Source organism: Pseudomonas sp. 8 R 14, from assembly GCF_900005955.1.
GTDB classification, from domain to species: Bacteria; Pseudomonadota; Gammaproteobacteria; order Pseudomonadales; family Pseudomonadaceae; genus Aquipseudomonas; species Aquipseudomonas marginalis.
In genome coordinates this window covers 72193-115430 of sequence record NZ_CVTH01000086.1, presented here as the reverse complement: position 1 = coordinate 115430, position 43238 = coordinate 72193, and the positions used below count along the sequence as shown (strand labels likewise).

At 64.0% G+C, this 43238-nt stretch carries 36 protein-coding genes; 25 read left to right on the top strand and 11 right to left on the bottom strand.

The genetic code is table 11. The features are described 5' to 3' along the window. The 10 genes from BFQ01_RS25575 to BFQ01_RS25530 form a co-directional block, all read left to right on the top strand. Positions 1–242 (top strand): alpha/beta hydrolase domain-containing protein (locus BFQ01_RS25575; RefSeq protein ID WP_256097781.1); only part of this gene is annotated, 242 nt, incomplete at its 5' end. Between the two features lie 21 nt (positions 243–263). Further along, complete coding sequence (locus tag BFQ01_RS25570; protein ID WP_065927413.1) at positions 264–749, top strand: DUF6644 family protein; 486 nt, start codon at positions 264–266, stop codon at positions 747–749. A gap of 32 nt (positions 750–781) precedes the next feature. Then, positions 782–1270, top strand: a complete 489-nt coding sequence (locus BFQ01_RS25565) for a DUF6644 family protein (protein ID WP_065927412.1) — start codon at positions 782–784, stop codon at positions 1268–1270. Then, complete coding sequence (locus BFQ01_RS25560; RefSeq protein WP_065927411.1) at positions 1270–1971, top strand: DUF6162 family protein; 702 nt, start codon at positions 1270–1272, stop codon at positions 1969–1971. The genes BFQ01_RS25565 and BFQ01_RS25560 overlap by 1 nt, the downstream gene beginning before the upstream one ends. Further along, the gene (locus BFQ01_RS25555; RefSeq protein WP_065927410.1) at positions 1968–2900 is read left to right on the top strand and encodes a metal ABC transporter solute-binding protein, Zn/Mn family; all 933 of its coding nucleotides are present in this window, start codon (positions 1968–1970) and stop codon (positions 2898–2900) included. The genes BFQ01_RS25560 and BFQ01_RS25555 overlap by 4 nt, the downstream gene beginning before the upstream one ends. After that, positions 2897–3604, top strand: coding sequence for a metal ABC transporter ATP-binding protein (locus BFQ01_RS25550; protein ID WP_065927409.1), 708 nt, complete (start codon positions 2897–2899; stop codon positions 3602–3604). Before BFQ01_RS25555 ends, BFQ01_RS25550 begins: the two co-directional genes overlap by 4 nt. Continuing rightward, positions 3601–4506, top strand: a complete 906-nt coding sequence (locus BFQ01_RS25545; RefSeq protein ID WP_065927408.1) for a metal ABC transporter permease — start codon at positions 3601–3603, stop codon at positions 4504–4506. The genes BFQ01_RS25550 and BFQ01_RS25545 overlap by 4 nt, the downstream gene beginning before the upstream one ends. Next, positions 4503–5477: a metal ABC transporter solute-binding protein, Zn/Mn family gene (locus BFQ01_RS25540; protein ID WP_256097780.1), complete on the top strand. Its 975-nt coding sequence runs from the start codon at positions 4503–4505 to the stop codon at positions 5475–5477. The genes BFQ01_RS25545 and BFQ01_RS25540 overlap by 4 nt, the downstream gene beginning before the upstream one ends. A gap of 30 nt (positions 5478–5507) precedes the next feature. After that, the gene (locus tag BFQ01_RS25535) at positions 5508–5831 is read left to right on the top strand and encodes a hypothetical protein (protein WP_256097779.1); all 324 of its coding nucleotides are present in this window, start codon (positions 5508–5510) and stop codon (positions 5829–5831) included. Positions 5832–5839: 8 nt separating this feature from the next. After that, positions 5840–6664 (top strand): DUF4198 domain-containing protein, encoded by an 825-nt coding sequence (locus tag BFQ01_RS25530; RefSeq protein ID WP_065927406.1) that lies wholly within the window; start codon positions 5840–5842, stop codon positions 6662–6664. 32 nt (positions 6665–6696) lie between these two features. Here the strand turns inward: BFQ01_RS25530 and BFQ01_RS25525 are convergent, their stop codons facing one another. From BFQ01_RS25525 to BFQ01_RS25500, 6 genes are all read right to left on the bottom strand, one after another. Beyond that, the gene (locus BFQ01_RS25525) at positions 6697–7632 is read right to left on the bottom strand and encodes a FecR family protein (RefSeq protein WP_065927405.1); all 936 of its coding nucleotides are present in this window, start codon (positions 7630–7632) and stop codon (positions 6697–6699) included. Beyond that, the gene (locus BFQ01_RS25520; RefSeq protein WP_065927404.1) at positions 7629–8138 is read right to left on the bottom strand and encodes a sigma-70 family RNA polymerase sigma factor; all 510 of its coding nucleotides are present in this window, start codon (positions 8136–8138) and stop codon (positions 7629–7631) included. Before BFQ01_RS25520 ends, BFQ01_RS25525 begins: the two co-directional genes overlap by 4 nt. Positions 8139–8366: 228 nt before the next feature. After that, a complete protein-coding gene (locus BFQ01_RS25515; protein WP_065927403.1) occupies positions 8367–9914 on the bottom strand; it encodes an MFS transporter in 1548 nt (515 codons plus the stop codon). 14 nt (positions 9915–9928) lie between these two features. Further along, the gene (locus tag BFQ01_RS25510) at positions 9929–11146 is read right to left on the bottom strand and encodes a cytochrome P450 (RefSeq protein ID WP_141691310.1); all 1218 of its coding nucleotides are present in this window, start codon (positions 11144–11146) and stop codon (positions 9929–9931) included. Further along, positions 11146–11823: an HAD family hydrolase gene (locus tag BFQ01_RS25505; RefSeq protein ID WP_065927402.1), complete on the bottom strand. Its 678-nt coding sequence runs from the start codon at positions 11821–11823 to the stop codon at positions 11146–11148. Before BFQ01_RS25505 ends, BFQ01_RS25510 begins: the two co-directional genes overlap by 1 nt. Then, positions 11820–12830 (bottom strand): ScbA/BarX family gamma-butyrolactone biosynthesis protein, encoded by a 1011-nt coding sequence (locus BFQ01_RS25500; protein WP_027606696.1) that lies wholly within the window; start codon positions 12828–12830, stop codon positions 11820–11822. The genes BFQ01_RS25505 and BFQ01_RS25500 overlap by 4 nt, the downstream gene beginning before the upstream one ends. A 400-nt stretch (positions 12831–13230) precedes the next feature. On the opposite strand from BFQ01_RS25500, the gene BFQ01_RS25495 reads away from it, so the two are divergent. From BFQ01_RS25495 to BFQ01_RS25450, 10 genes are all read left to right on the top strand, one after another. After that, positions 13231–15915, top strand: coding sequence for a TonB-dependent receptor (locus BFQ01_RS25495; protein ID WP_083244942.1), 2685 nt, complete (start codon positions 13231–13233; stop codon positions 15913–15915). Positions 15916–15933: 18 nt separating this feature from the next. After that, positions 15934–16593: a class II aldolase/adducin family protein gene (locus BFQ01_RS25490; RefSeq protein WP_065927401.1), complete on the top strand. Its 660-nt coding sequence runs from the start codon at positions 15934–15936 to the stop codon at positions 16591–16593. 98 nt (positions 16594–16691) lie between these two features. Further along, positions 16692–17489 (top strand): transporter substrate-binding domain-containing protein, encoded by a 798-nt coding sequence (locus BFQ01_RS25485; protein ID WP_065927400.1) that lies wholly within the window; start codon positions 16692–16694, stop codon positions 17487–17489. Further along, complete coding sequence (locus BFQ01_RS25480; protein WP_065927399.1) at positions 17482–18225, top strand: amino acid ABC transporter permease; 744 nt, start codon at positions 17482–17484, stop codon at positions 18223–18225. The genes BFQ01_RS25485 and BFQ01_RS25480 overlap by 8 nt, the downstream gene beginning before the upstream one ends. Then, a complete protein-coding gene (locus BFQ01_RS25475; RefSeq protein WP_065927398.1) occupies positions 18215–18892 on the top strand; it encodes an amino acid ABC transporter permease in 678 nt (225 codons plus the stop codon). Before BFQ01_RS25480 ends, BFQ01_RS25475 begins: the two co-directional genes overlap by 11 nt. Next, entirely contained in the window at positions 18889–20091 is a 1203-nt protein-coding gene (gene metC / locus BFQ01_RS25470) for a cystathionine beta-lyase (protein ID WP_141691309.1), read from the top strand. The genes BFQ01_RS25475 and metC overlap by 4 nt, the downstream gene beginning before the upstream one ends. Beyond that, the gene (locus BFQ01_RS25465; protein WP_065927397.1) at positions 20088–21122 is read left to right on the top strand and encodes an ABC transporter substrate-binding protein; all 1035 of its coding nucleotides are present in this window, start codon (positions 20088–20090) and stop codon (positions 21120–21122) included. The genes metC and BFQ01_RS25465 overlap by 4 nt, the downstream gene beginning before the upstream one ends. Before the next feature lie 26 nt (positions 21123–21148). Continuing rightward, positions 21149–23437, top strand: a complete 2289-nt coding sequence (locus tag BFQ01_RS25460; RefSeq protein ID WP_065927396.1) for a TonB-dependent receptor — start codon at positions 21149–21151, stop codon at positions 23435–23437. Positions 23438–23439: 2 nt separating this feature from the next. Next, positions 23440–24642, top strand: a complete 1203-nt coding sequence (locus BFQ01_RS25455) for a dipeptidase (protein ID WP_065927395.1) — start codon at positions 23440–23442, stop codon at positions 24640–24642. 135 nt (positions 24643–24777) lie between these two features. Next, positions 24778–28101 carry an SMEK domain-containing protein gene (locus BFQ01_RS25450; protein WP_065927394.1) on the top strand — a complete coding sequence of 1108 codons (3324 nt, stop codon included), beginning with the start codon at positions 24778–24780 and terminating at the stop codon, positions 28099–28101. A gap of 21 nt (positions 28102–28122) precedes the next feature. Here the strand turns inward: BFQ01_RS25450 and BFQ01_RS25445 are convergent, their stop codons facing one another. Genes BFQ01_RS25445 through BFQ01_RS25435 form a run of 3 tightly spaced genes read right to left on the bottom strand, consistent with a single transcriptional unit; the run spans position 28123 to position 33790 of the window. After that, a complete protein-coding gene (locus tag BFQ01_RS25445) occupies positions 28123–29508 on the bottom strand; it encodes an efflux transporter outer membrane subunit (protein ID WP_065927393.1) in 1386 nt (461 codons plus the stop codon). Then, positions 29505–32618 carry an efflux RND transporter permease subunit gene (locus tag BFQ01_RS25440; protein ID WP_065927392.1) on the bottom strand — a complete coding sequence of 1038 codons (3114 nt, stop codon included), beginning with the start codon at positions 32616–32618 and terminating at the stop codon, positions 29505–29507. Before BFQ01_RS25440 ends, BFQ01_RS25445 begins: the two co-directional genes overlap by 4 nt. Before the next feature lie 2 nt (positions 32619–32620). After that, positions 32621–33790, bottom strand: coding sequence for an efflux RND transporter periplasmic adaptor subunit (locus BFQ01_RS25435; protein WP_065927391.1), 1170 nt, complete (start codon positions 33788–33790; stop codon positions 32621–32623). A 114-nt stretch (positions 33791–33904) separates the two neighbouring features. On the opposite strand from BFQ01_RS25435, the gene BFQ01_RS25430 reads away from it, so the two are divergent. Both BFQ01_RS25430 and BFQ01_RS25425 read left to right on the top strand, forming a co-directional pair. Then, positions 33905–35323 (top strand): ATP-binding protein, encoded by a 1419-nt coding sequence (locus tag BFQ01_RS25430; protein WP_065927390.1) that lies wholly within the window; start codon positions 33905–33907, stop codon positions 35321–35323. 3 nt (positions 35324–35326) lie between these two features. Next, entirely contained in the window at positions 35327–36022 is a 696-nt protein-coding gene (locus BFQ01_RS25425; protein WP_065927389.1) for a response regulator, read from the top strand. A gap of 47 nt (positions 36023–36069) precedes the next feature. Here the strand turns inward: BFQ01_RS25425 and treS are convergent, their stop codons facing one another. Both treS and BFQ01_RS25415 read right to left on the bottom strand, forming a co-directional pair. After that, on the bottom strand, positions 36070–38133 hold the full coding sequence (treS, locus tag BFQ01_RS25420; protein WP_065927388.1) for a maltose alpha-D-glucosyltransferase: 2064 nt from the start codon (positions 38131–38133) through the stop codon (positions 36070–36072). A 633-nt stretch (positions 38134–38766) separates the two neighbouring features. Next, a complete protein-coding gene (locus BFQ01_RS25415) occupies positions 38767–39528 on the bottom strand; it encodes an AraC family transcriptional regulator (protein ID WP_027606712.1) in 762 nt (253 codons plus the stop codon). A 211-nt stretch (positions 39529–39739) separates the two neighbouring features. Here BFQ01_RS25415 and BFQ01_RS25410 point away from each other — a divergent pair, with 211 nt between their 5' ends. Genes BFQ01_RS25410 through BFQ01_RS25400 form a run of 3 tightly spaced genes read left to right on the top strand, consistent with a single transcriptional unit; the run spans position 39740 to position 42908 of the window. Beyond that, positions 39740–40666, top strand: coding sequence for a 4-hydroxyproline epimerase (locus BFQ01_RS25410; protein ID WP_065927387.1), 927 nt, complete (start codon positions 39740–39742; stop codon positions 40664–40666). A 40-nt stretch (positions 40667–40706) separates the two neighbouring features. Then, positions 40707–41645, top strand: coding sequence for a dihydrodipicolinate synthase family protein (locus BFQ01_RS25405; RefSeq protein WP_065927386.1), 939 nt, complete (start codon positions 40707–40709; stop codon positions 41643–41645). 3 nt (positions 41646–41648) lie between these two features. Beyond that, entirely contained in the window at positions 41649–42908 is a 1260-nt protein-coding gene (locus tag BFQ01_RS25400) for an FAD-dependent oxidoreductase (RefSeq protein ID WP_065927385.1), read from the top strand. Positions 42909–43238: the final 330 nt, after the last annotated feature.

Genomic DNA, 43238 nt, shown 5'->3' with positions numbered 1-43238 from the left:
TGCGCCCGCCGTGGGTCCAGGTCCCCAGCGCCAGCTACCTCACCGATCAGGAGACCGGCTGCGGGCTGATCTACGACACCAAGGTGCCTTACTCGAAGGACGTGCTGGGCCGGCGCTATGGAAATTTCGGCCGCTACGCCCAGAAGTTCGAAGACGCCAAAGCCGTTTCGATCAAGGAAGGGTACTTGCTGCCGGAAGATGCGGCGGGCCTGCATCCGATCGCCACCCCCCAAGATTTCTAAGCCACTGCGGAAGAAAAGCCGATGTCCTCTTCACTCATCATTGCCTGGATCTATGCGTCGCCGTTGAGCACTGCCATCCGCGACATCCTGTGGGTCATCCCCACGGTGCAGAGCATTCATATCATCGCCATCACCGTGCTCTTCGGCTGCGCGCTGATTTCCGATCTGCGACTGGCGGGGGTATTCGCCGGCGACGAGCCCTTGCGCGGCGTCGTACGCCGTTACTACCCGTGGATGCGCAACGCGCTGATCGTGCTGCTGTGTACCGGGTTGGTGATGATCATCGCCGAGCCTGACCGGGTCCTCGTCAACTCGACGTTCTGGCTGAAGATGGTGCTGGTGGTGACGGCGTTCAGTGTGACCTGGCTGCTGCGCCGCCCCCTGCTGCGTCCTGCCGGCCAGGCCGGCGGCGACGCGTCGCGCCCGGTCAAGGCCTTTGCGTGGCTATCGATCGGCCTGTGGTGCGTCGTGATCATCTGCGGTCGCTGGATCGCCTACACGATCTAAGCGTTTTCAACCCACGTTCTCAGGTATTCGTCATGGATATTCAACCCCTGCTGCAAGCCGTCCAGGACACCCCGGTCGCGACGTTCATTCGCGAGTCAGGCTCGGCGTTCCCGATGCTGGAGTCGGTGCATGTGATCGGCATCGCCATCGTCTACGGCACCATTGCCGTGGTCGACCTGCGCCTGCTGGGCGTGGCCGCCCATCGGCGCGGCGCGCTGAAGCTGATCCAGGATTTGCTGCCGTACACCTGGGCCGCATTCGTGGTCTGTGTGATCACCGGCCTGCTGATGTTCTGCGCCAACGGCACCACCTATGTGCAGAACACCGCGTTCCTGTTCAAGATGGGCCTGTTGATGCTGGCGGGGATCAACATGGCCGTCTTCCACCTGGGGGCCTTTCGTCGAATCGCCGAATGGGACACGACGCTGCCACCGCCCGGCCAGGCGCGCATCGCCGGCTTCAGCTCATTGCTGTTGTGGGCCGGGGTGGTGTTCCTGGGCCGCTGGATTGCGTTCCTCTGATGGCGCGCCCGAGCACTGCAATCACACAGGTGCGCCCGCGTTCCGGCGGCTGGGAGTCCCTGGCCCTGGTGCTGGCGACCCTGGCCGTCGTCGCCGGTGTGGCCGGCTATGTGCTGCTGCGCCCGGAAAGAGTGGGCCCGCCCACCCCGCTGAGCTGGCAGGTGCGCTCCTTCGATGGCTTGGGTGCGGTCGACCAGGCGATTCACAGCGCGCTGTTGCCCGCCGGTGAAGAAATCATCTGGTCCAACAACGATACCGGCGGCTGGATCACCCTGGAGCGCGCGCAGAAACTGCTGTTGCCGCCCTTCTACCGTGACGCTTTCTGGAAGGCCAATGGCGAGGTGCACTGGCAATTGATCCTGCCCGGTTCCCACCTGGCCCATCAGGGTGGCGACGAGGATGCCCATGGGGCGGACCAGCCCGTCAGCGACGTCTCCCAGGCCACCCAGGGCCAGGGCGCGACGGTCTACTACGGCTCCGGCGGCCATGCACCGGGCCAGAGCGCCTACCTGCTGGTCATCGGTCACGCCCATGCCGGGGTGATGTGGGCCAACCAGGCAACGATCTGGGTCCACCGTGACCCGAACGCACCCTACCCCGCCATCGTCAAGCCCGAATCCCTGGTCGGCGAAGGCTGGCGCCAAGTCATCCCCTACGACGGCGCCAGCGAAATCGAACGCGTAAAAGGAACCCAGCCATGACTGTTGCCCTGAAACACCGCGCCCTGTGGCGCCGCTGCATCGCGCTGCTGGTGCTGATACCCGCCATCGCACTCGCCGGCCCGGCCTTCGCCTCGGCGAAGAAACTCAGGATCGGCATCACCCTGCATCCCTACTACAGTTTCGTGGCCAATATCGTCGGCGATCGGGCCGAAGTCATTGCTCTGATCCCGGCAGAGGCCAACCCGCACAACTACCAGCCGCAGCCCGATGACATTACCCGCGCGATGAATATCGATGTGCTGGTGGTCAACGGCATCGGCCACGATGAATGGGCCTTCCAGATCATCAAGGCTGCCGGCCGCACGCAGACGCTGCCGATTATCCAGGCAAATGCCACGGTGGCGCTGATTCCCATCGGTGGCGACCAGGAAGGCGTCAAGGTGGTCAACCCGCACACCTTCGTCTCCACCACGGCGGCGATACAGCAGGTGTTCGAGATCGCTCGCCGGCTCGGAGAGCTGGACCCGGACAACGCCGCGGTGTATCGAAAAAATGCCCTGGCGTATGCGGGCCGTATCCGCGAGCTGCGCGCCGGCTTCATGACGCGCTTCGCCGCGCTGGACCTGTCGTCGTTCCGCTGCGCGACAACCCATGCCGGCTACGACTACATGATGCAGGAGTTCGGCCTGTTCGTGAGCGCGGTGATCGAGCCGCGCCACGGCGTCGCGCCGACGGCACGCCAATTGGCCAACACCATCGAGGCGATCAAGAAGGCCAACGTCAAGGTGCTGTTCGCCGAGAAGAACTTTTCCCTCGACCTGGCCAAGCCCATCGAAGCCGCGACCGGCGTGAAGGTGTTCGCCCTGTCCCATATCACCGGGGATACCTACAGCGCTGACGAATTCGAGGTGGCGATGCGCGACAACCTCGAAACCCTGGCGCAAGCCGTTGAGTACACCCAGCAATGAATGCGCTGAAGGAGGACTACGGGATGCGCGGCCCCGCCATTGTGTTCGACAACGTCTCCCTGCGACTGGGAGGTACGCAGGTGCTCGACCAGGTAACGATGCGCATTGAAGCCGGCGCCTTGCACTGCCTGGTAGGCCCCAACGGCGGCGGCAAGACCTCACTGGTGCGTGCGCTGCTGGGGCAGATGCCGCATACGGGGGCGATCCGCTTCGAGGGTGAGGTCACCACGCCCATGGGCTATGTCCCGCAATTGCCGGACTTCGACCGCAACGTGCCGATGACGGTCAACGACCTCATGGCCATGCTCGGTCAACGCCGGCCGGCCTTTCTCGGCGCAGGCCGCGCCGCCAGGGCGGCCAACGCCCAGGCCCTGGCGCGGACCGGCATGGCGGGGATGGGTAAAAAGCCGTTTGGCAGCCTGTCCGGCGGACAGCGCCAGCGCGTGCTGCTGGCCCAGGCAATCAGCCCGGCGCCGTGGCTGCTGATCCTCGATGAACCGACCGCCGGGATCGACGAAGCCGGTGTGCGCCTGGTGGAGGCGCTGGTGGCCGAACTGAACGGCCGTGGAGTGACGATCCTGTGGATCAACCACGACCTGGAACAGGTCAAGCGAATCGCGCAGTCCGTGACCGTTATCAACCAACGGGTGCTGTTTCACGGCCCCGCCGATCAGATCGACAACCGCCTGGAGGCCATTCGATGAATGCCTTGTACGACTTTATCCGCGACCACCTGCAGGCGCTCGCCGCGAGTCACCTGCTGCCGCAACCGTTCGAGTACGAGTTCGTGATCAACGCGCTGATGTGCTCAGTGCTGATCGGACCGTTGCTGGGTGTGCTGGGGTCGATGGTGATGATCAAGCGGATGGCGTTCTTCAGCCAATCCGTGGGCAATGCGGCGATGACCGGCGTGGCGATTGGCGTGCTGGTCGGCGAATCCTACACCTCGCCGTACTTTTCGATGTTCGGCTTCTGCCTGCTGTTTGCCCTGACTCTCAAGTACACGCAGCATCGCACCACCCTGGCCAATGACACGCTGATCGGCGTGTTCCTGTCCATCTCGCTGGCGGTGGGTGCTTCGTTGCTGCTGTTCGTGTCGGCAAAAATCAACACACACGTCATGGAAGGTGTGCTGTTCGGCTCGATCCTGGCGGTGGACCATACCGACATGAACGTGCTGCTGGGCGTGACGGTGATGTGTGCGCTGATCGGGCTGCCCCTCTACAACGGCATGCTGCTCTCCAGCCTCAATCCGAGCCTGGCCCATGCCCGTGGCGTGAAGGTGCGCAGCGTCGAGTACCTGTTCGTGGTGCTGGTCACCCTGGTCACGGTCGCCTGCCTGAAGATCATCGGCGCCGTGCTGGTGGAGGCCCTGTTGCTGATACCGGCAGCGGCGGCCCGCAACATCAGCCACTCACTGCCGGGCCTGGTCACGTGGGCCGTGGTGATTGCGAGCTTTTCCTGTGTGGTCGGCATTCTGGCGCCGATGCAGTTCCATATTCCCGTGCCCACGGGCGGCGCCATCGTGATCGTCGCAGCCTTGGTGTTTGCGTTCACCATCCTTATCCGCAGTACCGCGCCTCAGTTCAGGGGGGCCAGCGTATGACCGGGTTCAATCGATCCATGCGGCCCTGGCTGGCATTGCTGGCGGTGCTGCTGGGCGGCCTGCCGTCGGCCTTTGCGCAGGTCGGCCAGCAACAGGTACTGGTCGCCCTGCCGGCGCTGTATGCGCTGACTTCGACACTCGGCGAAGGCACCCGGATCGAAGTGGTACGTGTGCCACTGGACGCCGCCGTGCCCATGGAAAGCCAGGCCAACGCGCTGTCACGCCTGGAGCCGGCCGTGTTCCAGAACGCCGTGGCGGTGGTCACCCTGAGCAGCCTGTGGCGCGCTGACCCGCTGTATGCAACGGCTCGACGCCACAACCTGCGCCTCGTCGAGATCGATGCGTCGCGCTCATGGGACAGCCTCAAACCGGGCGTCGCCGTGACCCGCACGCCCTCGAACGATGTGCCCTGGGCCGGCAACCGCAACGGCGATGGCGGCCCGTCACCCTACGCCTGGCTCGGCCCGGTCAATGCCATGCGCATGTCGGCGCTGATCGCGGCCGACCTGGCGCGCCTGTCACCCGCCGATGCGCCGCGGATCGAGCGCAACCTCGCCGCACTCGACGGCCGCTTGCGCCAACTGAAGGCCGACTACGGTGCCCGGCTGCTGCAGGTGCCGGACCTGCGCGTGCTGTCGCTGGCCAGCGAGCCGGTCTACCTGTTCGGCGAGTTCGGCGTGTATGTGGACGGTTGGTTCGTGCGCCAGGACATCGACTGGACTGACGCCGACCTTGCCGCCCTGACCCTCTACCTGCGCGAGCGCGAGATCCGCGTGGTGGTGCACAAGTGGGCGCCCGACGCCAGGATTGCCCAGGCCATCGAGGACGGCGGCGCCCACCTGCTGATCCTGGACATCGGCAACCCCGGCCTGCTCGCCAACACGGCCAACGGCTACCAGGCGCTGCTGGGTACGAACCTGGATGCCTTGCTGGTGGCCTTCGCGACCGTTCAAGCCGCGACGCCCCAGTGATCAACGTTGACCATGGAGACTGAAAACCTTATGAAAACGCGAGATGTGCTCCACCCGATCCTGCTGGCCGGCGCACTGCTGTTCTGCCAGGCCGCCGCAGCCCATGGCCCCGTGTTCGACTGCTATATCGAGCACGACGACTGGGTGAAGTGTGAGGCGGGTTACACCGATGGCAGCTCCGCCGTGGGTCACAAAATCCATGTCCAGGACACCCGCAACAGGGTGTTGCTCGAAGGCACCGTGGACCAGGACAACAGCTTCACATTCCAGGCCCCGGCCGGAGCCTACTCCGTGGAGTTCCTCGGTGGCGAGAACCATGGCGCCACGATCCAATCCTCCGACATTACACAGTGAAATCGACCATGACCATCAAACGACGACTGCTCCAAGCCTTTGCCGCCACGGCCTTCGGTTGCATGACCTGCGCCGCGCAGGCGCATTTCCAGATGCTCTACGTGGAGGACACGGCGCTGCCCCGCGCGGACAACCTGGAATTCGCCATCGTGTTCACCCACCCGTTCTCCGCCGGACCGACCATGGTCATGGGCGAACCCCTCGCCTTCAACCACACCAGCGCCCACGGCGCAGAAAAAATCGACCTGCGCAAATACCTGCGACCGGTGCAGTGGCAGAGTCGCGACAACCAGGCCACCGCCTACCGTGCATCGATCCCACGGGAGCTGGTGCGTTCCCTGGGTGACCATGTGTTCGTACTCGAACCCGAACCCTACCTGGAAACCGCCGAAGGCGTGTACATCCAGCAGTTCACCAAACTGATCGTGAACGTCGGCGGCGTCCCCGGCAGCTGGTCGGAACCCCAGGGGCTACCGGTTGAGATCCAACCGCTGAACAAGCCCTATGCCAACTGGACCGGCGGCGTGTTCCGTGCCGTGGTGCTGGCCGACGGCAAGCCGGTGCCGTTCGCCGAGGTTGAAATCGAATACCTCAACCACTCCGTCGACATCAAAAACAACGCCTTCGGCCAGCAGGACCATGTCACGGCCCCCCAAGCCTCGTTCAAATCCCTGAGTACGTATGCGGATGGCCAGGGGGTCGTCACCCTCGGCCTGCCCCGTGCCGGCTGGTGGGGCATTGCGGCACTGAACATAGGGGCAACGAAAACCTATAAGGGCAAACCTTTGTCCCAGGACGCCGTGTTGTGGGTGCAGGCAAGGGACATGAAATAACCCCGGCAGCCATCCATGCGCCTGACCGGCCCCTAGGCCCGCGCCCCGATCAACACCAGCACCCCACCCCACTGCGTCACCCTGATCGGCAAGCTTTGCTCCAAGGCCTCCAGGGTCTGGCGCGCATCATCCAGCGGGAACCGGCCACTCACGCGCAGCTGCGCCACCGCGGCATCCAGGCGCACGATGCCCTTGCGGTAGGGCCGGATCGCTTCCACCACGCTGGCCAGTGTCTGGTTGCGCACCACCAGCCAGCCGTCGAGCCAGGCGGTTTCGGTGGCGGCCATGGGCACTTGGGTGAGGATGCGCTGGTGGTCGAACAGCGTGCTCTGGTGCATGGCCACCCGTTGCTGCGCACCGCCGTCGAAGTGCAGCACCGCGTCGGCATCCAGGGTGACCAGGCGCATCGCGCCGTCCTGTTCACTCAGCATCAGGCGGCCCGTGGTGGCACTGATATGGGCGGCGCGGGTCTTGACCTGCAGCGGACGCAGCAGGTTCACCAGCATTTCGCCGGTGCGCAGTTCAAGGCTGTGCGCGTCCCCGGCCAACGTCGAGACCACCTCGCTGCGGGCATTGAGCTTGAGGGTGCTGCCATCGGCCAGTTGCCAGGTGCGACGCTCGGCCGTGCCGGTGGCGTAGGTCTGCCCCGCGTCTTCAAAACGCCAGCCCCACCCCGCGCCGGCCGCCAGTCCCAGCGCACACAGACTGGTACGCAGAAATGCGCGACGGCTGTTGGGTTGCTCCAGGCTGCGCAGCAACTGCGCGCTGGAGCGCCCGCGCCAGGGTGAGGCCTTGAGCTGATCGAGACCGGCGAGCAGTTGCGCATATACCTGGCGATGATGGGCCGAGGTGCCCCGCCATTCATCCAGCGCCTGCTGCTGGGCGGGGCTGAAGTCGCCGGACTGGATCTGCACCAGCCAGCCGATGGCTTCCTCGGCCACCGGGTCGTTCAAAGGCTGTTTGCTCACTCGCTCAACCCCAGGTAACAGGCGCGCAGGGCCTGGGTCATCAATTGGTGGATGCGCCCCAGGGACAGGCCCAGGCGTTCACTGATCTGCGTGTAGGTCATGCCGTCCAACTGGCTGTGCACGAACACCGCCTTGGCTTGCCCCGACAGGCCGTCCAGCAGCCGGTCGATGGCCAACAGGCTCTCGATCAGAATCAGTTGTTCCTGGGGTGATGGGTGCACGTGTTCGGGCACGTCGGCCAGGATCTGCAAGTAGGCTTTTTCCAGGTCGCGTCGGCGCCAGCTCTCGTACATCAGGCGCTGGGCGATGGTCGTCAGCAGCGCGCGCGGTTCGCGAATGGCCGTGGGGTCGGGCAGCATCCACACCTTGAGGAAGGTCTCGGCGGCGATGTCCTCGGCGCTGTGGCTGCAACCGGTGCGGTACGACAAACGCGCACACAACCAGCTGTAGTGCTGCTGGAAAATCTGGCCGATAAGGCGGGTCTTGAGCAAAGCATTCGGGTCCATAGGTCCATAATCTTCATGGACTGCACACGCCAGCGGACAAGTGGTGGTGGGCCTGTCGGTTTGAGGTAGACCTGCGTCCGGGCAGGTGAGTCCAGTTTGCCCCAGGGGGCATCACCAGATAAAAGAATAAAAAAAGCCATCAAGCTGCATTTTCTGCATAACCTTCGGCGCTTTTACGGGCACGCCAAAGCACCGCCTGCGGCTGTCGCAGGCGATGCGGCGCGTGGCTCAGTGCGTGGCCAGTTGCGCCTCGCTGCGTTCCTGTTCGCGCAATGGGCGTACCAGCCAGGTGACCACCACGGTCAGCACCAGCAGGATCACCGCCAGCGCCCAGAGCACGCCATGGAAGGCACTGTCATAGCCGCCGATAAACAGGCTGTGCACCGCCCCCGCCTGCTCCGCGCCCAGGGTTTGCAGGGACCCGGTGAGATTGCCGGCGGCGACGTCGTCGATCCAGCGTTGCAGGGTCGCCGGGTCGGGCGCCAGGCGGCTCAACGTGCCGCGCAACTGGCTGTCGAGCAAGGTCGCCAGCAGCGAGCCATACAAGGCCACCGCAATCGCCTCACTGCCCAGGCGGAAGGTGTTGAGCAGGCCCGCCGCCATCCCGGCCTTCTGCTCCGGCACGGTCTTGAGCGCCAGGCCATCCACCAGCCCGGCCGACAGGCCCATGCCGATGCCCACCAGCAACAGCGGCACTGCCAGTTGCCACAGCGCCACACCGACCTGGCTGACCAGCGCCAACGCCACCACACCGACCAACAACGCAATCAGGCTGGCCTTGAGAATGCCGATCGCCGACACCCCGCGTGCCGCCCACTTGCCCGCCAGGATCGGGCAAAACAGCATCGGCACCGTCAGCAGCAACATCGCCAGGCCCGCATGGGTCGCGCTCAATTGCAGCACGCCGAACAGGTAGCTCGGCAGGTACGTGAGCAAGGTCACAAAGCCGAACGACGCCGCCACGGTGACCAGCGCCAGGCCGACAAAGGGCCCGCGCGCCAGCAGCGACAGGTCGAGCATTGGCTGCAGGTGGCGACGCTCCTGCCAGGTAAACACCGCCAACAGCACCACGGCGACCGCCACCAGGCCGAGTACACCGCGGCTGCTCCAGCCCCATTGCGAGCCCTGCACAATCGCCACCATCAGCGCCAACAATGCCAGCACAAACAGCGTCGCACCCGGCACATCGAAGCGCGCGGTGTGTTCAGCCAGCACGCCATCGCGGGTAATCAACGGGCTGCCCAGCAGCACGATCACCAGGGTCACCCCATGGGCCCAGAAAATCGCGCGCCAGCCGACGCTGTCCAGCAGCAGGCCGGACAAGGTCGGGCCCAGGCTCACGCCCAGGCCGGCAACGGTGCCGAACAGGGCAAACGCGCGCAGCCGCGCCGGGCCGCTGAAGTGGGTGGACAAAATCGCGATGCCACAGGAAAAGATCGCCGCCGCCCCGATGCCCGCCAGCCCCCGCGCCGCATCCAGCAGCCAGGCACTCTCGGCCACGGCGGACAGCACCGAGGCCACCACGTACAGCGAAGCGCCGGCGACAAAACAGCGTTTGCGCCCGAGCCGATCCGCCAGCGCGCCCCACGCCAGGGTGAAGCAGGCAAACGCCAGGTTGAACGCATTGACCACCCATTGCAGGCTGGTCAACGGCGCCTGGATGTCGGCGCCGATGGCCGGCAACGCGAGCGCCGTACCCGAGATGGAACTGGGCACGACGAAGATCGCCAGCAGGATGATGGTCAGTAGAGCCGTATCGGCAAAGGTCGTTTTCATGGGTCCTTCCAAGGTCAGGTTGAAGTGAAGCCGTGCACCGGCAAGCGGGCAGGACGGCGCAGGATGATGCCGTCGACCCAGGGCACCTGGTCCGCCGGCACCGCCAGGCGCAGGTTCGGGAAGCGCTGCACGAGGATCTGCAACACCGTGGTGATTTCCAGGCGCGCCAGGGCGGCACCCATGCAGTTGTGCATGCCGTAGCCGAACTGCAAATGCCGCGCACCCTTGCGGTCCAGGCGGATCGCCAGGGGCTCGGGGAACGCCGCCGGATCACGGTTGGCGGCAAACGCATCGGCGTAAATGATGCTGCCTGCGGGAATCAGCCCCCACGGCCCTTCCAGGTCGACGCTGGCCAGGCGCGGGAAGGTCGAGATGGTGCCCAGGGGAATCAGGCGCAGCAGTTCTTCGACCGCCTCCGGGATCAGCGCCGGATCGTCGACCAATTGCTGCCACAGCTCAGGGGCCGCCAACAGGGTGTACACCGATTTGGTCAGCACCGTGAGGATGTTCTGGTCGCCGCCGATCAATACCCCCAGGAGGATGCCCACCAGCTCCTTGTCGTTGAGCGGCGGCTCGCTGTCGGCACGGGTCGCGACGAAGCGCTGGATCAGCCCATCGGGATCGGTGGGCCGCGCACCGGTGACCAGGTCTGTCAGGTAGTTGTACACACCCCAGAACTGGTTCAGCAGCTCCGGCACATCGGCGTCCGACGCCACCTGCACGGTGTGGCTGAGGGGCCGGTAATACTCACGGTCACTCAAGGGGATGCCGAGCAACTGGCAATCCACGGTGGCGGGGATGTGGTCAAGCACATGGGCAAACAGATCGGCACCGGGCGCCTGGTGCTGCAATACATCGAGGCGTTCATGGGTGGCGTGTTCCACCTTGTCGCGCAGCAACGCCACGCCACTGGGGCTGAAGTCCCGGGCCACCACCTTGCGCAGGCGACCATGGTCGGGGATGTCATTGTTGAGCAGCAGTTCAGGCGGCGTGATGGTCGGCAAAAAGCTCGCGCCGTCTTCTTCGTTGCACGGCGCGCGTATCGCGCGGTTATCCAGCAGCAACGCCTGCACGTGTTCGTAACGGGTCAGGTGAAAGGCCAGGTGGCCGCTGGGCAGCAGAATCCTCGGCAGGCCATTGGCGGGGCTGGCGGGTTGATAGGCCGGCGGTGCATCCAACTGCGGGATGCGTGCCACGGTGACCTCGGGTCTGGCGATCACGGCGATATTCATCAGGCAGGCTCCACGGCAGGTTGCAACAGGCTGACAGCGGTGAGGCGCTGCAGCTGGGCGAGCGCCTGGTGGTTGTCGATGAAGTGCAGCACTTGCCAGCCAAGCGCGGCGGCGGCTTCGATGTTTTCCGCGACGTCGTCGATCAACAGGCTGTGCTGCGGCGCGACGCCCGAGCGCGCGGTCGCCACCTGGAAGAACGCCGGCTCCGGCTTGCGGCTGCGCTCCTGGCTGGAATCGACGATCAGGTCCACCACCTCATCCAGGCCCACCATCGCCCGCCAATGCCGCTCCCACTCCACCACGTTGTTGGTGAGGATGCCGACGCGAAAACCGGAACGCTTGAGTGCGCGCACGGCGGCCACCAGCGGCGCATTGGCCGGCACCCCGGCGAACCATTGCGCGCCGAAGGTGTGCAGGTGAGCGCGGGATAAATCGACCTGCGGGTCACGGCGACGCAGGGCCTGCGCCAGGCGCTCGCCCCACTCGCGCTCGGTGAGCAAGGCACTCTCCACCGGCGCGAGCATGGGCACGCCCAACTCATCGGCCACATCGCCCATGGCCTGTTGCAGCACGTGTGGAGCCAGGCCGGTCTTGACCTGGTATTGCTCGAACAGCGCCGGAATCGGCGGCGACAGCACGCCACCGAAATCGAACCAGATAAATTGCAGGTCGCTCATCGCACACCTCCCGCCACCAGGGCCAAGGGTTGGCTGGCGACCAGCGGCAGCAACTCCAGCTCAGCGGTGGCAATCACCGCGCCGCCCTGCTCGACCTCCAGCGCCAGGGTGATGCGACCGTGTTCGTCGCGGGCCAGGGAGGTCAGGTCCGCACGGACCTGGGTTGGCAAACCAAACTCACCGAAGCGGGTGAACACCACATGGCAGCGGGATAACAGCAACTGCTCGGGGCCCACCTGCAACTGCCGGTCCGCCGCCACCAGCGCCACTTGGCGGAAGCCTTCGAGCAACAGCATGCCGGGGATATGGTCGAGGGGGTGGTCGAAGATCGCCGGGTTGTTCAGGTCGACGATCAGCGGCGCCACCAGCGTCGCGGCGCCCTGCTCCAGTTCACGGCCGAGCACCACATTGTTCAGCCAGTGACGCCCTACGGCGGATGGACTCAAGGGTGGCGGCAACTGTGCCAATGGGTCGGCGTTGGCGGGAATCGCCGCCAGGCCACGGGCACGCATCTTGTTCCAGGCCGCGCCGCTCATCCAGCGAATGCTCATGCGTTCGTGGCGTGCAGCCACTTCGCCATTGATGCTCAGGGACATGTTCAGGGTCACGCCACTGCGCTCGCCGTGGCGCAGGTATTCATCCACCACGTAGACATCGATCTCGGCGGATGCCGGACGATCCCCCACCACCAATAAACTCCGGTCGGTCACGCGGGTCACACTGTCCAGGTAGATAAACTTGTCCTGGGCGCTGACGTCGAGGAACGCATGGGAAATATAAATTGACGCCTGGCGGAATACTTCCAGCAATAACAGCATGTCGTAGTGTGCGGCGCGGTGGGTATGTTCACTGAAGTAACTGTGGGTACGCGGTAGTTGGGCGCTGCAGCGAAAGTGTCCTTCCTTTACCAATTCCGCGCCGGTCAGGAACACTTCGCTGACGGCGGCACGGTGCACCATGCTGCGCGGCACGGTGTTTTCGCAACGAATAGCCAGGGCTTCAGACATAGCAATCTCCTCCTTTGATTACCGCGAGAAGGCTAAGCTGAAACGTTTTTTCGCCACAACTGACCGAACGGCCAGGTCGTTGGACATGAACCTGTAGAACTTGCACTTCAGACATGGGTATCTGTCTCCTGATGAGCTTCTCCGTAAGCGTGCAGACCGCCGTACACGTTCATCGCGGTGAACGTTGTATGCTTTGCGCGGACAACCCGTTCTGGCTGTCAGTACCCTTGTGCAGATAGTCCCTTATATTTTCACTGCGCACTTAGACCCATTTGATCGAAGCTTATAAGCGCAACTAAATCATCTAGACACCCAACTAATCGTTCTAACTTAGTAGTGAAAATCCACACGCGAAGTTGCTCAAGGTCGTAAAGAACATCACGACCCGGAGCAGATTCACATGTTGAAAACAGGATTCACCCTGGCGCCTTTGGCGTGTGCATTGGCCATGGGCGGGCTGACGCTGCCAAGCCTGGCGTTGGCGCAAAACGACGCGGCGTCGGTACAACGGGTGATTGACTTCAATATCCCCGCAGGCCCCCTGGATGAGGTGCTGCTGAGCATCTCCCAGCAAAGCGGCCACCCTATCGCCTTCGACCCGCCGCTGGTGGAAGGCCGTGGGAGCCGCGCGATCCAGGGCCGACTGAGCCAGGAACAGGCGCTGGGCATTGCCTTGGGCGGCTCCCCGTTGGGCTTCAGCCAGACGGCCAGCGGTGCGGTATTGATCCATCGACTGGCCGACCCTGCAGCGGCGGCCAACAGCCAACCGCTGGCGCCACGCCTGAAATCCGTGGAGGTGATCGGCACCCGGCGCAGCGACGTCACCGCACTGCAAAGCGCGGCCCCCGTGGATGTGATCAGCAGCGAGCAACTGCAGCGCGCCGGCACCGATAACCTGGCCAAGGCCCTGGAAACCCTGGTGCCGTCGGTGAACTACCCGCAGGTCAACGGCACCGATGGCGTGTCGTCGCAGCGGCCGGTGTCGTTACGTGGGTTGGCCGCCGACCAGGTGCTGGTGCTGGTCAATGGCAAGCGTCGGCATGCCTCGGCGTTCGTCAACACCAAGGCCACCCTGGGGCGTGGCTCACAGGCGGTGGACTTGTCGACGATTCCCGTCAGCGCCGTCGACCATATCGAAGTGCTGCGCGATGGCGCCTCGGCCCAATACGGCTCGGATGCGATTGCCGGGGTGGTCAATATCGTGCTCAAGGAGCAGGACCACGGCGGCGCCGTGCAAAGCACCTTCGGCCAGTACACCAAGGGCGATGGCTTTCGCCGGTCGGTGGGGGGCTGGAGCGGTTTCACCTTGCCCGGCGATGGCTTCCTCACCCTCAGTGGCGAAGGCCTGCGCAGCGAACGCACCTCCACCGGCGGCACCGATGGCCGGCAGTTCTACCCCAGCGGCGACGCCCGTGAAGCGGATGCCGACCGCCATTGGCGCTACGGCTCGCCGGGCCTTGAAGACTGGAACCTGGCGCTGAACAGCGGCCTGTCCCTGAGCGACACGGTCGACCTGTACGGCTTCGCCACCTACCAGGACCGTACCGGCGAATCCCAGGCAACCTTTCGCCGCCCCATCGACCCCAACAACCTGGTGGCCGTGTACCCCAACGGTTTCCTGCCACTGCTCGACGTGCGCTCGCGGGATGCCTCGGTCACCGGCGGCGTGAAGATTCGCGATGAGCAACTTGGCAGCTTTGACCTCAGTGCCAACTACGGGCGCAACCGCATCGACTATCACCTCAGCGATTCGCTCAACGCCAGCCTCGGCGCCGCGAGCCCGACGAGCTTCAATGCCGGGGCGCTGGTCAATGAGCAAACCAACGTCGGGCTGGACCACATCAAGGAACTCAAGGTCGGCTGGGGCGCAGGCCCGCTGGTGTTCTCCAGCGGCCTGGCGTGGCGCAACGAAGCCTATGAAGTGATCGCCGGCGACCTCGCCTCCTGGACCCACGGCAGCGCCCTGCCCGCCCGTGCCGGCGGCGCCCAGGGCTTCCCCGGCACCCAGGACAGCGACGAAGGCCGTTATGCCCGCCATGTGTTCGGCGGCTACCTGGGCCTGGAGCAGCAAGTCACCGACAAACTGCAACTGGGCCTGGCCGGGCGCAGCGAGCACTACGACGATTTCGGCACCACCAGCACCGGCAAGTTCTCCGCGCGCTACGACTTCACCCCGCAGTGGGGCCTGCGCTCGACCCTGAGCAGCGGCTACCGCGCGCCCACCCTGGGGCAGATCGGCACCTCGGCGACCCAGACCGAGTTCAAGGCCGGCGACCCCACCGCCTACCAGGTCGGCACCGTCAGCGTGAACACCCCGGTCGCCCGCGCCTTGGGCGCCAGTGACCTGAAGCCGGAAAAATCCACCAGCCTGTCCCTCGGCGTGGTCTGGCAGCCGCTCGAGCGTGCAAGTGTCAGCCTCGATGCGTACCACATCCGCATCAAGGACCGCATTGCCCTGTCGGAAACCCTCAGCGGCCCCCAGGTCAGCCAGATCCTCGCCAACCAAGGCTATGGCAACTACTCCGGGGTGAGCTTTTTCACCAACGCACTCGACACCAAGACCAGCGGCGTGGACCTCGCCGCCCACTATCGCCTGGACCTGGCCGACGCCAGCCAGTTGACCCTCAACGGCGCCTTCAACTACAGCAAGACCCAGGTCACCGACATCAAGGACAACCCCGGCCCGCTGGCCGGCACCGGCATCACCCTGATCAATCGCGAAGCCCTGAGCTATGTGGAAAGCGCCTCGCCCAACAGCAAGCTGATCCTCGGTGCCGACTGGCGCAAGGGTGCCTGGCAGGCGAGCGTCAACACGATTCGCTACGGCACCTACACCCTCGATTCCAACCTCGGCGAAGCCCGCGACCAGACCTTTTCGGCGCAATGGGTGAGCAACGCCAGCCTGTCCTACGACATCAGCCAGGCGCTCACCCTGACCCTGGGCGGCAACAATATTTTCGACAGCTACCCGGACAAGATCGACGTGGCCAACCGCTTTGTCGGCGGGCGCGTGGCCTACCAGAGCATCTCCCCGGCCGGTGCCGAAGGCGCCTTCTACTACGTGAAAGCCGACTACCGCTTCTGACTCAACCAAGGAGTTCCCATGAGCTTTGATCCTGTGCGTTTTACCCAAGTGTTCGAACACGACTTTGCCCTGGCCAAGCAACTGCTGATCAAGCACCAGGTGTTGTCGAGCAATGAGGCGGGCAATATCAGCCTGCGTATTCCCGGCGAAGCACGGCTGGTGATCGCCTCGCTCAGCGGCGCCGACAGTGGCGTGGCGGCGATTGTCGATTTCGACCTGCAACACAGCCAGGGCAGCCTCACCGACAACCTCAAGGAAGTGGCGGCGCTGCACGTGGCGATCTACCGCGAGCGGCCCTCGGTGAATGCGGTGATTCACACGCACTCGCCGTATCTCACCGCCTTCGCGATTGCCGGCCGAGCGTTGCGCCCCCATGCCACGCAGTTGCTGGGGATTCTGGATGAAGACCAGGAGGTGCCGCTGACGGCGTGGGGGCCGCGGTATGCGCCGGAGCCGGTGGTGGCGGCGTTACGCGAACATCCGCGTGCGCCAGCGGCGTTGCTGGCCAATCACGGGCCGTTTGCGTGGTCGGAGCGGGACGTGCTGGCGGCGACGCGGTTGTTGGTGAACCTGGAAGAAGCGGCCTACCTGACCTTCCTGGCGCAGCAGCTCGGTACGCCGCAGCCCTTTCCCAGCGGCGCGGCGCAGCGGTCGCGCCTGGGCTGGAGTGCGACATGAGTGCGCTCACTCGTTGCCCTGATAAAAGTGGAAGGGGCGGTGCGACGATTCGACTTGCCTCCGGCCCTTACGACAGGTCACTTTGGCAGCGGGCGCTGTTGGTTATTTTTGCATTCGGCGCGCTCCACGCCCACGCCGCCCCCCTGCTGGAACGGGCCCAATCCCGTGGCACCCTCAACGTCTGCACCAGCGACGAATTCCCCCCCTTCAAGACCTTCGATGCCCAAGGCAAGCCCGGCGGGTTGATCCTGGACCTGATCGTCGACCTGCAACGCCAGTTGTCTGCCAAGGTCGGCCAGCCGCTCAAGCTGCAACTTGTGCAAGTCAATCCGCTCAACCGCTTGCTGTTTCTCGAACAGGGCCGTTGTGAAGTGCTGGTCACGTCCCTGCTCGACACCCCCGCACGGCGGCGCGAAGTGGATTTCGCCAGCCCCGGTTTCTACAGCTCGGCCGCCACGGTGTTTGCGCCGAAAAGCACCGCCGTGCCGGACTGGCAAAGCCTGCGCGGCAAGACCCTGTGTGCGCCCGCCACCAGTGTGTGGGTGCGCCCCTTTGAAACGCGCTACGGCGTGCAGTTCGCCTCGTTCAACGGCACGGCCGAAGTGCGCAAGGCGGTGGCCGACAGCCGTTGCCTGGGGGCGATGGGTGACGATGCGTTGTACAGCGCCCTGGCGCGCCAGCCGGAATGGGCCGATTACGAGGTCAAGCTGCCGGGCCAGGATCCGGCGCCGTGGGGCATTGCTTTGCGCAAGGGCCAGCCGGCGTTGTTGGCAGCGGTGTCGAGTATTGTCGAAGGCTGGCATGCCCAGGGCGTGATCATCGGCCTGGAACAGCGCTACGGCCTGGCGCCGAATGCCTGGGTAGCGCAGCAGCATGCGCGGGCCAGCCATGAGTGAGGCCAACCTGCGCCTGTGGCTGGAACAGCATGGCCTGTCGCTGAGCATCCTGTGGGACCCGATGGACCGCCAGCGCTTCCTGCTCGGCCTGGGCCTGACACTGTTGCTGTCGGTGGCGAGTATTGCCCTGTCCCTGGTGATCGGCGTGTGGGGCGCTGCCGGCCTGGGTTCGCGCCGCTTGCCGTGGCGCCAGTTGAGCGCGGCGTACGTCGCGTTGTTTCGCAACACGCCGCTGTTGGTGCAGCTGTTTTTTTTCTACTTCGGCGTCGGCGCCTGGCTGCCGCTGGTGGACGACGGCAGCGTGCGGCTGCTCAACGGCACGCAATGGGCGATCATCGTGATTGCCCTGCACAACGGTGCGTTCCAGGCGCAGAACCTGCGCGCCGGGATCGATGCCGTGCCCCGCGCCACCCTCGACGCGGCCGCCGCCCTCGGCATGCAGGGCGCCACGGTACTGCGCCATATCGTGCTGCCGCTGGCGCTGCGCAACAGCCTGCCGGCCATGGGCAATACGGTGGTGCAAACCATCAAGTCGACCTCGATTGCCTACGCGATTGCGGTGCCGGAATTGCTCTATGCGAGCAATCGGATCTGGTCGGACAACTTCAACGTCGCCGAGATGATGCAGGTGCTGTTGCTGGTCTGGTTGCTGCTGATCGGCGCCAGCAGTTGGCTGCTGCGCCGCCTGGAACATCACCTGCGCCTGCCTGGCCAGGAGTTGCCCGATGCTGCCTGAACCGTCCTGGCCCGCGCTGTTGTGGCAGTGGGCGCCGGCGCTGCTGCAAGGCTTCGGCCTGAATATCCTCATGGGCGTCACCGCGATGCTGGTAGCCACGCTGGCCGGTGTCGTGCTCGGCAGCCTGCAGGTCAGCGCCCGGCCGCGCCTGCGTCGTGGTGCCGGGCATCTGAGCCGCCTGCTGCGCAACCTGCCGTGGCTGGTGGTGATGTTCTACGTGGCCTACCTGTTGCCCTATGAAGTGCATTGGGCCGGGCGCTGGTGGCAATTGCCGGATTGGCTCAAGGTCGCGCTGGGCCTGGCCCTGCCCGCTGTCGGCTATGTCTCGGAGATCGTGCGCGGCGCCGTACGCGCGGTGCCGCTGGGGCAATGGGAAGCCGCCCGGGCCCTGGGCATGCATCACGGCCAGGCGCTGCGCCACGTGATCATCCCGCAGACCCTGCCCAGCCTGGTGGCGCCGTGGATGAACCTGTATTGCGCGGTGACCATGTCCACCTCCCTGGCCAATCTGCTGGGGGTGGAAGAGCTGATGACCACCGTGCAATCGCACCTGTCCACCCAACTGCGCAACGACCTGCTGCTGCCCGCCTACGGCTTGGTGTTCATCGCCTTCTTTGTCTACATCTACCCCCTCTCCTGCCTGGCCAAACGGCTGGAGCGCACATGAGCACTGACCCCATGCATGACGATACCCTGCTGACCCGGTTGGGACGCGACCCCGCCAGCCACGAAGGCAGCGTCAACACCCCGGTGTATCGCAGCTCGACCTTTATCTGGCCCGACACCGGTACCCTCGAAAACCACCTGCAACAGGCCGCCGACCCGCACTATCGCGGGCATATCTACGGCCGTAACGGCAACCCCACCACCGCCGCGTTCGAAGACGCCGTGGCGCAGCTGGAAGGCGGCTTTCGCGGGCTGATCATGCCCAGCGGCCTGGCGGCGATTGTCGGCGCGGTGCTGGCCGTGGCGCGGGCCGGCGACCATATCCTGGTGACCGACAATTGCTATTGGCATGCGCGCCAGGTGTTCGACCAGATCCTGCCGCGCTATGGCATTGAGGCCACGTACTTCGCGCCGATGCTCGGTGCCGACATCGCCGGCTTGCTGCGCCCGAATACGCGCCTGGTGTACGCCGAAGCACCCGGTTCCAGCACCTTCGAGGTCCAGGACATTCCCGCCCTGGCCCGCGTCGCCCATGCCCACGGCGCACTGCTGATGCTCGACAACACCTGGGCCACGCCGCTGTTCTTCAAGGCGTTCGCCCACGGCGTGGACATCTCGATTCATGCCGCCACCAAGTACCTGGTGGGCCATAGCGACGCCATGCTCGGCGTGATCGTCACCACTGAAACCCTGTATTCGACGGTGCGCGAGACCGTCCGCCAACTGGGCTATATCGCCAGCGCCGACGACGCCTACCTGGGCCTGCGTGGCCTGCGCACCCTGGGTGTACGCCTGCGCCAGCACCAGCGCTCGGCGCTCACCGTCGCGCAGTGGCTGCAACAGCGTCCCGAAGTGGCCCAGGTGCTGCACCCGGCGCTGCCGGGGGCCATCGGGCACGACTTGTTCAAGCGCGATTTCCTCGGCTCCACCGGGCTGTTCGGCGTGGTCCTCAAGCCGCATTTCGAGCCCCAAACCAACGCCTTCCTGGAAAGCCTGCAGTTGTTCGCCATGGGCGCCAGCTGGGGCGGTTTCGAGAGTCTGATTCGCCAACAGCAGCGCCACCCTTCAGCACTGATTGAACCAGGCGTGTTGCTGCGCCTGCACGTAGGCCTTGAAGCCGTCGAGGACCTGCTCGCCGACCTGCAACAAGGCCTCGAACGCCTGAGCACCACCCCCCATTCCCCAAGGAGTCTGCCATGAGCCAAGCACTGCCCACCCACTACAGCATTTGCCCGCTGCTGGTTGCGTCCAATATTGCCGTTGAACTCGGTTGGCTGGACGAGGAATACCAACGCGTCGGCGCCGACGCGATCTACCTGCGCTCACTGCCCGACAACCTCGGTTGGCTGCCGCACTTCACCCATGGCGAAGCCCGCTTGATTCGCGACGGCGGCGCGGTGCCGGCCTTGTGGGCGCGCGCCGACCAGGCCGATACGTTGCTGGTGGCCAGCACCGCCACCCAACGCGCCGGGCAGATCCTTGTGCGTGCCGAGGGGCGTATCCGCCAGGTCGCCGACCTGTTCGGCAAGCGCATCGGCGTACCGGTGAGCCGCAACAAGGCGCGGGTCGATGTGCTCAAGGCGCTGGCCGAACATGGCCTGTTCAATGCCCTGCAACTGGCCGGGCTGGAGCCGTCGCAAGTGCGCCTGATCGAGCTGGAGGATGAAGGTGATCCGCAGACCTTGCTGCCGGCGGTGCGGCCTTCGGCGTTCTGGTCGCAACTGCATGGGCTGCATGGCCAACCCGGGCATGAGGTGCAGGCCCTGGCCGAAGGCCGTGTGGACGCGCTGCATGTCGCCGCCGGGCATGTGCCGGCACTGCTCGCCAGCGGTGAATTCACGGTAATCGAAGACCTGGAACGCTACCCGGACTGGACCCTGAAAAACCACAACGGCCCCTACGCCACCACCGTCAACCGCGCCTTTGCCGAAGAGCATCCCCAGGTGTTGGTGGCGTTCCTGCGCGCCGCGATCCGCGCCGGGCGCTGGATCAACCAGCACCGCGATGCCGCCGCCGAGCTGTTCACCCGCGTGACCTTCCTGCCGGACGCCGGGTTTATCCGCCGCGCCATTGCCGAGCTGGATTTTGTGCCGAACCTGGCGCCGCAGAACCTGGCGGCCCTGGAACTGAAGAAGGACTTCCTGGTGCAACGCGGCTTCCTGCAGAACGACTTCAGCGTGCACGAGTGGGCCCAGCCCGAGTTTCTCGCCCAAGCCCACACCGGGCTTTAACGCCACACCCTTGCCAAGGACAGACAATGATTGCTCAGTACCGCAAGACCCTGCTGGCCAGCCTGTTGGTCGCCGATTCAAGTTGGGCGGCGCAGGCCGCCGATTCCACCGAACCCCGACTGAGCAAAGTCGAGGTGGTCGGTGCCCGCGTGACTGAAGCCAGCGCCGCCATTGGCGAAGACAAGATCAGCAATACCCTGAGCATCTCGCACCAGGCGTTGCTGTCGGCGCCGGCCGGCACTTCGGGGCTGAAAATGCTCGAGGCGCTGCCCGGTTTCAACGTGCAGGTCAACGATGCGCTGGGCCTGTATGAGTTCGGCAACTCGGTGTTCGTGCGTGCCTTCAACCTGCAGCAGATCGGCTTTTCCATCGACGGTGTGCCCCTGGGACGTACCGATCAGTTCGGCGGCAGCCCGATCTATCGCTACGTCGACAATGAAAACACCGAGCGGGTCACCGCCTCCACCGGCGCGGGCGACGTGTCGCAATCGGGCTATGCGTCCCTGGGCCCGTATGTGGATTACCAGACCAGCAACCCCACCCTCGAGCCGGGCGCCAGCCTGTCCTACACCCTCGGCAGCGACAGCCTGCGGCGCAGTTTCGTCAAGCTGCAAAGCGGCGAGTACCAGGGCCTGTCGGCGTATTTCAGCCGCTCGAAAATCGACGGCGACCTATGGCGCGGCCCCGGCACCATCGACCGTGAACACCTGGAAGCCAAGGTGCGCTATCGCTTCGGTGAACGTGACGAGGTGTGGCTGCGCGCCGTGCACAACGCGTTCTACGACTACGACTCGCCCTACGTGAGCAGCGCCCAGTACGACGGCAGCGCCAATGACCCGTTCGGTCGCTCGGGCCGTTACTTCGCCTACCTCGGCAGCCTGCCCGACTTACCCGAGAGCGTGCCCGGCGTGCGCTACAGCAACACCAACTACAACCAGTTCTACAAACAGGCGGTGAACCAGCGCCGCGACACCTTGTACAGCCTGGGCGGCCAGTTCGAGATCCGCCCGGACCTGCTCAACTACACCACCCTCTACTACGAGGCCAAGAAAGGCTTTGGCGTGTCCCCGGAGGCCTACGCCACCTCCCTGGCGCTGCACAATGCCGAAAACACGGTGGATGGCCTGTTTGCCCCACGGGGCGTGCAATACGGTTTGTCGTCCCTCAGCGGCCACCGCTTCGGCGGGCGCACCGGGCTGCAATGGGACATCGGCCAGCACCAGATCGACACCGGGGTGTGGGCCGAGACCGATGTGTTCAACCGCCAGCAGGCGCGCTACAACCTCACCGACGGCAGCCCGGCCGGCGAGCCGCTGTTCAATGAGCCGGTGCACCTGCAAGGGGATTTCAGCTCTACGCGCAATTCGTTGCAGTACCACCTCAAGGACACCTGGACCCTGCTCGACGACCGCCTGCGCCTGCAGTTCGGCTTCAAGAGCCTGCACCTCAAGTACCGCATCGAGGGCTATCGCAACGCCGGCGACTACATCAACGACCGCCAGCCGCGCCTGGCCACCCAGTGGAACGACGCCTTCCTGCCCCAGGCCGGGCTGGTCTACAACCTCACCGATGACACCCAGGTATTTGCTTCCTATTCGGAAAACATGGCCCTGCCCCGTGGCGCCGACGACATCTTCCGCGCGGCCAGCCCCAGCGCGCCGCCACCGGAGGCGGAGCGGGCGAAGAACTACGAGGTGGGCTATCGCATCAACCGCCCGACCTTCAACGCGGCCTGGGCGCTGTACCGCACCGACTTCGATAACCGCCTGCAAGCCTTCGCCTCAGCCGTGCCCGGCAGCAGCCAGGTGGAAACGTACTACCAGAACGTCGGCAAGGTGCAGGCCTACGGCACCGAGCTGAGCGGGCAATGGAAACCCCCGGTCCTGGCCGACAAGGTGGTGCTCAACGGCAACCTGACCTACAACACCTCCACGTTCCGGAACGACGCCGGCGGCCTTTCGATCAAAGGCAACGAGGTGCCCGACAGCCCGCGCTGGCTGGCCCAGGCCGGGGTTACCTATGAGCTGGCGCCATGGGCACTGCTGAACTTTTCGGCACGCTATATCGGCGAGCGCTACAGCAACTTCACCAACAGTGAATCGGTGCCCGGCTACACCCTGTACAACGCCTATCTGGATCTGGGGGGCGAGCGCCTGCACTACGGCCCACTGAAGAATGTGAAGGTGCGCTTCAATGTCGACAACCTGTTCGACAAGGATTACCTCGGCTACATCCTCACCAGCACCAGCGGCCCCGCCGTGTTCCGCCCGGGTTCGCCGCGCACCTTCCAAAGCACCTTGAGCATGGAGTTCTGAACATGAACAAGCGCCTGCTGCTGCTCGCCTTGCTGCCACTGTTGGCCCACGCCGACACCGCCGTCAGCCCCGCCACCCTGGCCCTGCACCAACGCCTGCTGGTACTGGACAGCCACCTGGACACGCCGCTGACCCTGACCCGCCCCGGCTGGAACATCCTCGAGCGCCACGACTACCGCCAGGACGGCAGCCAGGTCGACCTGCCGCGCATGCGCGAAGGCGGCCTGGATGGGGGTTTCTTCGCCGTCTACACCCCCCAGGGCCCACGCACCGAGGAAGGCCGCGCCTACGCCAGCGCCTATGGCCTGGCCACCCTCACCCGCATCCGCGATGTGATCGACCGCAACCCCGACAGCTTCGCCCTGGCCCTGACCGCCGCCGACGCCCGGCGTATTGCGGCCCAAGGCAAGCGCGTGGTGTTTATCAGCATGGAAAACGCCGATCCACTCAGCTCCGATCCCGAGTTGCTCAACACCTACTACCGCCAAGGCCTGCGCATGCTCGGCCTGGTGCATTTCATGAACAACGACCTGGCCGACTCGGCCACCGCGCTGCCGGAATGGAAAGGCCTGAGCCCCAAGGGCCGCGACCTGGTGCAACGGGCCAACCGCCTGGGCATCCTGCTCGACGTGTCCCACGCCAGCGACGCGGTGTTCGACCAGATGCTGGCGTTGTCCAGCGCCCCGCTCATCGCCTCCCACTCCAGCAGCCGCGCGGTCAACCCGCACCCGCGCAACCTCGACGACAACCGCGTGCGCCAACTGGCGGCCAAGGGCGGGGTGATCCAGGTCAACGCCTACAGCGACTACCTGATCCCCCTCACGCCCAACCCGGATCGCAACAAAGCCATGGCCGCGCTCGGCGCACGCTTCCACAACCTCGCCGCCCTCAGCCCGGAACAGGTCAAGGCGCTCTATCAGGAACGCGACACCCTCAACCAACGCTTCGCCCAACCCAAAGCCAGCCTCGACGTGTTCATGAAGCACCTGTTGCACCTGCTGGAAGTGGCCGGCCCGGACCACGTCGGTATCGGCGCCGACTGGGACGGCGGCGGTGGCGTAAGCGGGCTGGACGATGTGAGCCAGTTGCCGGTGATTACCCAGCGGTTGCTGGATGCCGGGTATAGCGAGCACCAGGTGGCGAATATCTGGAGTGGGAATTTGTTGCGGGTGTTGCAGGCGGCGCAGGATCAGAAGCGACCATAGTTCAACGCGCGGGTATCCAACCTCTTGGAAAAAGCCGCCTTCGTCCTACGACTTGAGAGCAACGTGTGATAACGGTAGATTCGCCTCGCTTACAGAGTCGAAACACACCCTATTTTTCAAGGATGAAGGCGTTCTATGGATCACCAGAAGTTGCTGCTTGAGGTCAGAGAGGAATTTGTCTGGCTGGTGAGAAGTGTCGAGTCCAGCGCCGCAATGAGCCTGTTCGACATCCATCGGATCGCAGAGAAAATAGTGCTTCCGCTGTTCCAGACCATCATGGGCTGGCCTGACCTGCGTAATCTGAATGAAGAGGAAGAGGGCTTCCCGGCCATTGATCTGGGGGACGACGTCGAACACATCGGTATCCAGGTCACCGGTACCACCGACCTTGAAAAGGTAAAGGGCACGCTGGAGACGTTCCTGAAACACGATCTGGACGACACCTACAAACGGGTCATCGTCTATGTTTTGACCGACAAGCAGCGCAGCTACAAACAGGCCTCCATTGATAAAGTGACGGGCAGCCGATTGACCTTCAACGGCAAGAAGGATGTGCTCGACTACAAGGACCTGCTCAAGAAAGTCGCCAAGCTTGAGCCCGCCAAAGTCCGGGCCGTGTTGGAACTGCTCAAAAGCTATCGGCTGTCCGAAGACCCCGCACAGCGGCCGACATGGCTGATCAGAACGGAAACTTCACTGGCAGAAAGTGCCCCGTTTACACCTCGCTGGCTGTTTTTTGCGGAACGCAAGATTCCGCTGCTGGGGCGTAGTGCTGACTTAGATGCGCTGGGTGTCTTTATGGCGGACCCAGCGCTATTCAGGTGGTGGACGCTATGTGGTCCCGCCGGTATTGGCAAGACGCGCCTGGCCCATGAGTTGGAGCTCAAATATCGGGACGTCTGGTATTGCGGATTTACCGACGCAAAGAATCTCCCGAAGGTTGAGCAACTGCAACAGTTGCAACGCCCCACCCTGTTGATTTTCGACTATGCGGCGCGAGACGCTAAGGCTCTCAAGTCACTATTGAACAATTGCTGCGCTCTGAGCGAAAGCCGGACGACGAAACTGCGTGTTTTGCTGCTGGAGCGCGAGGCCAACGGTAGTGCTGACTGGTGGAACGAGCTGGTCGGTGGTGAAAGTCTCAACGCGACTTTAATCAGAAACCATTGTTATCGAGCGCCGCTTGAATTAAATGCGCTGAACACACATACCACTGCGCTGTTACGCACATGGTTGCAGGCAGGCGCACCGGAGGTAGTGGAATCCCTGCCGCCACCCTCCTCGCCATTCTGGTCACAAGTCAAGCAGGTCAGCGAGGGCCGACCTTTGCTGATTGCACTGATTGCAGGGGCTTTCAGCCGAGCGCCCCATGAAACTCAAGTCCCCGCCCTGCGGGAGCTGCTGCTACCGGTACTGGACCGCGAGGCGCGTCATTGGGAAACCAAGTGCGCCGATCAACAACAATTTCCAGGACTGGTCCAACTAATCGCACTGGCAACACTGACTCGCGGACTGGACATTCTTCAAGAGAATCATCAAATAGTGGTTCAGCTCGATGGGGAAGAAAAAAAGTACCTCCTTATCAAGGACGACTCATCCCAGAAGTTTCGCTTGCCGACCGTTGGAGAACTGAGGTCCGACGAGCAGCTATTCGAACAGTTGAACAGCCAACAACTACAGCTGTGGAAAGATTTGGCTACCCTGATTTCCAGCGACCAATTGGCGCCTACGATCAAACGGGCCTTGGAAGAATGCCCTCCCAGAGGCGTCCTGCAACCGGACCTTATCGGTGAATTCTTTATCGATGAACTGTGGCGCACTCAAATGCCTTTCGCCCAGGCCTCCAGGCGACCCAGCGGGTTGCCGGTGCTGACCGATCCTTCACTTGAAGCCATCCTGACATCGGCGTGGTCCATCAACCCTCACAACCTGCTTCAAACCCTTGATGCGTTGAAAAAAACCACCACTAATATCCCTGGTTATTTGCGTTTGTTATCGATGCTTACCTCGGTCGCCTGCAAGTCTCCAGCCCCAAACAAATCGGCACCGTACATGCTGGCGCGCTTGCTTTACAACGCAATGATCAAGCTCGGCACTGAAAAATCTGCGCCTCAACATACCCAGCAGGCATACGCGTTGCTAGCGACGTTGGCACAACGTTTTCCGACGGATCAGGAGGTGGGTTACAGACTGCACAAAGCGCATACACATTTGATCACTGACCCGTCATCCAAAGAGATCAATGATGAGCTAGCGCGGTCAGTCAACGTTGAGGCCGCGCAGTTCCTCAACGAATTCAAACAGTACCCAAATGACAGATTTGAGCTGTTCTGGGTCGACACCATCGACATCGTCACACGAGGGGCAATGGAGGAGCGTGATCCGGATAGGTTGGCTGAGGTGCTGGAGTCTACCCGGCTTGTTCAGGAGCATTTTGGTATGTCTCCCGACGTCAATGCCTTATTGGCAATGCTCTACTTAAAAATCGCGAATGACCTGTCAACGGCTGATGAAGACAACCGTGCGATCAAGTGTGAAATCATACCGCTCGCCGTGCGTTTTCTGCCTGCCCTCACCGCGCAGATCAAGAAAGGCATTGATCTTCCTGGGTTGAATCAGGCCGATCACGTGCGCATGACGCGGGCGATGGTGGATATCATGTTTGCCTTCACCAAACTCGCCATGCCACTGCCGGTATTGGAGCTAAAGCCGGTTTTAGAGCGTTCCCTGGCTAAAGTCATTGCCCCTGGCCCTGCCCTCACCATGAGCAGGGAAATGACTTTCTATGTTCAAGCGGCGTATCTGTCGCAAAAAAAAGTACCTGCCGCCATAGCGCTTGCATCCGTACTCAGGGCCGACGTCAACGCACCGTATTCAATTGAAGCTCTGCAATCGAGCCTGGTGGTGTGGGGCCAAGCATTGGAACTGTGTGTGGAAAACGGGGACCCGACTAGTTTTCTCGTCATCTGTGACAAGCTGTTTTCGATCTACCCGCTGCTCAGCGATGCTGGAAATATCATCGAGTACTTTACGCGTGCCCTGCTGTCACTGCGTGAAGGCATGCATGGGCTGTCTGTCGCAGAAGCATGCCTGGCCCGGTTTTCCGAACATTTAACGGCACGGACCACGGGAGCAAGCCGGTGCGCTTGCCTTTTTAAGGCTACCTATCTTGCAGCCGTTGGCATAGGGCTCAAGGACTCACAACAGCTCCTGGACAACCTTGAACAACTGTTCCTACTCATCAGACACCGCCTTGAATTCCCGGAACTGAATGAATGTTTGAATACCGCCTTGGTCCGTTACTGGTTCTCCAAAGGCTGCCCAATTCAAATGGAGGTGTTTGATAACTGTGAGCTCATTGTGGGTGCCGACGACACCCTTCTGATACGCGTCACTGACACAGAACACGTTGTCGTGAATGAAACAACGCTCTCGCTAGTCGAACAGGCAGAGGAATAACTGGGCTCCCCGTTTTCACCGCTACTGCCACCCGCCCCCCATCACCTTATACAAACTCACCCGATTACTCTGCTCCGCCAGGCGCAGGGTGATCAGGTCCTGTTGGGCGCTGTACAGCGAGCGTTGGGAATCCAGGGCTTCGAGGTAGCTTTGCGAGCCGGCGCGGTAGAGCGCGTCGGACAGGTCGTAGCTCTTCTGGCTCGCCTCGGTCAGCGCTTGCTGGGCGGTGAGGCGCTGGTCCAGGGTGCTGCGCACGGCCAGGGCGTCGGCGACTTCCTTGAATGCGGTTTGCAGGGTTTGCTGGTAGGTCTGCACCTGGATCTCTTTCTCGACCTTGGCCGCATCCAGGGTCGCGCGGTTGCTGCCGGCATCGAAGATCGGCAGGCTGATGCTCGGGGCGAAGGTCCACGCGCCGCTGCCGGCCTTGAACAGGCTGGACAATGACGCACTGGCGGAGCCCGCGTTCGCGGTGAGGCTGATGCTGGGGAAAAACGCCGCGCGGGCCGCGCCAATGTCGATGTTCGCGGACTTGAGGCTGTGCTCCGCCGCCAGTACGTCGGGGCGCCGCTGCAACAGGCTCGACGGCAGCTCGGCCGGCACTTGCACCAACGCCGCTGCCGATCGCAGGTGGGCGTCGGGCAGCAAGGCGTCGGGGATGTCGCTGCCGACCAGCAGGCGCAGGGCGTTGCGGTCCTGGAGGATCTGGCTCTGATACTCGGCCACATCGACCCGCGCCGATTCGACGGTGGTTTGCGCCTGGGCCACGGCCAACGCCGTGGAGCCACCCAGGGTGTGGCTGCGCTGGGTCAGTTCGTAGGTGGATTGCTGGCTGGCCAGGGTCTCTTCGGCCAGTTGCAGGTGCTCGTTGTCGGCGGCCAGGGTCAGCCAGGCGGTGGCCACTTCGGCCACCAGGCTGATTTGCGTGCTGCGCCGGGTTTCGGTCAGCGCCAGGTAGTCTTCCAGCGCTTCGTCCTGCAGGTTCTGCACGCGGCCGAACACGTCGACCTCATAGCTGCTCAGGCCCAATTGCGCGCTGTAGTCGTGGCTGGTCACGGCCGTGCCGCTGCTGGACAGCGAGCCCGGCGTGCGGCTGTGGGTACCGTTGACGCTGGCGTCGAGGGTCGGGAACGCCGCTGCGCGCTGGATGCGGTATTGCGCCTGGGCCTTCTCGATATTCAGGCTGGCCAGGCGCAGGTCGCGGTTATTGGCCAGGGCCAGGGTTTGCAGGTGTACCAGGCGGCGGTCGGTAAAGAACTGCTGCCACTGGATGTCGGCCGGCACCTCACCCTGCACATCCGCTTGCCATTCGCCAGGCACCGGTGCCTCGGGTTGCTGGTAGTGTGGCGCCAGGTTGATGCAGCCACTCAAGACCACTGCGGCCACTAACGGGAAGAGAAAGCGGGTCATGCGTCACCTTTTTCGACAATGGGCGTCGTGCCGGCTCGGCCAAAGCGGCGGCGAATCAACACAAAAAACAGCGGTACAAAGAAGATCCCCAGCACCGTGGCGCTGAACATGCCGCCCAGCACACCGGTGCCGATGGCCCGGCGCCCGGCGGAACCTGCGCCACTGCTCACGGCCAGGGGCAGCACGCCGAACATGAAGGCCAGGGACGTCATCAGGATCGGCCGCAGACGCTGGCGCACGGCGATCAGCGTCGCCTCGCGCAGGCTGTTGCCTTGCTCCTGCAGGTGCTTGGCAAACTCGACGATCAGGATCGCGTTCTTCGCTGCCAGCCCTACGGTGGTCAGCAGGCCGACCTGGAAGTACACGTCATTGCTCAATCCCGTAAAGCGTGTGGCCCACACCGCGCCGACGATACCCAGGGGCACTACCAGGATCACCGAGAACGGCACCGACCAGCTCTCGTACAGCGCGGCCAGGCACAGGAACACAAACAGGATGGACACCGCATACAGCAACGGCGCCTGGGACCCGGAAAGACGCAACTGGTACGACTGGCCGGTCCACTCGTAGCCGATGCCATCGGGCAGTTGCCGGGCAATCGCCTCCACCGCGTCCATCGCCGCGCCGGAGCTCACACCGGGCGCCGGGTCGCCGACCACTTCCAGCGAGGATGTACCGTTGTAGCGCTCCAGCAACGGCGAGCCATAGCTCCAGGCACTGCTGGCAAATGACGAAAACGGCACCATTTCATCGTTGCTGTTGCGCACGAACCAGTGGTCCAGATCGGCCGCTTGCATCCGCGTGCTGGCTTCACCCTGCACGTAGACCTTCTTCACGCGGCCCTGGTTGAGGAAGTCATTCACATAGGTGCCGCCCAGCGCCGTGGACAAGGTGCTGTTGATGTCGCTGGTGCTCAGGCTCAGGGCCCCGGCCTTGCGGTCATCGATGCTGATTTTGAGTTGCGGTGCATCGTCCAGGCCATTGCTGCGCACGCCCAGCAGGCGCGGGTCTTGCCTGGCCAGCGCGATGAACTGCTCGCGCGCCGCCACCAATGCGTCGTGGCCAAGACCGGCGAGGTCCTTGAGCTGCAAATCAAACCCCGAGCTCTGGCCCAGGCCACGCACGGCGGGCGGTTGCATCACGAATACATCGGCATCGCCAATGCTTGCCAGGGCCAAGGTGGCACGTTGGGCAATCGTGGCGGCATCGTCCGAGCGCTCACTCCAGTCCTTCAAGCGAATAAACGCCCGTGCGGTGTTCTGGCTGTTGCCGCCCATGCCCAGGCCGCTGATGCTGATCATCGCCTCGACTTCCGGCTGCTTGAGCATGTACGCCTCGAACTGCTGCAACACCGCCTGGGTGCGGCTGTCGGTAGCGCCCACCGGCAGCTGGATTTGCGCCATGAGAATGCCCTGGTCCTCATCCGGCAAAAACGAAGTAGGCAAGCTGGCATAACCCGCCGCCATGGCTGCGGCGATCAGCACATACACCACCAGGCTGCGCCATGAGCGTTGCAGGACAGCGCCGACCAACGCTTCATAGGCGCTGGAACAGCGTTCGAAGGAACGGTTGAACCAACCGAAGAAGCCCCGTTGAACCGCGTGCCCCGGCTTGAGCAGCGTGGCGCACAGTGCCGGCGTGAGGGTCATCGCCACCACCACCGACAGCACCATGGCCGAGACGATGGTCACCGAAAACTGCCGATAGATGATCCCGGTGGAACCGCCAAAAAACGCCATGGGAATAAACACCGCGCTCAGCACCAGGGCGATGCCGACCAGTGCACTGGTGATTTCATTCATCGATTGACGCGTGGCCGCCAGGGCCGACAAGCCCTGCTCGGCCATCACCCGTTCGACGTTTTCCACCACCACAATCGCATCGTCGACCAGCAAGCCAATGGCCAAAACCATGGCAAACATGGTCAGGGTATTGATCGAGTAACCGAACAACGCCAACACGCCAAACGTGCCCAGCAACACCACCGGCACAGTGATCGCCGGGATCAGCGTGGCCCGCAGGTTTTGCAGGAACAGGAACATGATCAGCACCACCAGCACGATGGCCTCGCCCAGGGACTTGACCACTTCCTCGATGGACAGGCTCACAAAGGGCGTGGTGTCGTAGGCGATCACGTTCTTCAATTGCATTTCGGTGGGGTAAAACGGCGCCAGTTCCTTGAGCTTGGCCTTGACTGCCTCGCCCACCTCCAGCGCATTGGCGCCCGCCGCCAGTTGCACCCCCATGGCGGCAGCCGGCTTGCCGTTGAGGGCCGAGTTGATGTCATAGCTCTCGCTGCCCAACTCCACGGTCGCCACGTCGCCGAGCAGCACGACCGCGCCGTCGCTGCCAGACTTGACCACCACATTGCGGAACTCCTCGGCCGTCTGCAGTTTGCTGCGCGCGCTGATGGTGGCATTGAGTTGCTGGCCCTTAACCGCCGGCAATGCGCCGAGTTGGCCGGCTGAGACCTCGGTGTTCTGCGCCTCCAGCGCAGTGCTCACATCCGACGGCATCAACGCGTATTTTTCCAGCAGCGCCGGGTCCAGCCAGATGCGCATGGCGTAGCCCGAACCGAGGGTCTGCACGTCGCCCACGCCGTCGATACGGCTGATGGAGTCGAGCAAGGTGCTGGAGATGTAGTCACCGATCTGGGTGCCGGTGACGCTGGGATTATCCGAGGCCAGGGCGGCAATCATCAGGAAGTCCGAGCCGCCCTTGGTCACGGTCAGGCCTTCGCTCTGCACCGACTGCGGCAAGCGCGACTCGGCCTGTTGCAGCTTGTTCTGCACCTGCATCTGCGCCACATCGGGGTCGGTGCCGGCGCCAAAGGTCAGGCTGATACTGGCGCTGCCCGCCGAACTGCTGGAGGCCGACATATAGGTCAGGTTGTCCAGGCCTTTCATCTGTTGCTCGATGACCTGGGTCACCGAGTCTTCGACGGTCTTGGCCGACGCGCCGGTGTAGGTGGCGGAAATACGCACGGTGGGCGGCGCGATGTCCGGGTACTGCTCCAGCGGCAACTGGCTGATGGATAACGCACCGCCGAGCATGATCACGATGGCGATGACCCAGGCGAAAATCGGTCGATCGATAAAGAAACGCGCCATGTTCAACCCTCCTGCGCCAGGGCGCCGGCATCGGCGGCCTGGGTCTGGACCACGGCGCCGATGCGGACTTTCTGGCCACCTTCGACGATCACCTGGTCACCGGCCTGCAAACCCGCCGTCACCCACCACTGGTTACCCACGGCGCGGTCAACGCTGAGCACGCGTTGCTCGACCTTGCCGTCAACCACCAGCAACACCGAGGTCACGCCGCTGGCGCTGCGGCTTACGGCTTTTTGCGGGATCAGGATCGCCTGGTCATCCCGGGCCTGCTCCAACACGCCACGCACGTACATGCCGGGCAGCAGCACATGCTCGGGGTTGTCGAACACCGCACGCAAGGTCACGGTGCCGGTGCCCTGGTTGACGCTGACCCCGCTGAACTTGAGGCGGCCGTCGTGGTTGTAAGTGCTGCCGTCATCCAGTTTGAGGCTGATGCGGGCCTCGCCGTCGCCGTTGGCCTGCAACACGCCACGGGCCAGGTCGCGCTTAAGGGCGAGCAATTCAGTGGTGGACTGGGTCACATCCACATAGATCGGGTCGAGTTGCTGCACGGTAGTGAGTGCGGTGTCCTGGTTGGCCACCACCAGTGCGCCGGGGGTGACCGTGGACGTCTCGATACGCCCGGCCACCGGCGAGCTGATGCGGGTGTAGGCCAGGTTGATGCGGGCAGTGTCGAGGTCGGCCTGGGCCACCTGGACGTCAGCGGCGGCGGTCAGCAGGGTGGCCTGGGAATCTTCGTTGGTTTGCTGGCTGATGGCGTCGATCTTCACCAACCGGGCGTTACGCGCGGCGGTGGTCTGTGCCGACTTCAAGGTGGCGCGCGCCTTGGCCAGGCTCGCCTGGGCCTCAGCCAATGCCGCCTTGTAGGGTGCCGCATCCAGTTGGTACAGCGCCTGCCCGGCCTTGACCTCGGCGCCTTCGACAAACAGGCGCTGCTGCACGATACCGCCGACCTGCGGGCGAATCTCGGCGACCATAAACGCCTGGGTGCGCCCGGCCAGCTCAGTGGTCATGACCTGGCGCTTGGGCTGCACAGTGATCACCGAGACCACGGGGGTGGCGACTGCCGGCGCAGGGTCGCCGGCCGAGCAGCCGCCAAGCAGCACCAGAATGACGAACGACAGGAGAACCGCGGCGGTTACCAGGTATTTGGCGAAAAGTTTGGTCGACATAGTTGCCTCTGCAAGACGGGGTGGTGCAAGCCTTACCGTCATGCTGCTCGGCAAATGTGCAGGAAAATTGAAGATTGCCCGCCTGGGTTGAATCTTTCCTCCATGGAGCCCTAAATGGGCGGGTCCACTCTTTTACGGCCCTTGTTCATGAAGTTGAGTATCTCCACCAAACTGTTTGTCGCCGTATCGGCCGGTGTGCTGCTGGTCATCCTCAGCATGGGCCTGGCCACCGGCTGGAGTTTTGGCCGCGGGTTTCTTGGCTATATCAATGAACAGGCGCTGGAGCGCATGGCCACGGTGGTGCCGCGCCTGGCCAGTGCTTATGCGCGCGAAGGCAATTGGGCGTTCATGCGCAACCGCCCGGATCGCTGGTTCGACATCATGCGCCCAGACCCCGACGAAGAACGGGTCACCCATGACCTGCGTACACCGCTGGCCTCGGACTTGACGGGTGCGCTGTTTCGCATCGCCCTGCTCGACAAGGACCGCAAGCGCGTCACCGGCTACACCGCGATTGGTGAGGATGCGCTGGTGAGCCCCATTGTGGTCGCGGGCGAAACCGTGGGCTGGCTGGCCGTGACCCCGTTCCAGAGCGTGACCGAGGCCGGTGGCGAACGCTTCCAGCAATACCAGCTGCGCACCAGCCTGGTGATGGGCGTGTTCTCGTTGCTGCTGGCGATGCTGATTGCCTGGTGGATCGCCCGCACGCTGCTGGAGCCGGTCAAGCGCGTGGCCGCCGCCACCCACCGCCTGGCCAGCGGCGACTACAGCAGCCGCGTGGCCGTGGCCTCCCACGACGAAGTCGGCCAACTGGCCCGCGACTTCAACCAGTTGGCCTATACCCTGGAGCGCAACGAAAAAATGCGCCGGGAGTTCATGGCTGATGTCTCCCACGAACTGCGCACACCGCTGTCGGTGCTGCGGGGCGAGCTGGAGGCGATCGAGGACGGTGTGCGCAGCCTGGATCAAAGCTCAATGAAGTCGCTGCAAGGCGAAGTCAGCATGCTCAGCAAGCTGGTGGATGACCTGTATGAACTGTCGCTGGCGGACGTGGGCGCCCTGACCTACCGCAAGGCCCCATGCCTGCTGAACGACGTGCTCGAAAACAGCCTGGCGATCTACCGGGAGCGTTTCACCGCCCGCCAGTTGCAGCTCGACCTGAAGCTGCCGCGCGAGCCCGTGGAGCTGCTGGCGGATGCCAGTCGGCTGCAGCAATTGTTTTCCAACCTGCTGGAAAATTCGCTGCGCTACACCGACGTCAATGGCAGGTTGCGCATCAGTGTGGGGGGCGACCGCGACACGGTGCGTATCGACTTTCTCGACTCCGGGCCGGGCGTGTCCGCAAGCCAGTTGCCACGCTTGTTCGAGCGGTTCTACCGTGGCGAGTCATCGCGCAACCGCGAGCATGGCGGCGCCGGCCTGGGCCTGGCAATCTGCCGCAGCATCGCCAACGCCCACGATGGCAGCCTGGTTGCCGACCACTCGCCCTACGGCGGCCTGTGGCTGACCCTGCGCCTGCCCCGGAGCCTGTGAACCATGCACGATGAACCGCCGATCCTGATCGTCGAAGACGAACCCAAGCTCGCCGTCCTGATGCGCGACTTCCTGGAGGCCGCCGGCTATACCACCCGGTGCCTGGACAATGGCCTGCACGTGGTGCCCGCCGTGCGCGCCCACGAGCCCAGGTTGATCCTGCTCGACCTGATGCTGCCCGGCCGTGACGGCATGCAGCTGTGCCAGGACCTGCGTGGTTTCAGCGCGGTGCCGATCATCATGATCACCGCCCGTGTCGAAGAAGTGGACCGCCTGCTCGGCCTGGAAGTGGGCGCCGACGACTACATCTGCAAACCCTTCAGCCCCCGTGAAGTGGTGGCCCGGGTCAAGGCCATCCTGCGCCGCAGCCCGCAGCTGCTCGGCACCGGCGCGCCGCGCCTGCTGATCGACGAAGCCCGCTACCAGGCCTCGCTGGACGGCATCGCGCTGGACCTCACGCCCCTGGAACTGCGCCTGCTCAACACCTTCGCCCGCGCCGCCGGCCGCGTGTTTTCCCGCGACCAGTTGCTGGATCACCTCTACTCCGACCACCGCGTGGTCACCGACCGCACGGTGGACAGCCATATCCGCAACCTGCGGCGCAAGCTGGAACAGGTATGCCCGGGGGAAACGCCGATTGAGTCGTTGTATGGGGTGGGGTATCGGTTTCAGTTGGCTGAAAAGCAGCCACAGGCCTGACAACACCCCTTCCCACATTGGGTTCTTCGGTGCTTGGAAGATTGAGGTTACATCGGCGTGCTGCTGATAACCCGCAGCGCCAACCCCTCGTACGCATCCAGGGTAATGGTGAACTCGCCCTCCGCCGTCAGGTCGCCCTCCACCCGTTCGTTGATGATGTCCACCACCATCCCCGCCGCGATATCCGGCAGGTTCAGGGTTTCGGTGATCGGCGTGGCGCCGAAGTTCAGCGCGGTGATTTGCGTGCCTCTGCCGGCCGGCAATTCGTGGACCATGATCAACAGGCCGGGGTTCTGCACGTCGGGCACCAGTATCTGGCGGCTGGCGGCGATGTCGTAGGCGCGGCGCACGGCGAGGATCTTTTGCAGTTGCGAGGCGAACGAGTCCGGGTCCTGCAACTGGCTGTTGAGGCTGCCGTAGAGGCTTTTCGAGCGCGGCATCTGGCCGGCCGACAATTCTGCGTCCGGGTTCAGGTCGACCAGGTCGTACGCGCCCCGATGAATCCAGCGGGTATCGCCATCCTGCATCAAGTGCGCGACTTCCTCGGCGGCCAACGGCAGCGCGCCTACCAGGTCCCAGCCGGACAAGGCGAACACCCCGGGCTGCATGGCGTTGTACATCACCAGCAGTAAATGGATCTGGCGAATCTGTTGAATGTCGGCAGCACTGATCGCCTCCAGGTCGCGAATGCCCAGCGCGGCCGTGATGATGCTGGCGGTGGTGCAGGACACGCCATTGGTCACGAACTTGAGGTTATACGGCGCATGCTCGCCGGCCAGGCGTTCGTACATCTGCTCGCGGATGTGCTCGCGCAGGATATTGCCGGGGAATGTCTGCCCCTGGTAAAGGAAGGTGTCGTGGGCATGCAGGGTCCAGAAGTGCACCAGCTCCAGGGTCAGCTCATCGTGGTTCTGTAAGGCATGGATCAGCGAGCCGGGGTCGATGCCCTGGCGGTGCATTTCGCGCAGCATCAGGCGCAGGAATTCGGCATCGCCCATCAACAGCGCGTGCTGGTACGCCGGCCGGGTGATGAAGTCATAGGACAGGTCGGCGCCGCCATGGGACATCGACGCAATGTCATCCACCGTGAGGTTCAACTCCTGGAAGCTGAAACCACCGGCCTTGCGAATCGCCCCGCCCAGCAGTTGGTTGCCGGTGATCGACAGCGGATGGCTCTCGGACCAGGCCGTGCCATCGAGGGTGCGTTCCACGCCGAGGAAACCATTGGCGTCCAGGCGCAGGATCTTCGCGCCCATCACGTCGATGGCGTGCAAGGCGTCGCCGATGATCATCTGCTGCGCGGCGAAGGTCGGGTCGAGCCAGTTCAGCGACGGCTGGCCTTCCTTGAAGTAATGCAGGTACACCCAGCGACGCGGCTTGCCATCCACGCCGATGACCACCGGCGTGGTGCTCCAGTCGGTTTCCTTGACGCCGGGCTCGAAGAAGATCACCCGCTGTAACTGGCCGACGATATAGTGCTTGTCGCGCAGGGCGTCCACCTGGGCCGGGCTGAGGTTCTGCGCATCACGACCCTCGGTCACGTCGGGCAGCAGCGGCCAGTCTTCCTCGCGGATCTCCACCATATGGTAAAGGCCGGGGTAATCCTCGTAGGCCATCTCCGCCAGGCGAAAGTCCGCGCCCTTGCCGGTGTGGGACGGAATCACGTCGTCGATGATCACCGCATTGTGCGCCGCCGCCATGCGCGTCAACGCCTGCAACTGCGCCTCGGTGCCCAACTGCGGGTCGATCTCGAAGCTGATGCGGTCGAAATTGCCGTCGATGGTCGGCGTGTGCCGGGTGCCGGTCAGGCCACCGGATTTCTTCAGCGGGCCGTTATGGATGCCCTGGATGCCGATCTTCGACAGCGCATGCCATAGCATCTCATCCCCCAACGCCTCCAGCACCGTACCGCCCTCGCGCGTCACAATCGACGCCGGGTAGGCGGTAAACCACACCGACGACAAGGCCGAGGCATCACGGGGCCGGGTCTGCGCATACGGCTGTTGCCACAACCGGCCCTGGCCCGAATAGAGCTTCGCGCGCTGGCGTGCCGCGTGCAGCATCGATTGTTCCACCAGCCAGTTCACATGGTTGTTTTCAGCCGCGGTCATAAGCTTGGTACCTGTCGTGGTTAAACATTACTCGTGAACATATGAGGGCTCGGTGGGCCATTCGTTGCATTGCAATGTGGCGTGCCTGAACGGGTGTAGATACCGTCTTGTCCAACACCGCACAAATCCGTAGCTGTCGAGCCTTGGCGAGGCTGCGTCGGCCGCGGCTCGAGCTTGAGTCGGCAGCGCGCCTGACGCAGCCTCGCTTGCGCTCGGCAGCTGCTACGGGGGTGGGGCCGTGAGGTGGATTGGTTTTCGTAGCAACTGCCGAGCCCCGGCGAGGCTGCGTCGGCCGCGGCTCGGACTTGAGTCGACAGCGCGCCTGACGCAGCCTCGTTTGCGCTCGGCAACTGCTACGGGGGTGAGGCCGTGAGGTGGATTGGTTTTCGTAGCAACTGCCGAGCCCCGGCGAGGCTGCGTCGGCCGCGGCTCGGACTTGAATCGGCAGCGCGCCTGACGCAGCCTCGCTTGCGCTCGGCAGCTGCTACGGGGGTGGGGCCGTGAGGTGGATTGGTTTTCGTAGCAGCTGTCGAGCCCCGGCGAGGCTGCGTCGGCCGCGGCTCGAGCTTGAGTCGGCAGCGCGCCTGACGCAGCCTCGCCAAGGCTCGACAGCAAGGGAATCGAGTCGGGCTCTCAGCAGGTTTCCCGATACTGCCTCGGCGTAAACCCCGTCGATGCCTTGAACTGTCGGGTGAACGCGCTGTGGTCGGTATAGCCGCACTGCAGCGCGACCTCGGTAATCGGCATGTCGCTGTGCAGCAACCGATGGGCGTGTTCCAAGCGTACTTTCTGGATCATCTGCCGGGGTGTCAGGTGGAACACGCGCTTGCAGTAGCGCTCCAGTTGCGCCACGGAAATCCCGGCGATGCGCGTCAGTTCGCCGAGGGTGACACGGCGGTTGAAGTGCGTGCGGATATGCTCGTCCACAGCGGCCAGGCGTTGGTAGGCCGGGTGGGTCTGGCTGGCCGATTGCAGGTCGACCGAGATCCCGGCCAGGCCGATGATGCGGCCTTCGTGGTTGTACAGCGGCCATTTGTGGGTGAGGCACCAGCCGGGTTCGCGGCTGCCGTACAGGTGCAGTTCAAGTTGGTCTTCCAGCACAAAACCTTGCTGCAGCACGCGCCGGTCCTGCTCGGTGTAGCCCGGTCCCAATGGTGCGGGAAAGACGTCGGCGCTGGTCTTGCCCAGCAATGGTTGCAGCTGCTTGAGGCCGCAGCGCTGCACCAGGGTGCGGTTGGCGAGGACGTAACGGGCCTCCAGGTCCTTGATGAAGATGGCGGCATTGGGGATCACGTCGAGCATTGGCAGCAGCTGCGCCACACCGGCCAGTAGCTGCTCGATGCTGTGGGGAGGGCTGGCCCCTTGGCAAAGGCTCGCAAACGCGCGTTGAAGCATGAGTGTCTCTCCCCGGCTGTCACCTTGATGGCAAGCAGATTGCCCCATGCCTGGGGTGCTGTCGAGCAGGGCGAACTGTGCTGATTTCGTCATCGATGTCGGCAAAAAACATCAATCGCCGCCCAGCCTGCGCGTTCACGATAGGGCCACTGCATGCCTATCCCTACACTCACAAGAAGGCAGCCCACAGCTCTTATTGATGGAGCACGTTATGAAGCGACTGCATGTGATCGACTCCCACACCGGCGGCGAACCCACGCGCCTGGTCATGACCGGCTTCCCCGCGCTCAAGGGCGCGAGCATCGCCGACCAGTTGGAAAACCTGCGCACGGAGCACGACCCATGGCGCCGCGCCTGCTTGCTGGAACCCCGTGGCAATGACGTACTGGTGGGGGCGCTGTACTGCGCGCCCGTCACCCCGGGCGCCACCTGCGGGGTGATCTTCTTCAACAACGCCGGTTACCTGGGCATGTGCGGCCACGGCACCATCGGCCTGGTGGCGTCCCTGCAGCACTTGGGGCTTATCCAGCCGGGCGTGCACACCCTCGACACCCCGGTGGGGACGGTGGCCGCGACCTTGCACGACGACGGTGCCGTGACCCTGCGCAACGTGCCTGCCTATCGCTATCGCCAGCAGGTGACGGTGGATGTACCGGGCCATGGCGCAGTCCAGGGCGATATTGCCTGGGGCGGCAACTGGTTCTTCCTGGTCTGCGAGCATGGCATGGCGTTGGAGATGAGCAACGTCGATGCTCTCACCGACTACACCTGGGCGATGCTCAAGGCCCTCGAGGCCCAGGGCATCCACGGCGCAGACGGCGCCCTGATCGACCATATCGAACTGTTCGCCGACGACGCCCACGCCGACAGCCGCAACTTCGTCATGTGCCCTGGCAAAGCCTACGACCGCTCGCCCTGCGGCACCGGCACCAGCGCCAAGCTGGCGTGCCTGGCCGCCGATGGGAAACTCGCCCCCGGTGATACCTGGGTACAAGCCAGCATCACCGGCAGCCGCTTCGAAGGCCGATATGAATGGGACGGCACACGTGTCATCCCCTTCGTCACCGGCCGCGCCTACATGACCGCCGACAGCACCTTGCTGATCGACGAGCAAGACCCGTTTGCCTGGGGCATCTGAGCCCAACCCCTTTGATTGAACGCTGCAAGGAGCCAGGACAATGAGCGACAACATCTTCACCGGTTGCGTCCCCGCGCTGATGACCCCATGCACCGCCGCGCGCAAGCCGGACTTCGACGCGCTGGTCGCCAAGGGCCGCGAGTTGATCGATATCGGCATGAGCGCCGTGGTGTATTGCGGGTCCATGGGCGACTGGCCGTTACTCACCGAAGCCGAGCGCCAGGAAGGCGTGGCGCGCCTGGTGGCGGCCGGCGTGCCGACCATTGTCGGTACCGGCGCGGTGAACAGCCGCGAGGCGGTGGCCCACGCCGCCCACGCGGCCAAGGTCGGCGCCCAGGGCTTGATGGTGATTCCGCGCGTGCTGTCCCGAGGTGCGTCCGCCACGGCGCAAAAGGCGCATTTCTCGGCAATCCTCGAGGCCGCGCCCAACCTGCCGGCGGTGATCTACAACAGCCCTTACTACGGCTTTGCCACCCGCGCGGAGTTGTTCTTCGAACTGCGTCGCGAACACCCGAACCTGATCGGCTTCAAGGAGTTCGGTGGCGCTGCCGACCTGCGCTATGCCGCCGAGCACATCACCTCCCAGGACGACAGCGTGACCCTGATGGTCGGCGTCGATACCCAGGTGGTGCACGGTTTCGTCAACTGCAACGCCACAGGCGCAATCACCGGCGTCGGCAATGCCTTGCCCCGCGAAGTGCTGCACCTGGTGGCCCTGAGCAAGCAAGCCGCCAAGGGCGATGCCAAGGCCCGGCGCCTGGCGCGGGAACTGGAAGCGGCGCTGGCGGTGCTGTCTTCCTTCGATGAAGGCTGTGACCTGGTGCTGTATTACAAGCACCTGATGGTGCTTAACGGCGACACGGGCTACGCCCTGCACTTCAACGAAACCGATGTGCTCAGCGATGCCCAGCGGCGTTACGCCGAAACCCAGTACGCGCTGTTTCGCCAGTGGTATGCCAACTGGTCGAGAGAGGCGTAGCGGATGCACGACCCTGACCCTGCGGATATCGCCGTAATCGGAGCCGGCATCATTGGCGTTGCCTGCGCCCTGCAGCTGGCGCGCCAGGGGCGGAAAGTGCGGGTGATCGACCAGCAGGCGCCCGGCATGGGCGCCTCCTACGGCAACGCCGGGCACCTGGCGACCGAACAAGTGTTCCCGATCGCCGACCTGTCGATCCTCAAGCGCTTGCCCGCCATGCTCATGGACCCCATGGGCCCGCTGCGCCTGGACTGGAAATACCTGCCACGCGCCCTGCCCTGGTTCATCCGCCTGCTGCTGAACCTGCGCCCGGCGAGTTACCAGGGCACGGTGACGGGTCTGCGCGCGCTCAATGAAGCGAGCCTTGGCGCCTGGCAACGGTTGCTGGCCAGTATTCAGCGCCCGGAGCTGTTGCGCGAAGATGGCTCGCTGCTGGTGTTCGAACGTTCAGACTCCCGCGCGGCCATCGATGGCTTGCAACGGCGCGTGCAGGCGCAAAACGTGCCGGTGGATTTCTGGTCGGCGGATGCCATTCGAGGGATTGCCCCGCAATTGGGCGCCCAGATCCAGGGCGGCCTGTTTTTCCCGCGAACAGGGCACTTCCTCGACCCTTACCGATTGGTCTGCGAATTGGTGGAGGCGGCCAAGGCCAGTGGCGTGCAGTTCCTCCAACACCAGGTGCTGGATGCGCGGGTTGAAGGCGATGGCGTCACCGTGAGCACCGATCAAGGCACCTTTGCCGCCCGCCAGGTGCTGATCGCCTGTGGCGCCCACTCGGCCAGACTCACCGCCGCCCTGACCGGCAAAAAAGTCCCGCTGGATACCGAACGCGGCTATCACCTGATGCTGCCCCATGAACATCAGCGCCTGCCGTTTGCCGTCACGTCCCTGGAGCGCAAGTTCATCATGACACCCATGACAGGCGGCCTGCGCCTGGCCGGCACCGTGGAATTCGCCGGCCTCGACCGCCCGCCGAACATGGCGCGGGCGTGGCAGTTGCATCGGTTGAGCCAGGGGTTGTTTCGTGAGGATTTGAGTGCAGAGGACGCGACCCCGTGGATGGGCTTCAGACCGTCGCTGCCGGATTCGCTGCCGATTATTGATCGGGTGTGTGACGGGAAGGTGCTGCTTGCGTTCGGGCATCAGCATCTGGGGCTGACCCAGGCGGCGGTGACGGCGGAGATGGTGGGGCAATTGGCGTCGGGGGCGCCTGCGTTTTCGGGGTTGCCGGCGCTAGGGCCGTATCGACTGGGGCGGTTTTGAGGTTCTTGTGGTGAGGGAGGCCCCACCCCGTCTTCGGCGCCGCGCTGTCGCGCAGCAAACTGGGACCTCTGTGGCGAGCGGGCTTGTCGAATCGTCGCACCGCCCGCGTTGGGGTACGAAGCGCCCCTGATGAAGACAAATGTGGTGTAGCAGACACTCCTCTGCGCCTGGTTTTGGGGCTGCTGCGCAGCCCAACGCGGGACAAGCCCGCTCACCACAATAAGCTTGCGCAGGCTCACCCGATAACCCATTCGAGATTGCACCTCCACGCCCCACGTGATCGAGGACTACTCCTAACCTGTGGCGAGCGGGCTTGCCCCGCGTTGGGCT

Coding starts and splice junctions, on each gene's coding strand:
- BFQ01_RS25430 (WP_065927390.1), top strand. CDS start 33,905: ATGGGCGGGTCCACTCTTTTACGGCCCTTGTTCATGAAGTTGAGTATC.
- BFQ01_RS25465 (WP_065927397.1), top strand. CDS start 20,088: ATGAGCCAAGCACTGCCCACCCACTACAGCATTTGCCCGCTGCTGGTT.
- BFQ01_RS25445 (WP_065927393.1), bottom strand. CDS start 29,508: ATGACCCGCTTTCTCTTCCCGTTAGTGGCCGCAGTGGTCTTGAGTGGC.
- BFQ01_RS25500 (WP_027606696.1), bottom strand. CDS start 12,830: ATGTCTGAAGCCCTGGCTATTCGTTGCGAAAACACCGTGCCGCGCAGC.
- BFQ01_RS25515 (WP_065927403.1), bottom strand. CDS start 9,914: ATGAAAACGACCTTTGCCGATACGGCTCTACTGACCATCATCCTGCTG.
- BFQ01_RS25460 (WP_065927396.1), top strand. CDS start 21,149: ATGATTGCTCAGTACCGCAAGACCCTGCTGGCCAGCCTGTTGGTCGCC.
- BFQ01_RS25565 (WP_065927412.1), top strand. CDS start 782: ATGGATATTCAACCCCTGCTGCAAGCCGTCCAGGACACCCCGGTCGCG.
- BFQ01_RS25490 (WP_065927401.1), top strand. CDS start 15,934: ATGAGCTTTGATCCTGTGCGTTTTACCCAAGTGTTCGAACACGACTTT.
- BFQ01_RS25440 (WP_065927392.1), bottom strand. CDS start 32,618: ATGGCGCGTTTCTTTATCGATCGACCGATTTTCGCCTGGGTCATCGCC.
- BFQ01_RS25435 (WP_065927391.1), bottom strand. CDS start 33,790: ATGTCGACCAAACTTTTCGCCAAATACCTGGTAACCGCCGCGGTTCTC.
- BFQ01_RS25555 (WP_065927410.1), top strand. CDS start 1,968: ATGACTGTTGCCCTGAAACACCGCGCCCTGTGGCGCCGCTGCATCGCG.
- BFQ01_RS25550 (WP_065927409.1), top strand. CDS start 2,897: ATGAATGCGCTGAAGGAGGACTACGGGATGCGCGGCCCCGCCATTGTG.
- BFQ01_RS25505 (WP_065927402.1), bottom strand. CDS start 11,823: ATGAGCGACCTGCAATTTATCTGGTTCGATTTCGGTGGCGTGCTGTCG.
- BFQ01_RS25405 (WP_065927386.1), top strand. CDS start 40,707: ATGAGCGACAACATCTTCACCGGTTGCGTCCCCGCGCTGATGACCCCA.
- BFQ01_RS25560 (WP_065927411.1), top strand. CDS start 1,270: ATGGCGCGCCCGAGCACTGCAATCACACAGGTGCGCCCGCGTTCCGGC.
- BFQ01_RS25400 (WP_065927385.1), top strand. CDS start 41,649: ATGCACGACCCTGACCCTGCGGATATCGCCGTAATCGGAGCCGGCATC.
- BFQ01_RS25495 (WP_083244942.1), top strand. CDS start 13,231: ATGTTGAAAACAGGATTCACCCTGGCGCCTTTGGCGTGTGCATTGGCC.
- BFQ01_RS25480 (WP_065927399.1), top strand. CDS start 17,482: ATGAGTGAGGCCAACCTGCGCCTGTGGCTGGAACAGCATGGCCTGTCG.
- BFQ01_RS25535 (WP_256097779.1), top strand. CDS start 5,508: ATGAAAACGCGAGATGTGCTCCACCCGATCCTGCTGGCCGGCGCACTG.
- BFQ01_RS25540 (WP_256097780.1), top strand. CDS start 4,503: ATGACCGGGTTCAATCGATCCATGCGGCCCTGGCTGGCATTGCTGGCG.
- BFQ01_RS25410 (WP_065927387.1), top strand. CDS start 39,740: ATGAAGCGACTGCATGTGATCGACTCCCACACCGGCGGCGAACCCACG.
- BFQ01_RS25520 (WP_065927404.1), bottom strand. CDS start 8,138: ATGGACCCGAATGCTTTGCTCAAGACCCGCCTTATCGGCCAGATTTTC.
- BFQ01_RS25425 (WP_065927389.1), top strand. CDS start 35,327: ATGCACGATGAACCGCCGATCCTGATCGTCGAAGACGAACCCAAGCTC.
- BFQ01_RS25530 (WP_065927406.1), top strand. CDS start 5,840: ATGACCATCAAACGACGACTGCTCCAAGCCTTTGCCGCCACGGCCTTC.
- BFQ01_RS25415 (WP_027606712.1), bottom strand. CDS start 39,528: ATGCTTCAACGCGCGTTTGCGAGCCTTTGCCAAGGGGCCAGCCCTCCC.
- treS (WP_065927388.1), bottom strand. CDS start 38,133: ATGACCGCGGCTGAAAACAACCATGTGAACTGGCTGGTGGAACAATCG.
- BFQ01_RS25510 (WP_141691310.1), bottom strand. CDS start 11,146: ATGAATATCGCCGTGATCGCCAGACCCGAGGTCACCGTGGCACGCATC.
- BFQ01_RS25455 (WP_065927395.1), top strand. CDS start 23,440: ATGAACAAGCGCCTGCTGCTGCTCGCCTTGCTGCCACTGTTGGCCCAC.
- BFQ01_RS25570 (WP_065927413.1), top strand. CDS start 264: ATGTCCTCTTCACTCATCATTGCCTGGATCTATGCGTCGCCGTTGAGC.
- BFQ01_RS25475 (WP_065927398.1), top strand. CDS start 18,215: ATGCTGCCTGAACCGTCCTGGCCCGCGCTGTTGTGGCAGTGGGCGCCG.
- BFQ01_RS25545 (WP_065927408.1), top strand. CDS start 3,601: ATGAATGCCTTGTACGACTTTATCCGCGACCACCTGCAGGCGCTCGCC.
- BFQ01_RS25450 (WP_065927394.1), top strand. CDS start 24,778: ATGGATCACCAGAAGTTGCTGCTTGAGGTCAGAGAGGAATTTGTCTGG.
- metC (WP_141691309.1), top strand. CDS start 18,889: ATGAGCACTGACCCCATGCATGACGATACCCTGCTGACCCGGTTGGGA.